The following is a 55,455-nucleotide window of genomic DNA, read 5'->3' as shown; positions in this document are numbered from 1 at the left end:
ACGGTGGAAACCGTCAGCTACGAGATACTGCGCGAGATCACCCGGGTCAACAAGGCCTACGATGCCGACAAGTTCGTGGTTTACGCCTCCAGCGCCGTGGCCAGCGCCCTGCAGGAGGACGAAACCCACATGCTGGCGGAGCTGGAGGTGTTTATCGGCAAGCAGGTCAAGGTGAGCAGCGAGCCCCTTTATAACCAGGAACAGTTCGACGTGGTGATGATGTAGTGATCAGACGGAGTCTAAGCTGGGCCTGGCTGGGCCTGGCGGCGTGCGCGGTGGTGCTGGCCTTGCTGGTGACCCTGCTGCGCTTCGGCTCCCCCTGGCTGGCACACTGGCAGCAGCAGTGGTTCGACCGGCTGCTGAGCGATAACCGGATGACCCTGGAGGTCGGCCATCTGGGGCTGTCCTGGCGGGATTACGGTCCGGTGCTGGTGATGAACGAGGTCAGCCTGCACCGTCCCGACGGCCCCGCCGTGACCCTGCGACGGGCTCATGTGGACCTGCATCTGTGGCAGAGCCTGCGCCAGTGGCAACCGGTGCTCAATGAACTGATCCTGGACGGACTGCGGCTGCCGCTCGACCTGGCGGACCGGGACGCCGCGAGCGGCGGCCGCGCCGATCTGGCCGCCCTGCGCGATCTGGCCCTGTCCGGGGTCCGCCGCTTTTCCCTGCGGGATGCCCGCTTCCTGCTGACCACCCCGGAGCAGGCCCTGCTCGAGCTCGAGATCCCCGCCCTTCGCTGGCAGAACGAGCCCGGCCTGCACCAGGGCCAGGGCCGGCTGGGCTTCGGCCCCGAGGCGGCGCAGCAATTCACCTTCAAGGGGCGCTTCGAGGGCGAGCAGGACCGGCTCGACGGCGCCGTCTACCTGCAGGCGGACGGCGTCGATGCCGGCGCCCTGATCCGCCGTATCCGCCCCGATGACGACAGGGTCGGCGCCGAACTGTCCTTCGAGCTGTGGCTGGAGTGGCAACAGGGCCGGCTCAGCGCCGGCCTGCTGACCCTGGGGGAAAACCGCCTGCGCTGGGGCGAGGAGCACCAGGTGGCGGTCGACGGCGGCCGGGTACAGTGGCAGCCGACCACGGACGGCTGGCAACTGGCCAGCAGGGAGATCGATATCCGGGTGGATGACGAGCCCTGGCCCAGCTGGCGTTTCCAGCTGGACCGACGGGAAGATCGGCTGCACGGTTATGTGGATCGCCTGACCTTCACCGACCTGGCCCTGCTGGCCCAGTGGGGGGAATACTACTGGCCGGACGCCTCGCGCCAGTTGTCGGGCATCGCCCCCCGGGGACAGCTGACCAATCTCTCCTTTTCCGCCCTGCCGGACGGTCGCGACTGGCGGGTCAGCGGTGAGCTGCAGGACGTGAGCACCGGTGCCTACCGGTGGGTCCCCCGTACCCGGGGGCTGGACGGGCGCTTCGTGCTGTCCGCCGCCGGCGGCCAGCTGCGGCTGCGCCAGCAGCAGGCGGCCGACTGGGTTTACGACAGGGCGTTCCGCGCGCCCTGGCCGATGCGGCGGCTGAACACCGAACTGCGCTGGCGGCGCCAGGAGCAGGGCTGGCGGTTATGGAGCGAGCAACTGCAGGTGGACACCGCGGACGTGACCCTGCAGGGCTGGTTCAGCCTGCAGTGGTCGGAGCGGGAGTCGCCCCTGCTGAGCGCCTCGGCGCAAGTGGATCTGCACCGGGCGGAACGGGCGTTCGTCTATTTCCCCGAACCCCTGATGGGCCGCGCCCTGGTGGATTATCTGCAGGGCGCTATCGGCGGTGGCCAGGCGGAAAATGCCGAAGTGCTCTGGTATGGCCGGCTGAACGGCTTTCCCTATCGGGAGCAGCCGGGCATTTTCCAGGCGCGGGTACCGCTGCGCGACGCCGAATTCCGCTTTGATCCCCACTGGCAGCCGCTGACCGGGCTGAGCCTGGATCTGCTGTTTGAAAACGACGGCCTCACCATGACGGGCCCGGCAGGCCGGCTGGGGGAGGTGGACGCCAGTGCCATCGAGGCCAGCATAGTGCCGCTGACCGCCGCCGCCAGCCTGCGGCTCAGTGCCGGGATAAGCGGTGACGGGCAGGCGGTGACCCGTTATCTGCAGCAGTCGCCGCTGGCGGATTCGGTCGGCCAGACCCTGGCCCAGGTGCAGGTGGCTGGGCCGCTCAGCGGCAGCCTCACACTGGATGTGCCCCTGGCCGGGGGGAAGGTCGGGGTCGATGGCCGGGTGGACTTTGACCAGAGCCGGGTCCGGATCAGCCCCCTGGATCTGCCCCTGGACGGGGTCACGGGCAGGCTGCTGTTCGACGACAGCCAGACCCGGTTTGCAGGCATGCGGGCCGACTGGGCCGGGCATCCGCTGACCCTGGACTACCAGGGCCAGGCGGAGGGCGGCGGTTACCAGGTCAGGCTGGACATGCGTGGTCGGGCCCTGGCCGAGGCCCTGGGGCGGCAACTGCCTTCCCTGCAGGCCCTGGACGGAGCGGCCGACTGGCGCGGGCAGCTTCGTCTGACCCTGGACGACGAGGGCGGGGTGGATTACCGCTTTACCGCGGACAGCACCCTGGCCGGCCTGGCCAGCGGCTTGCCGGCACCGCTGGAAAAAAGCGCGGCCGAGCCGCTGCCGGCACGGCTGCAGCTCGACGGCAACCGGCAGCAGGCGGAACTCGGGCTGACCCTGGGGCCGGAGATCAGGGGCCAAGCGAGGCTGGCTTTCGGCGCGGATGGGGCCCGGGTAGAGCGGCTGTGGCTGGATGCCGGCGAGCCGTCGCACCCGGAGCCCAGGGCGCCGCTGGACATCGCGCTGCGCACCACGACCTTGCGGCTCGATGACTGGCTGGCCTGGCTCGGTACCGGCTGGGCGCCGGTCGCCGGGGCGCCGGTCGCACCTCGCCGGCTGCGCTGGCCCGAGACCTACCGGGTGTCGGTGCAGGCCAGCCGCGCTCGCCTGTGGCGCCAGCCGCTGCATCAGCTGCGGCTGGCGCTTGGTCCCGACGAGTTCGGCGGCCACCGGATCCGGGTGCAGGCCGAAGAAGCGGAAGGCGAGCTGCGGTGGCACGCCGGGCAGCCCTGGCAGGCCGACTTCAGCCGGCTGTGGCTGGCTCCGGAGCCGGCGGCGGAGACGACGCCATCGTCCGGACCGGAACGCCACATCAACCCGGCGCAGGTACCGGCCTTGCGCTTTGCCTGTGCCGACTGTCGCTGGCACGAGCTGGCGTTGGGGCGAGTGGCGGTGCGTCTCGAGCCGGAGCCGGACGGCGTCAGGCTGGCCGAGCTGACGCTGGATGGCCCGCTGCTGCAGGCCAGGGCGCACGGCCAGTGGCTGCAACACCAGAGCGGCAACCTGAGCCGGCTGGAATGGCAGGGCGGCACCCCGTCGGTGCAGCGGCTGTGGGAAGGGCTGGGCCGCAGTTCCCCGTTCAGCGAGACCAGTGCCAGCCTGGAAGGCCAGCTGCGCTGGCTCGATTTGCCCTGGCGGCCGGATCGGCAAAGCCTGAACGGGACCCTGGCGGTCGAGACCGGCGCCGGCGTGATCACCGAACTGAACGACAGGGGCGCCGGTCTGTTGTCGGTGCTGAGTATGGAGTCGGTGCTGCGGCGGCTGCGCCTCGATTTCCGCGATGTGTTTGAAGAGGGCTTCTACTTCGATCGCATCGGCGTGAGTGGCGAGATCACCGAGGGGGTGCTGCGCAGCGACGACTTTACCCTGGACGGGGCGGCCGGGGATCTGCGCGGCCGGGGACAGGTGGACCTGGCGGCGGAGCGGATCGATTACCAGTTTGAATTTACGCCGCACCTGACCGGCAACCTGCCGGTGTTGGCCGCCTTCGCCGTCACCCCGGTGACCGGTCTTTATGTACTGGCGCTGTCCAAGGTGCTGGGCCCTGTGGTAGATGTATTCACTCGTATCCGTTATCGGGTCAACGGCCCACTGGAGCAGCCGCAGGTCACCGAGCTGGGCCGGGAGCAGGGGCGTATCAGCCTGCCCGGCGATGAATGAGGAGCAAGTCATGGAACTGGTGGCGATACAACTGAATGCCGGAGCCGACTGGCCGGCGAACCAAGCCAGGCTGGAAGGATTGTTGCACCAGCTTCCGCCGGGCCGTCCGCTGCTGGTACAGCTGCCGGAAAACGCGGTGGTGTTCGGCAACCGGGAGGCGGCCCGGCGATGGGCAGAGCCCCTCGGCCGGGGGCCGGTGCAGGAGACCTTCTCCCGCTGGGCGCGGGAGCACGGAGTCTGGCTGGTGGTCGGCGCCATACCGACCTGCATCGAGGGCAGCGACAAGCTGCACTCCACCTGCCTGGTGTACGATGACCAGGGCCGGCGGCAGGCCCACTACCACAAGGTGCACCTGTTCGATGTACAGGTGGCCGACGGCCATGGCCGTTATCAGGAGTCCGCCACCTACCAGGCCGGCAACGAACTTTGCGTGATCGACAGTCCTTTCGGTCGTTTAGGCTTGTCTATCTGTTATGATCTACGTTTCCCCGAGTTATATCGGGCGTTGCGCGAGCGGGGCGCGGAGATCCTGATGGTGCCGGCGGCCTTTACCCGGGTGACCGGCCAGGCCCACTGGCTGCCCCTGCTGCAGGCCCGGGCGATCGAAAATCAGTGCTATGTGCTGGCCGCGGCGCAAGTGGGCGATCACGGCGCCGGCCGGCAAACCTGGGGGCACTCGGTGATCCTCGATCCCTGGGGCGAGATCAAGGCGTGCCTGCCGACCGGGGAAGGCCTCGTCGCCGCCCCGCTGGAGCCTGAACGCCTGGCCGGCATCCGTCGCCAGATGCCGGTCGCCCAACATGCCCGCCTGACCGCGGTTTGGAGAGACAACCCATGAGCATTGAACAGATTAACCGCAGCCTGCTGGCCCCCAACGAACTGGACATGGCGCTGCTGGATGCCCAGCTGGCGCGGCTTTGCCGCCATCAAATCGACTTTGCCGACCTGTATTTCCAGAACAGCGTGCACGAGTCCTGGGTGCTGGAAGACGGCATCGTCAAGGACGGTAGCTACAACATCGAGCAGGGCGTCGGGGTGCGGGCGGTGAGCGGCGAGAAGACCGGTTTCGCCTACTCCGACGAGCTGACCGCGGCGGCCCTCGATCAGGCGGTGAGTGCCGCCCGTGGCATCGCCGAGCGGGGCGGCGAGGGGCGTTTTCAGGTCGGCCGGGAGCAGTCGGTGGCGGCCCGTTATGCGGGATTGAACCCGCTCGACAGCCTGAGTCGGGAACAGAAGATCGCCCTGCTGCAGCAGATGGACGCCTTCGCCCGCAGCCTGGATCCGGCGGTCACCCAGGTGATCGCCTCCATTTCCGGGGTGTACGAAGAGATACTGGTGCTGGCCACCGACGGCACCCTGGCCACGGATCTGCGCCCGCTGGTGCGGCTGAACTGCTCGGTGCTGGCCGAACGCAACGGCCGGCGGGAGCGGGGTGGCAGTGGCGGCGGCGGCCGGGTCGGCTACGACCATTTCCTGGAGGAGGTGGGCGGCCAGCCGAGGGCCATGGGTTACGTGAAAGAGGCGGTGCGCCAGGCCCTGGTCAACCTGGAGGCGGTGGACGCCCCGGCGGGCACCATGCCGGTGGTGCTGGGCGCCGGCTGGCCGGGCGTGCTGCTGCACGAGGCGGTGGGACATGGCCTGGAAGGGGACTTCAACCGCAAGGGCTCTTCCGCCTACTCCGGCCGCATCGGTGAAAAGGTGGCCTCCGGCCTGTGCACCATAGTGGATGACGGCACCCTGGCCAACCGCCGCGGCTCGCTGACCATCGACGACGAGGGCACCGCCAGCGGCTACAACGTGCTGATCGAAAACGGCATCCTCAAGGGCTACATGCAGGACAAGCTCAACGCCCGGCTGATGAAGATGGCGCCCACCGGCAATGGCCGGCGCGAGTCCTACGCCCACCTGCCGATGCCACGCATGACCAATACCTATATGTTGCCGGGGCAGACGCCGCCGGAAGAGATCATCCGCAGTGTGAAGCGGGGCATCTATGCGCCCAACTTCGGCGGTGGCCAGGTGGACATTACCTCGGGCCGTTTCGTGTTTTCGGCCTCCGAGGCCTATCTTATCGAGGACGGCAAGCTGACCGCGCCGCTCAAGGGGGCGACCCTGATCGGCAATGGTCCCGAGGCCATGAGCCAGGTGTCCATGGTGGGCAACGATCTGGCGCTGGATACCGGGGTCGGGGTGTGCGGCAAGGACGGTCAGAGCGTACCGGTGGGGGTGGGCCAGCCGACCCTCAAGCTGGATCGGATGACGGTAGGTGGTACTCAGTAGAGACTGATTATCAAGATATAGTAAAAAGCCTTTTTCTGTGCGATCCGGAGACGGGGCAAGGTCTAATCAGTGTTGTCGCAGTTGCGGCAATAACTGGAGGCAATCAAAATGAAAACTTTGCTATCGATAGCCTTTGCCTCTGTCCTAGGGTTGATGTTGATGCCGGTGCAAGCCGGAACAGTGCTGAATATGCAGCAGCCCGTGGTGCAGGAAATGGCTCAAGGCGACGGCGCGGACAACCGCGAATGCGCCATTCAGAAAAAAATGGGTAAAAAGCCGGCGGACATGTGTTTCTAAATGCCGGGGTTTGCCCCATAGACAACAACGGGAGCCGAGGCTCCCGTTGTGCTGTTCAGGGTTCCAGATGTTGCTTCAGGTACTGGAACAGCTCCCGGAACGCCTTGGGCGGCAGGTTGGCGGCCAGCTCCTTGCGCCCCTGGCGGGCCAGTTGCCGCAGCTTTTGCCGATCCAGATCCCGGTGTTCCGCCAGCAGGGCATCCACCCCCTTGTCGCCTTCCCGGATCAGCCGGTCGCGCCACTGCTCCAGCTTGTGGAAGTGGGCGTTGGTCACGGCGTTCTTGTGATCGAAGGCGGCCAGCGCCTGCTGGATGGCGGAGACATCCCGGTTGCGCATCAGCTTGCCGATAAACTGCAGGTGCCGGCGCAGGGCTTCCCGCTTGTTACTGAGCCGGTGCGCCAGGGCGATGGCATCCTTCAATTCTTCATCCAGCGGCACCTTGGCCAGTTCGCTGGGTTTGAGCCTGACGAGGGACTCGCCAAGCTCTTGAAGGGCCTGGCTTTCCCGTTTCATCTCGCTCTTGCTGACCCATTCGATGTCGTCATCGTGGTCGGGGTGCTCATCTTGGTGGCGCATGGTTTTTCCGTCTCAACAAAGATTTTGCATATATATTACCAGCTTCTCCCAAGGGACGCAGGGGTCTGTTATGCTAACTCCAAACAGAGCCAGCGATATCATTATGACCCCTGCAGACATTCAAACTGAACAGCGCCAGCTTGAACTGGCGGTAGAGCAAGCCTTGGAAAGTGCCCGCCGGCTGGGCGCCGAGGCGGCGGAAGTCTCCATCAGCAAGCAGACCGGCCTGTCGGTCAATACCCGCAACGGCGAGCTGGAAAACATCGAGTTCAACAAGGACGGCGCCCTGGGGATTGCCGTGTACCGGGACGGTCGCAAGGGCTCGGCGTCCACCTCGGATCTGCGGCCCGATGCCATCGCCCGTACCGTGGCGGCTGCCCTGGATATTTCCCGTTATACCACGGCGGATCCCTGCGCCGGCATCGCCGACGCCGCCGAGCTGGCCTGGGATGCGCCGGAGCTGGAACTGTGCTTTCCCCGTGATCTGACGCCGGCGGACGGCATCGAGCTGGCGCTGCGTTGTGAGCAACAGGCTTTGGGCCGGGATCCGCGGATCAAGCAGTCGGACGGGGCCAGCTTTTCCAGCAATGTCGGCATCAAGGTCTACGGCAACAGCCACGGCTTTATCAAGAGCTATGCGGGCTCCCGTTTCGGCCTGAGCTGCATGCTGATCGGCGAACAGGACGGCGACATGCAGCGGGAATACGGCTATACCTCGGCGCGCAGCTTCGACGATCTCTGGACCCCTGAGCAGGTGGCCGATGAGGCGGTGACGCGCACCCTGGGCCGACTCGGCGGGCGCAAGATCGGCACCACCCGGGCACCGGTGCTGTTTCATCCGGATGTGGCCTCGGGCCTGTTCGGGCATCTGGTGATGGCGATCAGCGGCGGCAACCTCTACCGAAAATCGTCGTTCCTGCTCGACGCCCTGGGCCAGCGGATTTTCCCCGACTGGCTCGACATTCACGAACAGCCGCACCTGGACAAGGGACTGGCCAGCGCGCCCTTCGACAACGAAGGGGTACGCACCCACGAGCGGCACATCATCGAGGACGGCGAACTCCGGAGCTACCTGCTGACCAGCTACTCGGCACGCAAGCTGGGCATGCGGCTGACCGGCCATGCCGGCGGCATCCACAACTGGCGCATTGCCAGCAGTGGCCAGAGCCTGGAGCAACTGCTGCAGATGATGGGCACCGGCCTGCTGGTAACCGAGATGATGGGCCAGGGGGTGAACATTGTCACCGGCGACTATTCTCGCGGCGCCGCCGGCTTCTGGGTGGAAAACGGCGAAATCGCCTATCCGGTGGAGGAGATCACCATCGCCGGCAACCTGAAGGAGATGTTTGCCGGGATCCGCGCCATCGGTACCGACGTGGAGACCCGCTCCAGCCTGCAGACCGGCTCCGTGCTGATCGAGCAGATGAAGATTGCGGGGCAGTAAAAAAGCAGGGATTAGGGATTAGGGATTAGGGATTAGGGATTAGGGATTAGGGATTAGGGATTAGGGATTAGGGATTAGGGATTTTATAGGTAAGTAGTTGACTTCGACTATTTTTATCAAATCCTGCCAGTCCCCAGTCCCCAGTCCCCAGTCCCCAGTCCCCAGTCCCCAGTCCCCAGTCCCCAGTCCCCAGTCCCCAGTCCCCAGTCCCCAGTCCCCAGTTAGTTCAGCAGGATCAGCGTCGACAATCCCAGAAACGACAGCAGGCCGACGATGTCGGTGATGGTGGTCAGCGCCATGGAGCCGGCCAGCGCCGGATCGATGTTGAGCTTGCGCATGGCCAGCGGGATCATGGCGCCGGCCATGCCCGCCACCGACAGGTTGATGAACATGGCGGCGGCGATCACCAGCCCGATCTGCCAACTGCCCTTCCAGAAACTGACCACCACGGCGATCATCAGCGCCCACAGCAGGCCGTTGAGCAGGCCGACCATGGCTTCCTTGGCCAGCAGCCAGCGGGCGTTGCTGTCGCCGATATGGCCCACCGCCATGCCGCGGATCACCAGTGCCAGGGTCTGGTTGCCGGCGATGCCGCCCATGGATGGCACTATGGTCATCAGGATGGCCAGGGTCGCCAGTTGGGCCAGGGTTTCCTCGAACATGTTGGACACGCTGGCGGCCAGCAGGGCAGTGCCCAGGTTGACGGTGAGCCAGACCGAGCGGCGCCGGGCGCTGGTCAGCACCGGCGCGAAGGTGTCCTCGTCGTCGTCCATCTTGGCCATGCCCATCATGGAATGCTCGCCTTCCTCCCGGATGATGTCGACCACGTCGTCGATGGTGATCCGCCCCAGCAACTGATTGTCGTCATCCACCACCGGCGCCGACAGCCAGTCGTGGCGCTCGAACAGATTGGCCACCTCGGTTTCGCTCATGGTCAGCGGAATGGCTTCCACATTGGTGTCCATCGCTTCCACCACTGTGGTGGTGGGGGACTGTACTACCAGGCTGGCCAGCGAGATGTCCCCCAGCAGCCGGTTATGCTGGTCGACCACGTAGAGGGTATCGGTGCCTTCCGGCAATTCGCTGTGGCGGCGCAGGTAGCGCAGCACCACGTCGATGGTGACGTCGGGCCTCAGGCTGATGAACTCGGTGTTCATCAGCGAGCCGGCGGTATCTTCCGGGTAGGACAGCGCCTGCTCGGCCCGCTGCCGGTCCTGCTCGTCCATCTGGGTCAGCACCTGGTTGAACAGCTGCTCGGGCAGATCCCGCAGTACGTAGGCCAGGTCGTCCGACTCCATGTCTTCCAGGGCAATCGCCAGCTTTTCCGGATCCATCAGCCGGATGATGCCATCCCGCACTTCCTCCGACAGCTCTTCGAGGATCTCGCCGTAATCGTCCGGATCGATCAGCTGCCACAGCACCTTGCGGCTGGGCGAGGGGGAGGACTCGAGCAGCCAGGCGACATCGCCGGGGCGCATCTGCTGCAACATGCGCCTGACGTGCACGAACATGCCGCTGTTCAGCGCCCGGGTGATGGTTTCCAGGTGATCCGGCGTTCTGGGTTGTTCTAATGGCTCTGTCATCCTGGCTCCAGACCAGTGAACGGGACGGGTAAAGGGGGAGGAACTATTCCGACTCGTTGAAGCGGTCGGCCACCAGCCTGGCCACGGCCTCCATCGCCGCCTCGGCATCGGGCCCTTCGGCGACCACGCGAATGGCGTGGCCCTGGGCCGTTTCCAGCATCAGCAGGCCCATCACGCTGTTGGCCGGGGCCTGTTTTTCCTGGTTGCAGACGGTGACGATAGCATCGAATTGTTGCGTTAACTGGACCAGTTGAATGGCGGCCCGGGCGTGCAGTCCCAGCTTGTTGACGATCTCCAGATCCCGTTCAATTTTCGGCATTGCGTTTTTCCAGTGTACGGTGGCGAAGTTGCACGCTCTTGCCCATCTGCCGGAACACCCGCGCCAGCTGCTCGGCGATGAACACCGATCTGTGCTGGCCGCCGGTGCAGCCGATGGCGACGGTGACATAGCTGCGGTTGTTGCGTTCCAGGTGGGGCATCCAGGTGATCAGCAGGTTTTCTATCTGCCACAGGTATTTCATCACCTCCGGCTGGCCGGCCAGGTAGTCGGCGACCGGCTCGTCCCTGCCGGTAAAGGGGCGCAGCTCGGCAATCCAGTGGGGATTGGGCAGGAAGCGGGCATCGAACACGAAGTCTGCGTCCTTGGACACCCCGTATTTGTAGCCGAAGGACTCGAACACCCAGTTGAGCTCCCGCTCTTTCTTGCCGAGGATGCGCTCGCGGATGATCTCGCTCAGATCGTGGATGCTGAGGCTGGAGGTATCGATGCGTAGATCCGCATCCGAGGACAGTGGCGCCAGCAGGTGGGTCTCCTCGCGGATGGCTTCGTCCAGGGTCAGGCTGTGGCGGGACAGGGGATGCAGCCGGCGAGTATCACCGAAGCGGCGGATCAGCACCGCGTTGTCCGCATCGATAAAGATGCTCGACAGATTGACCCCGGCCATGGCGCGGACTTCGGCCAGGCAGGCTTCCAGTTTGTCGCTGCTGTCCGGCAGGTTGCGCACATCGATGCTGACGGCTACCTCACCGGGCTTGTGTCGGCGCATGCGCACCAGATCCGGCAGCAGTTCCACCGGCAGGTTATCAACGCAGTAGTGGCCCAGATCTTCGAGCACCCGTAGCGCGACTGTTTTCCCCGAACCGGAACGGCCACTGACGATAACCAGTTGCATCCGGGCGTCCTCAGGCAGAAATCATTATGTGATAGAGTTCGTCGTCGCTGCCGGCCTGGCGCAGCTGTTTGCACACCTGCTTGTTGCTCAGTTTCTCGGCGATCAGCGACAGGGTCTTCAGGTGCTGCTTGCACTCCTGCTCGGGGACCAGCAGCGCGAACACCAGGCCGACCGGCTGATTGTCGATGGCATCGAACTCCACCGGCTCGGCAAAGGTGAGTAATACGGCAGTCGCCTTGTTGTCATCGCTGATACGGCCATGGGGGATGGCGATACCATTGCCGATGCCGGTGCTGCCCATTTTTTCCCGGGCCAGCAGGCAGTCGAAAAGTTGCTGGCTGCCGATGTTCAGGTGCTGAGCGGCCAGTTCACTGATGATTTCCAGGGCACGTTTCTTGCTCGTGCAGGGAACTGCACTGCGGGTGCAGTCCCTGCTCAATATGTCGGCGACTTCCATGATTATTTTTGCTTGAGTTTCTCTTTGTGTTTGATGATCTGGCGATCCAGCTTGTCGATCAAGCCGTCGATGGCCGCGTACATGTCTTCGTGCTGTGAGTTGGCGAATACCTCGCCCCCGCTGACGTTCAGCTTGGCCTCGGCGATCTGCTGCAGTTTTTCCACATTGAGGATGACGTGCGCATTGGTGATATGATCGAAATGGCGCTCCAGCTTGGAAAATTTGCTGTTCACATAGTCACGCAACGAGTCGGTGATTTCCACATGGTGTCCAGTCAGGTTTATTTGCATAACGTCTTCCTTCTTGGTCTGCCTTTAAACCAGGCGTTTACGCTGATTGGAAGGGGGAATGGCCAGCGACTCCCTGTACTTGGCGATGGTACGCCTGGCCACCTGTATCCCCTGTTCGGCCAGCAGCTGGGCGATTTTGCTGTCGCTCAGCGGTTTGGCCGGGTTTTCCGCCCCGACCAGCTTCTTGATCAGGGCGCGAATTGCCGTTGAAGAGCATTCACCGCCGTCGTCGGTTCCCACGTGGCTGGAGAAAAAATACTTCAGCTCGAACACTCCCCGGGGGGTGTGCAGGAACTTCTGGGTGGTGACCCGGGAGATGGTGGACTCGTGCATTTCCACCACTTCGGCTACATGGTTCAGCACCATGGGCTTCATCGCCTCTTCACCATATTCAAAGAATGCCTGTTGTTGCTCAACAATACAATTGGCAACCTTGAGCAGGGTCTCATTTCGGCTTTCCAGGCTCTTGATGAACCACTTGGCATCCTGCAGATGGTTGCGGATAAACTGGCCGTCCTCGCTGTTTCTGGCCTGGCGGGCCATGGCGGCGTAGGTCTGGTTCAGCTTGACCTTGGGCATCGCCTCGGGGTTGAGCTCGGCGGCCCAGCGTCCCTGGCGCTTAGTGACCACCACGTCCGGGATCACGTATTCCGAACTGCTCTGGATCACCGTGTGCCCCGGCCGGGGTTCGAGCTGCTGGATCAGCGCCAGCACTTCCCGCAGCTCCTCTTCCCGCAGCTTGGCCTTGCGCTGCAGGGTGCGGTAGTCCCGGTTGCCGAGCAAGTCCATGTGCTGGGCGATCACTTCCCGGGCCTGGTTCAGCCAGGGGGTATCGGCGGGAAACTGATCCAGCTGGATGCGCAGGCATTCCTGCACGCTGCGGGCGGCCACGCCGATGGGGTCGAAATGTTGGATTCTTTTGAGTACAGCCTCGACTTCATCCGCCTCGATGTCCAGCTCGTCGCCGGCCACGGCCTCGAGAATATCTTCGATGCCGATGGTCAGGTAGCCGGCGTCATCGATGGCGTCGATGATGGTGGTGGCGATGGCCTGGTCGGTGTCGCTGAAGGGGGTCAGCCGCATCTGCCACAGCAGGTAATCCTGCAGGGTTTCGGTGGTTTCACCCTGGTAGACGGTGTCGTCGGCGCCATCCGGCACGGCACCGCCGGTGGCGGAGGAGGCGGTGTAGACTTCGTCCCAGCTGGTGTCCATGGGCAGTTCGTCGGACAGCTGGTTTTGCTCCATGGCGGTATCCGCCGCCATTTGCTCTTCATGGCGGGGCTCGGCCACATCGATGGTTTCCGGCTCTTCCTGTTCCAGCAGCGGATTGCTCTCCAGGGCCTGCTGTATCTCCTGCTGCAGCTCCAGGCTGGAAAGTTGCAGCAGGCGGATGGCCTGTTGCAACTGGGGCGTCATGGTCAGCTGCTGACCCAGACGTAACTGAAGAGTTGGCTTCATCTGTTAAAAAAGTCCTTCTATATCAACCGTATATTAGCCATACGGGGCCTGCTCAGAGGCTGAATTGTTCACCAAGATAGACTTTCTTGACCTGTTCGTTATTCAGAATTTCCGTCGGGGTGCCGGCGGCGATGCGGTGCCCGTGGCTGACGATATAGGCCCGTTCACAGACATCCAGGGTCTCGCGCACATTGTGGTCGGTGATCAATACCCCCAATCCCCGGTCACGTAAATGTAAAATAATTTTCTTGATATCGATAACAGAAATCGGATCGACCCCGGCGAAGGGCTCGTCCAGCAGGATGAAACGCGGGTCGGCGGCCAGGGCCCGGGCGATTTCGACCCGGCGCCGTTCGCCGCCGGACAGGCTCATTCCGAGGCTGTCGCGGATATGAGTAATATTAAACTCTTCCAGCAGCTGTTCCATTTTTTCATCACGCCCGGCCGCGTCCAGATCCTTGCGGGTTTCGAGCACCGCCATCAGGTTGTCGGCCACGCTCAGCCGGCGGAAGATGGAGGCTTCCTGGGGCAGGTAACCGATGCCGGCCTGGGCCCGGACGTGCATGGGCTGGTGGCTGATGTCCTGCTCATCGATGGTAATGCTGCCCGCATCCCGTTGCACCAGGCCGACAATCATGTAGAAGGAGGTGGTCTTGCCGGCGCCGTTCGGGCCGAGCAGCCCCACCACCTGGCCAGTGTTGACGGTCAGGCTGACGTCGGCCACCACCTGGCGGCCCTTGTAGCTCTTCTGTAACCCGCGGGCTTTCAGTATCGCCATGAATCAGTCCTGTGGCTCCTGGTTGTCGAGGTTCTGCAGCTGTTCGGGCAGGAAAATGGTGGTGACCCTGTCCTGTTCACCCTGGCTTTCCGCCTCCATCTGCTGCCGATCGATGTGGTAGCGGATGCGATAGCCGGTGACGATGTTGTCGTTCTGCTGCAGCTTGGCGTCCCGCACCAGGGTAATGGTCCGGCCCTGGATGTCGTAGTGGATCTCCCTGGCCTCGGCCCGCACCGGCTGGCCGTTGTCGAGCACCTGGTAGTAGGTGGCCGGCGCGCCGCGGGCGGTCATCGACTGCAGCCCCTGCTCGGTGCGGATCACCACCAGCTCGCTGGCGCGCACGTCCATGGTGCCCTGCTTGACCACCACCTTGTCGCTGAAGGTCACCTTGTTGTCGGCCAGCTCCACGAGTTGGCGGCCCGCATTGATGGCGACCGGCTGGCGGAAGTCGGACTCTTTGGCGCCGGCCAGGCCCGGGCCGAGGGCCAGCAGGGTGCCGATGCTAAGGATTGAGGTAAGTTGCCCGGGTTTCATGCAGTAGTTCCACCGTTTGTTGTTCAAGCTGGCCCAGCAGGCCCTGGCCCTCGGCCTGGTATTGCGCGCTTTGCAGCCGCACGTTCCGGTTGGAGCGCAGCTGGTTGTTGATAAAGTCCAGTTCCAGGTAATCGGTGGTCAGGGTGTCCACCAGGGCATCCGGCAACAGCCCCCGGCCGACCACGTTGCCATTCAGCACGGCGTTGTCGCCGGTGTTGATGATGCCCTCGTCACCGCTCAGCCGCCACTGGGGACGGCCATCGGGCGAATAGAGCAAGATAACAGGTTTTTCCATCAGGGTCATGGACAGGGGGGCATAGTACTCGGCATAGTCCGCGTCCAGCCCCCGGTAAGGCAGGCCGAACTGGTTATACTGCATGCTGGTCAGGTTTCTGGCGACAAAGTCCGGCTGATAGTCCTGCTCGCTGACCGGGGCATCGGTGGCCGGCCGGAACCACTGCCAGCAGACCAGGGCGAACAGGAACAGGCCGCCGAACAACCAGGTCTGGCGGCTCATACACTCATGCCCCGGGCCTGCTCCAGCTCGCCGCGGGCGGCGAGGATCAGATCGCAGATCTCGCGCACGGCGCCGAAGCCGCCCCGGATGCGGGTGACGTAATCGGCCTGTTGCAGCACCAGCGGATGGGCGTCGCTGACCGCCACCCCCAGGCCGCAATCCAGCATTACCTGCAGGTCGACCACATCGTCACCGATATAGGCGGCCTGTTCCGGCCCGAGCTTGAGGGTGTCCAGCAGCGCCCGGTAGCTGTGCATCTTATCGCCCTGACCCTGGTAGACATGGCGTACCCCGAGCGAGGCCATGCGCTCGCTGACGATACGGGAGTCTCGCCCGGTGATCACCGCCACCTGGATGCCGGCGTTGAGCAGCGCCTTGATGCCGAAGCCGTCCTTGGTGCAGAAGCTCTTGTATTCCTCGCCCTGGTTGCCGAGGTAGATCATGCCGTCGGACAGCACCCCGTCGACATCGCAGATCAGCAGGCGGATCCCGGCCAGTTGCCGCCATACCTCGCGGGAAACGGGGCCGTACAGGGTGTGCTCCAGCATCAGATGACTCCTGCCCGTAACAGGTCGTGCATGTTGAAGGCGCCGACCGGCTGTTGTTGTTCATTGACCACCAGCAGGCCGCTGATCTTCTTCTCTTCCATCAGCTTGACCGCTTCGGCCGCCAGCATGTTGGCCCGGGCGGTCACGCAGTGCCGGGTCATGACCTGGTCGATGGTGGTGTGGTGGACATCGATCTTGTGATCCAGGGTACGGCGCAGGTCCCCATCAGTATAGACACCGACCAGGCGCTCCTGCTCGTCGACCACGGCGGTAAAACCCAGGCCGGTGCGGCCGATTTCCAGCAGCGCCTCGATGATCAGGGTATTGAGGCCCACCTTGGGCACCCGTTCGTCCTTGTGCATCAGGTCGCCGACCCGCAGCAGCAGACGTTTGCCGAGGGCGCCGCCGGGGTGGCTGAGGGCGAAGTCGTCGGCGGTAAAGCCGCGCGCCTCCAGCAAGGCCACCGCCAGGGCGTCGCCCATCACCAGGGTGGCGGTGGTGCTGGCGGTCGGCGCCAGGCCGAGCGGGCAGGCCTCCTGTGCCACTCGGGTGCACAGGTGCACCTCGGCTTCCCGGGCCATGGTGGAGTCGGGGTTGCCGGTCATGCAGATAAGCTTGAGTCCGCGACGCTTGAGCACCGGCAGCAGGGAGAGGATCTCGTCGCTTTCGCCGGAGTTGGACAGGGCCAGCACCACGTCGTGGGGGCCAATCATGCCCAGGTCGCCGTGGCTGGCTTCGCCGGGATGGACGAAGAACGCCGGGGTGCCGGTACTGGCCAGGGTGGCGGCAATCTTGTTGGCGATATGGCCCGACTTGCCCATGCCGGTCACTATCACCTTGCCGGTGCAGTGAAACATCAGCCGGCAGGCCTCGTCGAAGGACTGGTCCAGATATTGATAAAGGCCGTCGATGGCAGCCTTTTCAATATCCAGCACGTGTCGGGCGGTTTTACGGTAATCAAATTCGACAGACATAATTTTCTCCACACCATTGGCGGCGCCATTATAGAAAAGCTTGTGACGATAAGCGACTGGTGTGGCGAGGATTGTGGCCGTGGTGCCGTTCCGCTCCCCGTATCGACAGGCCGTGGCGCAGGGACAGAGGAAAAATGATGCCCTCGGTTGCCCATCTGGTGGCTAACCCATACAATTCTTTCTTTTTTATGGGGAATCAGTTTGAGCAAAAGCCTGGTCGAGATTCGGGACCTTTGTTTCAGCCATGGAGAGCGAACCCTGTACGACGGGATCAGCCTGCAGATCCCCCGGGGAAAAATCACCGCCATCATGGGCCCCAGCGGCATCGGCAAGACCACGTTGCTGCGCCTGATCGGTGGCCAGATCAAGCCCGACAGCGGTGACGTGCTGTTCGACGGCGAGTCGGTGCCGGCCCTGGGGCGCTCCCGTCTGTACCGGGTGCGCCAGCGCATGGGCATGCTGTTCCAGAGCGGCGCCCTGTTCACCGGCCTGTCGGTATTCGACAATGTGGCGTTTCCGCTGCGCGAGCACAGCGGCCTGCCGGAGGCGCTGATCCACACCCTGGTGCTAATGAAGCTCGAAGCGGTGGGGCTGCGCGGGGCGGCGGCGCTGTTTCCGTCCGAACTGTCGGGCGGCATGGCCCGGCGGGCCGCCCTGGCCCGGGCCATCGCCCTGGATCCGGAACTTATCATGTATGATGAGCCCTTCGCCGGCCAGGATCCGATCAGCATGGGCGTGCTGGTCAAGCTGATCGCCGAACTGAACCGGGCGCAGCAACTGACCTCGATCATCGTCACCCACGACGTGAAGGAGGTGATGAGCATCGCCGACTACGCCTATATCATCGCCAACCGGCAGGTGATAGCGGCGGGCACCCCGGCGGAACTACGGGTGCATACCGATGCCCGGGTGATCCAGTTTTTGCAGGGGCAGGCCGACGGCCCGGTGCCGTTCCATTATCCCGCCCCGCCCTTGAGAGAGTCGTTGCGTTATGTTGATTGAACAGATCGGGCGCCTGGGACAGCAGGGGGTGGCCGCGGTCACCGCCCTGGGACGGGCCGGTTTCATGCTGCTGCATGCCCTGGTCGGCCGCCCCCAGCCCAGAAAGCATTTCCCGTTGCTGGTGCGCCAGTTGCAGGTGGTGGGGGTGCAGTCGGTCGCCATCATTCTGGTGTCCGGCCTGTTTATCGGCATGGTGCTGGCCCTGCAGGGATACAATGTGCTGGTGGACTTCGGCGCCGAAGGCAGCCTGGGACCGCTGGTGTCGCTGTCGCTGCTGCGCGAGCTGGGGCCGGTGGTGACCGCCCTGCTGTTCGCCGGCCGGGCCGGGTCGGCGCTGACCGCCGAACTGGGATTGATGAAGGCCACGGAACAGCTTTCCAGCCTGGAGATGATGGGCGTCGATCCCCTGCGCCGGGTGGTGGCGCCGCGCTTCTGGGCCGGCCTCGTCAGCATGCCGCTGCTGGCCTTCATGTTCAGCCTGGTCGGGATCTGGGGCGCCAAGCTGGTAGGCGTCGACTGGCTGGGGGTGGACGAAGGCGGCTTCTGGTCGGCCATGCAGGCGGCGGTGGACTGGCAGCAGGACATTATGCAGGGCTTTATCAAGAGCCTGGTGTTTGCGCTGGTGGTGACCTGGATTGCCCTGTTCAACGGCTTCGACGCCCGGCCGACGGCGGCGGGGATCAGCCAGGCCACCACCCGGACGGTGGTACATTCATCTTTGGCGGTACTGGGGTTCGATTTCGTCCTCACCGCCGTCATGTTTGGGTAGATAATAATGAAATACAGCAAACTGGAATTCAGCGTCGGCTGCTTTATGCTGGCGGGTATCGGCGCCCTGCTGCTGCTGGCGTTCAAGGTGGCCGGCATCAGCATGAACGGCCAGGTGGAAAGCTACACCCTCTACGCCAAGTTCGACAATATCGGCGGCCTCAAGGTGCGTTCGCCGGTCAAGGTCGGCGGCGTGGTGGTCGGGCGGGTCAGCCAGATCACCCTGGACCCGCGGGATCAGGTGCCGGTGGTGGCGCTGACCCTCAACAAGACGGCCGGCGAATTCGCCGAGAGCAGCACCGCTTCCATCCTCACCTCGGGCCTGCTGGGCGAACAGTACCTGGGGATCAGTCCCGGTTTTGCCGACGAGGAGATGGGCATCGGCATGCTCACGGATGGTGACACCATCGCCCATACCCAGTCGGCGCTGGTGCTGGAAGAATTGATCGGCAAGTTTATTTATTCCATCGGAAACAACTGAATCCATCGGTAACCCTGAGGAGCGATGATGAAAAAAGTACTGGTATCCTGGCTGTTGCTGCTGAGTGGCCTCTGGGCCCCGCTGGCCGCCTCTGCGTCGGCCTCCGACCCCTATGCGCTGATCAACGAGGTGGCGCAGAGCACCTTCGACCGCCTGAGCAAGGAACAGACCGAAATCAAGGCCAACCCCGAGTACCTGCGCACCATAGTACGGGAGGAAATGCTGCCGGCGGTGGACGTGCGCTTTTCCGCCTTCCGGGTGATCGGCAACCAGCTCAACAGCACCACCCCCGAGCAGCGGGAGCGCTTCGTCGAGGCGTTCAGCGATTACCTGGTGGTGACCTATGCCGATGCCCTGGCCGCCTACAAGGAGCAGACCCTGGATATCGGCAGCGGCCAGGTCGGCGCCGATGACAAGCTGGTGTCGGTGCCGGTGACGGTACTGGAGCCGAATAAACCGGAGATCAAACTCGAGTTCAAACTACGTCAGAACAGCCGCACCGGTGAGTGGAAGGTGTTCGACATGGTGGCGGAGGGGATCAGCCTGCTGTCGGCCAAACAGGCCGAGCTGAGCGGCCTCATTCGCCAGAACGGCATCGATGCGGTGACCCGGCAACTGCAGGAACACACCAACAAACCGGTCACGCCGCTGGAAGTGACCCAATGAAACTGAATCGTGCGCTGGTCAAGGAAGAGCTGCCGGCCTACTGGGCCGAGCGGCGGCGCCTGTTTGCCAGCGAACGGGCCGACCTGGGCGAGGTCGGGCAACTGGACTCGGTGGGCCTGGCCTTCCTGGTGCAGTGGAGCCAGGCCCTGGCCGAGAGCGGCAGGCAACTGCGGCTGGACTCGCCCCCGGCCACCTTTTACCCCCTTGCTGATTTATACGGTGTCAGTTCCCTGTTTCAACTGACCGACAACCCTTCCGGGAGCCACAATGGATCTGAATAATGAAGTCGAGCGTTTACTGCGGCAGGCCTTGCCCCTGGATGAGCTCTATATCAAAAGCGAAGGCAGCCACTTCGAGGTGATCGCGGTCTCCGCCGAATTTGCCGACATGAGCCGGCTCAAGCGCCAGCAGGCGATCAATGGCCCCCTGAGGGAACTGATTGCCCAGAATGCCATTCATGCCCTTACCGTTAAGACTTTCACTCCCGAGCAGTGGGCCCGGGAGCGAAAATTTATCATGCCGTCCTGACAGGAGCCGAGATGGACAAATTCAAAATTCAGGGGCCTTGCCGGCTTGCCGGCGAGGTCACCATTTCCGGCGCCAAGAATGCGGCGCTGCCGATCCTGTTCGGCACCCTGCTGTGTGACGAAGCGGTACATCTGAGCAACGTCCCCAGGCTGAAGGACGTGGATACCACCCTGCAGCTGCTGGCGTCCATGGGCGTCAATGTGTCGGTCAACGGCGATGTCACCGTGCTGGCGGGGGCGGTCAACAGCCATATCGCACCCTACGAGCTGGTGCGCACCATGCGCGCTTCCATTCTGGCGCTGGGCCCGCTGGTGGCCCGCTTCGGCGAGGCCGACGTGTCCCTGCCCGGCGGTTGCGCCATCGGTGCCCGCCCGGTCAACCTGCATATCCACGGCCTGGAGCAGATGGGGGCGGTGATCCGGGTGGAAGACGGTTACATCAAGGCCCGGGTCGACGGCCGCCTGAAAGGGGCCCATATCCTGATGGACATGGTCAGCGTGACCGGTACCGAAAACCTGATGATGGCGGCGGTACTGGCCGAGGGCCGGACCATCATCGAGAACGCCGCCCGCGAGCCGGAAGTGGTGGATCTGGCCAACTTCCTCAACACCCTGGGCGCCAGGATCCAGGGCATCGGTCAGGATACCCTGATCATCGACGGCGTCGAGGCCCTGCACGGTGGCGACTACCGGGTGCAACCGGACCGGATTGAAACCGGTACCTTCCTGGTGGGAGCGGCCATCACCGGCGGTGATATTACTTGCCGCCGTACGGATCCCCGCCTGCTGGAGGCGGTGCTGGTCAAGCTGAAGGATGCGGGCGCCCGGGTGGAAACCGGGGAAGACTGGATCCGCCTGGACATGACTGGCCGCACCCTCAGGCCGGTGGACATCAAGACCGCGCCCTATCCGGCCTTTCCCACCGACATGCAGGCCCAGTTCACCGTGCTCAATGCGGTGGCCAAGGGCGTGGGGCGGGTGACCGAGACCATCTTCGAAAACCGCTTTATGCACGTGCCCGAGCTCAACCGCATGGGGGCCAACATCGAGCTGAACGGTAACCTGGCCATCTGCGGCGACACCGAGCAACTGACCGGCGCCACCGTGATGGCCACCGATCTGCGCGCCTCCGCCAGCCTGGTGCTGGCCGGCTTCGTGGCCCAGGGCACCACCATGGTGGACCGTATCTACCATATCGATCGGGGCTATGAATTGATCGAGGCCAAGCTGTCCGGCCTGGGCGGCAAGATCGAGCGGATCAAGGAATAACCGACAGCGAGCCATCAGCTGGAAGCGCCCGGCCGCCCGAGTGGTCTGCCGAACAAATGAAAGGGGAAGACAATACTTGTCTTCCCCTGTTGTATTTTCGGCCTGCGCCAATTGGCTTCCAGCTTCCGCTCAGCGCCACCGCTGAAAGCGGCGATCCTCTTCTATGGTCACCGGCAGGATCAGGTTTTCGCCGGCCCGCAGCAAGGTGATGTCGATTTCGGTGCCCGGCTTGGTTTCGGCTATCAGGTCCATGGCATGGCGGGCGTTGCCGATCGCCCTGCCGTTGATATCCAGCAACACGTCTCCCTCGCGGATCCCGGCCTGGGCGGCCGGTCCTCCTTCATTGACGGCCTCCACGTAGATGCCGGAACGTTCCCCCAGGTTGAGCAACTGCGCCATCATCGGCGGAATATCGGCGCCGCCGATACCCAGGTAACCGCGGATCACCCGGCCGTTGACGACAAGCTCATGCATGATGCGGTGGGCCAGGGCATAGGGGATGGCGAAGTTGATGCCATAGCTTTCCTGGTGGGCCACGCTCTGGAAGGAGGCGGTATTGATACCGACCATTTCACCGTACACATTGACCAGGGCGCCGCCGGAGTTGCCCGCATTGATGGCGGCATCGGTCTGCAGCAGATCCTGGCGGCCGTTGCTGTCCGGACCCATGCTCGACAGCCCGCTGCGGCCGGTGGCGCTGATGATGCCCTGGGTGATGGTCTGGCCCACATTGTAAGGATTGCCGATGGCCAGCACGATATCCCCGACCTGGGGAGCGAGTTCCTCGTCCTGGGGAATCACCGGCAGCTGGCCGGCCTCGATTTTCAGCACCGCCAGATCGGTGGGCACATCGAAGCCGACCACTTCCCCGGCGATGATGCGGCCGTCCTGCAACGCCACTATCACCTGATCCGCATCGGCAATCACGTGATAGTTGGTCAGCACATGGCCCTGCTCCGACATGATCACCCCCGAGCCCAGGCCGGTGGCGCTGATCTCGGGTGCGCTGTCACCGCGCTGGAAGCTGCGGGTATAGATATTGACCACCGCCGGCCCGGCACGGTTGGCGGCATAGGAAAAGCTGGTCACCCCCACCTGCTGGTTGCGCCACCAGTGCTCGAAGGACTGGGTGCGCAACTGGGGAAACAGCAGCAGCAGCAGCAGCGCCATCATGATGCCGCCGATAATGGCCTGGAGCAGAAACTTGTAAAGAGGGGATAGGCGCATCTGGAGCTGTCGTTACCGTCGAATCCAGAGAGCATAACATAAAGCGCCGGGGTTGGGAGTCTGCCCGCGGGCAGACTCCTTGCTACATCAAGCGGTTACCTGAGTACCAGATAGATGGAGGAGTTGCCGCGCTGGATGTTGAGCGCCATCACCTCGGGCTTGGACTGAATAATCTGGCGCAGGTCGTTGAGGGTGCGCACCCGCTGGCGGTTGACGCCGATGATGATGTCGCCCTGTTCCAGCCCGGACATGGCGGCGGGCGAGCGGGCCGTTACCTCGGTGAGCTTGACCCCCTGGACGGCGTCATCGGAGCCGGTGTTGGCCAGGGAGGCGCCTTCCAGCGACTCATGCAGGGTGTTGGCCAGGATATTGTCTTCGTCGGCCCGGGTCAGGGTCACCTCGACCTTGCTTTCCTTGCCGTCCCGGAACAGGCCCAGGGTCACGGTCTTGTCGGCACCCATGGTGGCCACCTTGGCCCTCAGCTCGCTGAAGGAGCGGATCGGCTTGCCGTCCAGGCTGATGATGATGTCACCGGCCTGCAACCCGGCCTTGGCGGCGGCGGAGTTTTCCAGTACCTGGCTGACAAAGGCGCCGTGCTGGCTGCGATAGCCGAAGGTCCGGGCCAGCTCCGAGGTCAGTTCACCGCCCATCACGCCCAGTACGCCGCGGCGTACTTCGCCGTACTCGAGGATCTGGTCGGCCAGATTCTTCACCATGTTGGCGGGAATGGCGAAGCCGATGCCGATGTTGCCGCCGCCCGGGCCCAGGATGGCGGTGTTGATGCCGATGAGCCTGCCGTCGAGATCGAGCAGGGCACCGCCGGAGTTGCCGGAGTTGATGGCAGCGTCGGTCTGGATAAAGTTTTCCAGGTTTTCCACGTTGAGGCCGGAGCGGCCCAGGGCGCTGATGATGCCGGAGGTGACGGTCTGACCCAGGCCGAAGGGGTTGCCGATGGCGATGGCGAAATCACCCACCTTGAGCCGGTCGGAGTCGGCAAACTCGATTTCGACCAGGCCCTTGGCCTCGACCTGCAGCAGGGCGATGTCGGACTGCTTGTCGGCGCCGATAAGCTCCGCCTCGTATTCCTGGCCGTCGATCAGGGTGATCAGTATCTTGTCGGCATCCTCGATGACGTGGTTGTTGGTGATCACATAGCCCTTGCCGGCATCGATGATCACCCCGGAGCCCAGGGCCTGGAAGGGTCTTTCCTGCACCTGTTCGCCGCCGGGCATGTTGGGGCCGAAGAAAAAGCGGAACGGTTCGGGCAGCACCTGACGGCTGACCTTGCTGCCGGAGACCGAGATGTTCACCACGCCCGGGCTGACTTTTTCTACCACCGGGGCCAGGCTGGTGAGATCCGAACCGGCGCCAAAGGGCAGTGCCGCCTGGGTGGCCGGCAGTATGGTCAGGCCCAGGCTCAGTGCCAATGCGGAAACCAGGGGGAGTCGACGTTTCATGCACATGCTCCTAACTCGCAGTGTTAATCAGGGAAATTGTTCAGTCAGACCCGGCTGAAACGGTAAGAGTTCCGGATCAGCCGCAATAACTTCACTGCCTTCATTAATTGTGTTTTTTGCGCGGAAGATCAAGCCCCTGTCTTCGCCAGGGGTTGCCCAGTGAGGGACGGGGCATTTACACTGGGACCCCCGTCGCTATCCATAATGCCGCAATGACCCCGAGTAAAAAATATCAGGCAGATCTCAGCCGCACCGACTTTGTCCGCGATGCGGCCCAGGCCAACGCCGTGGCCCAGCTGCAACGACTCTACGATGAACTGATGACACCCCGGGAGCCGCCCAGGCTGAACCTGTGGCAGAAGCTGACCGGCAAGCAGGCGCCGCCGCCGGGCATCAGGGGATTGTACTTCTGGGGCGGGGTGGGCCGGGGCAAGACCTACCTGGTGGACACCTTTTATGACTGTTTGCCGTTCGACAACAAGCTCCGGGTCCACTTCCACCGGTTCATGGTGCGGGTGCATGACGAACTGAAAACCCTGAAAGGCCAGTCGGATCCGCTTAAAATCGTGGCGGAACGGCTGGCCCGGGATGCCCGGGTTATCTGTTTCGACGAATTCTTCGTCTCCGACATCACCGATGCGATGATCCTGGGCACCCTGTTCCAGTACCTGTTCGGCCATGGCGTCATCCTGGTGGCGACCTCCAACATCCCGCCGGACGAGCTCTATCGCAACGGCCTGCAGCGGGCTCGCTTCCTGCCGGCCATTGCGCTGATCAAGGCAAACTGCGAAGTGGTCAATGTGGATTCGGGGATCGATTACCGGCTGCGTACCCTGGAGCAGGCCGAGATCTACCACGCGCCGCTCGATGCGCAGGCCAGGACCAACCTGGAACAGTATTTCGCCCGCCTGACCAACGAACCGGGCAACTGGGGCGGCACCATAGAGATCAATCACCGCCGGCTGAAGACAGTGGCGGAAGGCGATGGCGTGCTCTACATCGAGTTCCAGGAACTGTGCTGCACCCCCCGCTCCCAGCTCGACTATATCGAGCTGGCCCGCTGCTACCACTCGGTGCTGCTGGCCAACGTGGTGCCCATGGGGCTGGACAGCGATGACGCGGCCCGGCGTTTCATTGCCATGGTCGACGAATTCTACGAACGCCATGTCAAACTGATCATCTCTGCGGCGGTACCGATGGAGCAGCTCTACGGCCAGGGGCGGCTCAGTTTCGAGTTCCGGCGCTGTCTGTCGCGGCTGACGGAAATGCAATCCCACGAATATCTTGCCAGAGAGCACCTTCCTTAGTCACAATATGCGCCCCCGTGATCCGGGCATGGTCGCGGGGGAGGGCGGGCGGGCCGACTAATTTTAATGGGCATTAAAATTAGCAGGTGATTTTTAAGGCAACTTTACCTATAATCGCCCGGCCCACGTTACACAGCTGTCGATAAGACGGCATCACAGTAAGCAGACTGGTGCTCGAAGGGGTGCAGGTCTGGTCGTGTTTTGCGCATGGTGCGCAAGTGTAGGATTCATTTTCAGTAATTTGGGTTCATCCATGAAAACTTTTGTTGCTAAGCCAGAAACCGTAAAGCGTGACTGGTATGTTGTTGATGCAGAGGGCAAAACTCTGGGTCGTCTGGCCACCGAGATCGCCCGTCGTCTGCGCGGTAAGCATAAGCCGGAATTTACTCCGCACGTTGACTGTGGTGATTACATCATCGTGATCAATGCCGAGAAGGTTCAGGTTACCGGTAATAAAGCCGAAGACAAGATTTACTACTCTCACTCCGGTTTTCCGGGCGGCATCAAGTCCATCAGCTTCGAGAAGCTGATCATCCGCAAGCCCGAGATGGTCATCGAGTCTGCCGTTCGCGGCATGCTGCCCCGTGGTCCGCTGGGTCGTGCTATGTTCCGCAAGATGAAAGTCTTTGCGGGCAGCCAGCACAACCACGCTGCACAACAACCACAAGTACTAGACATCTAATACGGGATTCAGGCAAATGGCAGAAACTCAATACTACGGTACCGGTCGTCGCAAAAGCTCCACTGCGCGCGTATTCGTAAAGCCGGGCAGCGGTAACATCGTTATCAACAAGCGTTCATTGGATCAGTATTTCGGTCGCGAGACCGCACGCATGGTCGTGCGTCAGCCGCTGGAACTGGTTGAGATGACCGAGAAGCTGGATCTGTACATCACCGTCGCCGGTGGTGGTATTTCCGGTCAGGCCGGCGCTATCCGTCACGGCATTACCCGTGCCCTGATGCAATACGATGAAACCCTGCGTGGCGCCCTGCGCAAGGCTGGCTTCGTGACTCGTGACGCCCGTCGCGTGGAACGTAAGAAAGTCGGTCTGCACAAAGCGCGTAAGCGCCCCCAGTTCTCCAAGCGTTAATTGGGATTGCAGTTTTATATACCAAAGCCCGGGGTTACCCGGGCTTTTTTGTTTGTGAGGAGTCGTTGTTGGCAGGGTAATAATTTGTTGTTTTATAACAATTTATCTTGCTAAATAACGGATCTTTCCAGTCTTACCCGTCCTTGTAAAAGACCGCGCTTTTCTTTAGAATTTCGGGGTTTTTTTGTGGCAATTGAAACCATGATATCCGCCGCGGTTGTCACATAGCAGTATCAATGCATGGAACGAAAAATAAATGCGCGGAGACCAAATGGGAGAGTTTTTGGATGAGCAATGCGCCAGTTGATACCGGTCGCCGCAGATTTCTGACCTGGTCAACCACAGTCGTGGGTGGGGTCGGAGCTGCTTTTGCCGCAGTGCCCTTTATCGCATCGTGGAACCCCAGTGCCAAGGCGAAAGCGGCCGGGGCCCCGGTTGAAGTAGATGTCAGCAAGATGGAACCCGGCCAGCTGATCCGGGTCGAGTGGCGTGGCAAGCCAGTATGGATGGTCCGCCGTACCCAGGAAATTCTGGATGGTCTGCCCAAGCACGACAACCAGCTGCGTGACCCCGCTTCGGAGGAACCGCAGCAACCGGAATATGCCCAGAACGCCTATCGTTCGATCAAGCCGGAAGTGTTCGTGGCCGTTGGCCTTTGTACCCACCTGGGTTGCTCGCCGACCTATCTGCCGGACAGCTTCGGCGAACAGGTGCAGGGCGTGAGTTCCGGCTTTTTCTGCCCCTGTCACGGTTCCAAATTCGATATGGCCGGCCGCGTGTTTCAGGGCGTTCCCGCACCGCTGAACCTGGTCATCCCCCCTTATTACTACGTCACCGATACCACGATACTGGTCGGTGAAGACAAGGAAGGAGCCTAAGCATGCTGGGTAAACTCGTAAACTGGATTGACGAGCGTATTCCGATGACGGCGACCTACAACAAGCATGTAGGTCAGTATCCCGCGCCGAAAAATTTCAATTTCTGGTACTTCTTCGGCTCTCTGGCCATGCTGGTGCTGGTCAACCAGATCCTGACCGGCATCTGGCTGACCATGAACTACACCCCTTCCGGCGAGGGTGCCTTCGCCTCCATCGAATACATCATGCGCGATGTGGAATACGGCTGGCTGCTGCGCTACATGCACTCCACCGGCGCCTCCGCGTTTTTCGTGGTGGTCTACCTGCACATGTTCCGCGGTTTGATCTATGGTTCCTACCAGAAGCCGCGCGAACTGCTGTGGCTGTTCGGCATGCTGATCTTCCTGGTACTGATGGCGGAAGCCTTCATGGGCTACCTGCTGCCTTGGGGCCAGATGTCCTACTGGGGTGCCCAGGTCATCATCTCGCTGTTCGGTGCCATCCCGGTGATCGGCGACGATTTGACCCTGTGGATCCGTGGTGACTACGTCATCTCCGGCGCCACCCTCAACCGTTTCTTCGCCCTGCACGTGATCGCCCTGCCGCTGGTGCTGGTGCTGCTGGTGTTCCTGCATATCGTGGCGCTGCACGAAGTGGGCTCCAACAACCCGGACGGCATCGACATCAAGAAAAACAAGGACGAAAACGGTTGGCCGAAAGACGCCATTCCGTTCCATCCCTACTACACCGTCAAGGATATCGTCGGGGTGGTCGGCTTCCTGTTCTTCTTCTCATTCGTGATCTTCTTCATGCCCGAGGGTGGCGGCTACTTCCTGGAAGCTCCGAACTTCGAAGCGGCCAACGGCCTGAAGACCCCCGAGCATATCGCGCCGGTATGGTACTTCACCCCCTTCTACGCCATTCTGCGGGCGGTTCCCGACAAGCTGATGGGGGTTATCCTGATGGGGCTGTCCATCGCGGTGCTGTTCGTGCTGCCCTGGCTGGATCGTTGCAAGGTGCGTTCGTTCCGCTACCGCAGCAAGCTGCATCTGCTGAACATCGCGCAGTTCGTCGTCTGCTTTATCATCCTGGGGGTTCTGGGGGCGCTGCCGTCCACGCCGGTGCTGACGCTGCTGGCCCAGATCTGTTCGTTTGGCTATTTCGCTTTCTTCGTCCTGCTGTTCTTCTATAGCAAAAACGAGAAAACCAAACCGCTGCCAGAGAGGGTTACATTCAAATGAAGAAGTTAATCATTGCTGTATTTGCCTTTTTGCCGGCGCTGGCAATGGCGGCGGGTGCCAATGTGCATCTCGACAAGGCCGAATATGATCTGAGCGACAAGGCGTCGCTGCAAAATGGTGCCAAGCTGTTCATGAACTACTGTTCCGGCTGTCACAGTACCCAGTATCAGCGCTACAACCGGGTGGCCGAGGATCTGGACATTCCGGAAGACATGATGCAGGCCAACCTGAACTTTACCGGGGTGGCTGTGGGCGAGCTGATGGAAAACTCCATTCCGGAGGCGGATGCCGGCAACTGGTTTGGTGCAGCGCCGCCGGATCTGACGCTGGTTGCCCGGGTTCGTGGTGCCGACTGGCTCTATACTTACCTGCGCTCCTTCTACAAGGACGACAGCCGCCCCTTCGGTGTGAACAACCTGGTGTTCCCATCCGTGGGCATGCCTCATGTGCTGGAGTCGTTGCAGGGGTCCGCGCGGCTCGAAACGGTGGTACGCACCGTCGATGGTCATGAAGTCGAGACGCCGGTCGGTATCAAGGCGGACGGCAACGGCGAGATGACCACCGAGGAATACGACAATGCGGTGCTGGACATCGTCAACTTCCTGGTGTATTCGGGTGAGCCGATGAAGCTGGAGCGCCAGCGCATGGGCTACTGGGTACTGGGTTTTCTGGCGATTCTGTTTGTCTTTGCCTATTTGTTGAAGAAAGAATACTGGCGTGACGTACACTGATTAGACATCGTCTAAGCTAAACAGGGAGCGGCAATGGGAGTAGAATGCTTCCATTGCCGTTCCTATTTATGATTTGCGGAGGATTCAATGGCAGTTGCGGCCAACAAGCGTTCTATCATGACGCTGTTTTCAGGTGCTGACGATATTTACAGCCATCAGGCGCGTATCGTTCTGGCGGAAAAAGGGGTCAGTGTGGAAATCAGTCAGGTCGAGCCTGACAGCCTGCCCGAAGATATGCTGGAGCTGAACCCCTATGGCACAGTGCCCACCCTGGTGGACAGAGAGCTGGTGCTTTATGAATCACGTATCATCATGGAATATCTGGATGAGCGTTTTCCGCATCCGCCCCTGATGCCGGTCTATCCGGTGGCGCGGGGCAACAGCCGGCTGATGATGCACCGTATCGAGCAGGACTGGTACTCCCTGGTCAAGCGTATCCGGCGGGGCGACAAGGCCGAAGAGGCCCGCAAGGAGCTGCGCGAGGTGCTGCTGGCGGTGGCGCCGGTGTTCGCCGAGTATCCCTACTTCATGAGTGAAGAATTCAGCTTGGTCGACTGCTACATGGCGCCGCTGCTGTGGCGACTGCCGTCCCTGGGCATCGAGCTGTCCGGTCGCGGGGCGAAAGAGGTCAAGGCCTACATGATCCGCCTGTTCGAACGCGATTCCTTCCAGGCTTCCCTCACCGAAGCCGAACGTGATATCGGCGGAAAGGTATAACCATGGATAACATGTCCCCCAGCCGGCCCTATTTGCTGCGGGCCTTCTACGATTGGTTACTGGATAACGAGTTGACGCCCCATCTGCTGGTGAATGCCGATGTGCCTCATACCACGGTGCCCCGCCAGTATGTCAAGGACGGCCAGATAGTGCTCAACATTGCGCCCAGGGCGGTCGTGGGATTACAGATGGACAATGAGGCGGTCAGTTTCAGCGCCCGCTTCGGCGGCTCGCCGTTTCAGGTATACATTCCCATGGCGGCGGTGGTGGCGGTACAGTCCCGTGAGAATGGTGCCGGTACCTTCTTTCCTCCCGAGCCAGCCTATGACGAATGGCTCGCCGCCGGCGGTGACCCGGAGGTGGCGGCTGATGCCGAGGCGCCACCGGAGATGGACGAGGCCCAGCCTTCCGCCAAAAAAGGCAAGCCCACCTTGCGGGTGATCAAGTAATAAAAAACGCAGCCAGGGGGCTGCGTTTTTTATGGTCTTGCCGGCCGGACTTCAGGGGGCGGCCTGGACGTATTCGAATACCGTGACCACTTTGGCCACCCCGCTGATATTACGGCTCAGCTGGACCGCGATATCGGCTTCCCGCTGGGTTACCAGACCGAGCAGAAAGACTTCCGCGTTTTCGGTGACCACCTTGATCTTGGTGCCGTCGATGTTCTTTTCCGCCAGCAGGGTACTCTTGACCTTGGAGGTGATCCAGGTGTCCTGGCTGCGTACCGCGAGCGAAACCGGCTGGCCGAGGCGGATTTCATTGAACACCTCCTCGACGCCGGGAACGCCGCCGACCACTTCTTCTGCCTGGCTGCGGTAGGCTTCGGTGGGGGTTTGGCCGAGCAGCAGGGCCTTGCCGTTGGTGCTGATCACCGACAGCTTGCTCTGGTCCCACAGCGGCTTGGTTTCACCCAGGCGATGCAAGGCGCGCATTTCGATGGCCTGGTCGCCGAGCTGCGTGCCCAGAGTGCGCCGGTCGACGGCCGCCGCGCCGCCGGTGGCGGCCCCGGCGGCCACCATACCGGCGCAGCCCTGCAGCAGGAGCAGTGAGGAAAACACGATAAGCAGAAGCGGTTTGTTCATCATCAATCTTCCTGTTGTGGAAAGAGGGTGCGATCGATCAGATCACAGAGACAGTGGAGCGTCAGCAGGTTGACTTCATGAATGCGGGGCGCGCGCAGGGCGGGCACCCGGATCTCCACATCGTTGGGGCCGAGCAGGCCGGCCAGCTCGCCGCCGTCGCCGCCGCTCAGTGCCACTATGGTCATGTCCCGGCTGAGGGCGGCCTCGGCGGCCTTGATCAGGTTGCGGCTATGGCCGCTGGTGGAGATCACCACCAGCACGTCGCCGGCCTGGCCCAGGGCGCGGATCTGGCGGGCATAGGCCTCGTCGAAATGCTGATCCACCGATATGGCGCTGATGCTGCTGGTGTCCAGGGTCAGGCAGAGGGCGGGCAGCGCCGGGCGTTCGGTTTCGTAGCGGTTGATCAACTCGCTGACGAACAGCTGGGCGAGGGCGTTGGAGCCGCCGTTGCCGCACACCAGCAGCTTGTTGCCGTTGAGCAGGCACATCACCATCATCTGGGCCGCCGCCAGGATATCGTCCGGCAGGGCTTCGGCGGCGGCAATTTTGGTCTGAATGCTCTCGGTAAAGCTGGCTTTAATTTCTTCCTGCATGGGATTCCTTAAAAGGCATTGGGTATCCAGTTAATGTCGTCGCCGTCACAGGCGACGAGGTCAAAGCGACAGGACTGAGAGGATTCATTCAGCCCCTTTACTTGCAAGTAACTGAGCGCGGCTCGGCGCAGGCGCTGTTGTTTGGCTGGAGTCACCGAGGCGGCGGCCCCGCCGAAGTGGCGATGCTTGCGGTAGCGCACCTCGATAAATACCAGGGTATGGCCGGTGCGCATGATAAGATCGATTTCGCCGAGCTTGCACTGAAAATTGCGGGTGATCAGGATCAGGCCGCGATCAAGCAGAAACCGTTCCGCCCGTCGCTCATGCCAGTCGCCCTGGGCACGCTTACTACCCTCCGGGTAACCATTCGCCATCGCGGTATTCCATCCATTGCAGGCGGCGTTGCAACACGCCCTGGCCGGAGACGGATAGCTCACCGGTCAGGGCCGGCACCGTTCCGGCTCCGCCGCGCAGCTCGGCCAGTTGCGGGATCACGGTGAGTGCATCGTAACCGAAGGAAAACAACCGTTGCCAGGTTAAGCCGGCGTTCGGCCACAGTTCCTCGACCTGCTCCCTGAGCTGGGGCGCCCCGTCAAAAATCCACGGCATATCGGCCAGTTGCAGCCCGTTGAGCTCGCTCATCGGCGCTTCGCCGGTGGGTACGTGGCTGCGCGAGGTGACATAGGTCGGCAGGCGGGCGGCCCGGCTGTCCCGCACGAAGTCGAAATACGGCAGTATGTAGCGGGTTTCGGTGGCGTTGGTGACCATGAACACCGAGTCGATGGGCTCGGGTGCGCCGGTCCAGCCACCTTCACCGAGAGGCTGGATAACGCCGGCGGCGGCCGGAGGCGGGCTGCTGGTGCTGGCCAGGGCCCGGCGCACATCGGATTCTATGGAGGATTGGCCGGCAAAATACGCCAGAATGGCCGGCTTGCCGCTCTGTTGCTGCCAGCTGTCGTTGAATTCGGTAGCGATCCGGCGACCCAGATCGGTGCCGGGAGCGAACACCAGCGGCTGGCGGTGGCCCATGCTCCACATGTGGCGGGCCGCTTCGGCGGCTTCCGCCTCCGGCGACAGGGAGAAATAGTAAAAGTGCGCCATGCCTGGCTGGTACGGCGGCGTGTTCAGCGCCAGCACCGGGATCACGGGGCCGAGCTCGATCAGGGCGCTGACCTCTTCCTTGAGCAGGGGGCCGACAATGAAGTCGGCACCGGCCTGCTGCACCTGCTGGTAGAGGCTGTTCATGTCCCGGCCATTGGTGTCGAAGAAACTGAGCCGGGAAGACTGGCCCTGATGGGCGCTGAGGATGCCGTTGCGAATGGCATCGGCCTGCTCCGCCAGCCGCCCGGACAGCGGCAGCAGCACGGCGATATGGGCGGGCTGATAGGCTTCGCTGCCGACCAGGCCGGTCAGGGGAGGCAGATAGACTTGGCCCGGGTGAGAGGGGTTTATATGACTCCATGATTGCAACTGCCATTGCTGTTGCCCGGGCTGAAGACGCTGGTTGTTCAATATCGCCATCAGGCTGAACCAGGCGTTGGCCTCGTCGCTGTTGCCGGCATTCTGGGCACGGCGCAGGGCAAGGGAGGACTGGGCAGCCAGCAGCTTATGGATATGCTCCCTGTTGCTCTCCTGCTCCTTGCCGCCGAGCAGGGCATGGCGTTCGATCAAGGCCAGGGTGGCCTCGATAGGCTGTTGCCGGCGCTCCAGCAGCTCGGCGCTGAGCGACAGATAGTAGGCCAGCGCCGGCCGGGGCAGGATGGCGCGATCGACCGCGGCCAGTTGTTGCTGCACGCCTTCCGTCTGGTTGGCCGCCAGGGTCGAGGCGGCGTCCAGTATCGCCACCGCCTGTTGTTGCTGCGGTGACGCCGCGTCGCGGCGCAAGGCGTCGAGCAGCGGCGCCGGCGTGCGGGTGTCGCCCTGCTGCAGGTAGGCCCGGACGGCCAGCACCCGCCAATTGAAGGCATCGGCATCGGAGGCCTGCTCGGCCAGGGATTGATATTGATCCGCCGGCCGATCGACGGCACTGAACATATCGGGCGCCGGCGGCGGGGCTGCCGAGGGCGCACGCTGAATACCGGTGGCGCAGGCCATCAGAATGGATGAAAGCACCAAGGTGCACAGTAGCCGTGTTACACTGTTGCGTTGATATTGTGTCGCCAATCCCATTACCCCAAGCTGTGTCATTTTGGTCCTAAGTGTAATAGGGCCACCACGGTGAGACAATTGCTTGCACAGGAGTCCCTATGAGCCAAGCGGCTGCCCTTTATATTGTGCCCACCCCTATCGGTAACCTGAATGATATCAGCCAGCGTGCCTTGGAAACATTACAACAGGTTGATTTAATTGCCTGTGAGGATACCCGCCATACGGCGAAGTTGCTGTCTCACTACCAGATTAGTACGCCCACCTGGGCCTTGCATGATCACAATGAGCAATACAAGGCGGAGCAACTGGTAACCCGTTTGCTGGCGGGTCACCGCATCGCTCTGGTGTCGGATGCCGGTACGCCGCTGATCAGCGACCCGGGTTATCACCTGGTCAACCGTTGTCGTAACGCGGGCGTCCGGGTGTTCGCCCTGCCCGGTCCCTGTGCGGCGGTCACGGCCTTGTCCGCCGCCGGCCTGGCCACCGATCGCTTCGCCTTTGAAGGATTTCTGCCCGCCAAGGACAAGGCTCGTCACGACAAACTGGAGCTGCTTAAGGAAGAGCCCCGTACCCTGGTGTTCTACGAGTCGCCCCGGCGGCTGCTCGATACCGTGGCCGAACTGGTGAGCGTGATGGGACCGGAGCGGCAGCTGGTGGTTGCCCGCGAGCTGACCAAGACCTTTGAAAGCATCCATAGCCTGCCGGCGGCGGAGATGCTGGCCTGGCTGAAAGAGGACGATAACCGCCACCGGGGCGAAATCGTGCTGATGGTGGCGGGTCACCAACCCGACGGCGAGTCGCTGCCGGCAGCCGCGCTGCGCACCCTGGCGCTGTTGCGTGCCGAGCTGCCGTTGAAAAAGGCGGCGGCGCTCACCGCCGAGATCCACGGGGTCAAGAAAAACGCCCTGTACAAATACGGGCTGGAACAGATGGCACCGCTGGAATAGGTCGGCGCGGCTGGTGTCGGCGGCGCGGCTGGTGTACACTCCGCCGCGGAGTTGGCCGGGTGATCGCTGCTTCGTCGTTGTGTCTCCGGGCAAACGGGCGGAGGGGAGGAAAGTCCGGGCTCCACAGGGCAGGGTGCCAGGTAACGCCTGGGGGGCGCGAGCCCACGACCAGTGCAACAGAGAGCAGACCGCCGATGGCCCGCAAGGGATCAGGTAAGGGTGAAAGGGTGCGGTAAGAGCGCACCGCGCGACTGGCAACAGTTCGTGGCACGGTAAACTCCACCCGGAGCAAGACCAAATAGGCCTCCTACAGGCGCGGCCCGCGCTGGAGGCGGGTAGGTTGCTTGAGCCAGCGAGCGATTGCTGGCCTAGAGGAATGATTACCGACCGAGTTCGCTCGGTACAGAACCCGGCTTACAGGCCGACTCCATCCGTTTTCCGAAAACGCAGCTCCGGCTGCGTTTTTTTGTTGCCGACGCGGGCCCGGGGTATTCGATTGGCTTCCGCCCCGGCTAGCAGCAAATTTAATTTTCACTAGCTTTAATTAAATCCCCTTATAAAGCAGTGGACTAGTCCTACCTCCAGGTTTGTTTTCCCCCCTTTCTCACCCGGGGTCATTTCCTCGCTTGAAAAGCTTGATTCCGCTCCTTACACTTGAGCACGGTGGGAAAAAGTGGTTTTTTGTGGAATAAAGTAGATCTTAAGGACTCAGAATGCTGCGTGGTGCCCATGCCATCAGCCTGGACACCAAGGGCCGGCTGGCAATACCGACACGTTTTCGGGATGCGTTACGCGACGAGTGTGACGGCGTGTTGATATGCACCATCGACATCAGCAATCCGTGTCTGTTGCTTTATCCTCTCGCCGAGTGGGAACTGATAGAAAAAAAATTGCGGGCCTTATCCAGCACCAATACGGCCGAGCGGCGGTTGCAGCGGTTACTGCTGGGTCATGCCAGCGAATGTGAACTGGATGCTCAGGGGCGTTTTCTGGTGCCGGGGCCGTTGCGGCAACATGCCGGGCTCGATAAAAAAATCATGCTGGTGGGTCAGTTGAACAAGTTCGAAATCTGGGACGACACCCGCTGGCAACAACAAATTAGCGACGATTTGCTGGCCCTCCCCGAGGCGGGCTGGGAGTCGTCAGAACGACTGCGGGATTTTTCGCTATAAATGAGTCAACAACAGGCGCATATAACAGTACTGCTCCATGAGGCAGTGGCCGGCTTGAACATCAAACCCGACGGTGTCTATGTCGACGGCACCTTCGGTCGCGGTGGCCATTCCCGTCATATTCTGACCCAGCTCGGGCCGGCCGGCCGGCTGCTGGCCATCGACCGGGATCCCCAGGCCATTCTCGAAGCCCGGAAGATAACGGATCCGCGCTTCCAGATCCTGCACGGCCCCTTCTCCCGCCTGGCCGAGATGGTGGAGGCACAGGGACTGACAGGGCGCATCGATGGCGTCCTGCTCGATCTGGGCGTGTCCTCACCGCAGCTCGACGAAGCCGAGCGCGGCTTCAGTTTCCAGAAGGACGGTCCTCTGGACATGCGCATGGATCCCACCAGCGGCCAGAGTGCCGCCGAGTGGCTGGCCCATGCGGATGAAGCGGATATCGCCTGGGTGCTCAAGACCTTCGGCGAGGAGAAGTTCGCCCGCAAGATAGCCCGGGCCATCGTCCACGACCGCCAAACGATACCTTATACCCGCACCCGCCAACTGGCGGAGATGATCGCCCGGGTCAGCCCCAGCCGGGAGAAGAACAAGCATGCGGCGACCCGCAGCTTCCAGGCGATCCGCATCTACATCAACAGCGAGCTGGACGAGATCGAACAGGCGCTGGAGGGAGCGCTCGGGGTGCTGGCCCCGGGCGGGCGGCTGTCGGTGATCAGTTTCCATTCCCTGGAAGACAGGCTGGTCAAACATTTCATTCGCAAGCAGGAGAAAGGGCCGGAAGTCCCGCCGGGGCTGCCGCTGACCGAAGCCCAGTTGGCCGGCGGCCGGCTGCTGAAAAGCATCGGCAAGGCCCGGAAGCCCTCGGCCGAGGAGATTGTAGCCAATCCACGCGCCCGCAGTTCGGTGCTGCGGGTAGCCGAGCGGCTGGAGACGCCGGTGTGATTGAAGGGCGCATCAACCTGACCAAAGAAATCGGTCAGGATCTGTGGCGACACAAGTGGCAGTTGCTGCTTGCGCTGCTGACCCTGGGCTCGGCGATGACGGTGATCGTGGTGACCCACGGCACCCGCCAACTGACCAGCGAATACAACGAACTGATGGCGGAGCAGGATCGGCTGGATATCGAATGGCGGCACCTGCTGCTGGAGCAGAACACCCTGATGGAACACAGCCGGATAGAGGTCCTGGCCCGGGATAAACTGGGCATGCAGCGGCCGGCGCCGGCCCAGGAAAAACTGGTGACACAGCGATGAAGCGACGCAACGGAGCAAAAAAAGAGCCCCTGCTGGCCGGATGGCGGTTTATGACCGTCTGCGGGGTGATCCTGCTCGCCTTCGTGGCGCTGTTCGCCCGTGCCGCCTGGATCCAGGTGGTGTCGCCGGATCGGCTGCGGATGGAGGGGGATCTGCGCTCCCTGCGGACCGCGGTCAGCAGCACCACCCGCGGCATGGTCATGGATCGCAACGGCGAGGAGCTGGCAGTCTCGGTGCCGGTGCAGGCGGTGTGGGCGGATCCCAAGCAGATCCACGAGGAGAGCAGCCTGAGCAAGGACAAGGCCTGGCAGGCGCTGGCGGATGTATTGGGGGTCCCCAAGGAGACGCTGCTGGGGCGGGTGCAGGATCCCAAGCGCCGCTTCGTCTATCTGCAACGGCAGGTAACCCCGGCGGTGGCCGAATATATCCGCATGCTCCGGCTGCCCGGGGTGCATCTGCGCCCGGAAGCTAGGCGCTTCTACCCGACCGGCGAGATCAACGCCCACCTGGTAGGCATGACCAATATCGACGGCAACGGCATCGAGGGCATCGAGCGCTCCTTCAACGAATGGCTGACCGCCCAGCCCGGCGAGCGCAAGGTGCGCAAGGATCGCATGGGCCGGGTGATCGAAGATCTGGGGGTGGTGTCCGAGGCCCGGGAAGCCAACCACATCCAGCTGACCATCGATCAGCGCATCCAGGCCCTGGCCTACCGTTCGCTCAAGCGGGCTTCGGAATTCCACCGGGCCACTTCCGCCTCCCTGGTGATGCTGGACGTCAAGAGCGGCGAGGTGCTGGCCATGGTCAACACCCCCTCGTTCAACCCCAACAACCGGGGCCAGTACCAGAGCTTCCGCGCCCGCAACCGGGCGGTGACCGATGCCTATGAACCGGGCTCGACGCTCAAGCCGCTGATCGTGGTCAGCGCCCTGGAAAACGGCGTGGTCAACGCCGACTCCATCGTCGATACCTCGCCCGGCTGGATGCGGCTGGGGGGCAAGCGGGTGTCCGACACCCGCAACCTCGGCAAGATCAGCGTGGAAACCATACTGATGCGCTCCTCCAACATGGGCATGGTGCGCATGGCCCTGCAGGAAACGCCGGAGCAGATGCTCGACACCCTGTATCGCTTCGGCCTCGGCATCGACTCCGGCATGGGGCTGGTCGGGGAGAGCACCGGCATGGTGCCCCAGCGCCGACGCTGGTCCGATATTGAAAGGGCGACCCTGTCGTTCGGTTACGGGGTGACCGTGACCCCGCTGCAACTGGCCCAGTCCTATGCGGTGCTGGCCAACGGCGGGGTGCGCTATCCACTCACCATCATCAAGCGCAGCCAACCGCCGGTGGGCGAGCAGGTGGTCGCCAGACAGCATGCGGACGACGTGCTGAAGATGCTGGAAAGCGTGGTCGGCCCGGGCGGTACCGCCCGCAACGCGGCCATTCCCGGCTACCGGGTGGGCGGCAAGACCGGCACCTCGCGCAAGGCGGTGGCCGGAGGTTACGGCAACGATTACGTGGGGGTCTTCGCCGGCATGGCGCCGGTGAGCAACCCGCGCCTGGCGATGGTGGTGGTGATCAACGAGCCTCAGGGCGATCAGTATTACGGTGGCCAGGTGGCGGCGCCGGTGTTTGCGGAAGTGATGAGCGGCGCGCTGCAGTTCCTGAACATCAGGCCCGATGCGGCGGCCGAAGAACAATTCCAACTGGCCGGACAGGAGGCGACCCTTGGCCCTCACACTTAGAGATCTGGCGGTGCCCCTGGGCCTGTCGGCCCCGGCTGTCGGCATCACCGCCATCACCCTCGACAGCCGGGCGGTGACGCCGGGCTGCCTGTTTATCGCGGTGCGGGGATACAGCGTCGACGGCCGCCATTTTATCGAGCAGGCCCTGGTGGCGGGCGCTGCGGCGGTGATGTTCGAGGTCGAGCATCCGGAGCAGGCCGGGCTGGACCACCGGGACCACCGCCGGCTCGGTGTTTACCGCCTGCCGCAGTCGCTGTCGCTGCTGGCCGGGGTCTTTTATGGCGATCCCTCCCACCAGTTGCAGCTGATCGGCGTGACCGGCACCAACGGCAAAAGCACCGTCACCCAGCTCATCGCCAACTGGAGCTGTCTGCTGGGAACCCGGGCCGGGGTCATGGGCACCCTGGGCAACGGCCTCTACGGCCGGCTGCAGCAGATGGTGAACACCACCGGCTCGGCGCTGGAGGTACAGCAGCAGCTGGCCGCCCAACTGGCGGCCGGCGCCAAACGGGTGGCGATGGAGGTCTCGTCCCACGGTCTGCACCAACACCGGGTGGCCGCGTTGGATTTCGACGTGGCGGTGTTCACCAACCTGAGCCGGGATCACCTGGATTACCATGGCACCATGGCCGAGTACGGCGAAGCCAAGCGCCAGCTGTTTGAGCAATGCACCAGGACCCGGGTGATCAACGCAGACGACACCCTGGGGCGGCGCTGGCTGCGCCGTTACCCGGAGGCGATCGCCTACAGCCTGCACGGCCGCCTGGTCGATTTCGGCGGCCGGCAGCTGGTCGCGGAAACCGTACATTTTTATGGCGACGGGTTGAAAGTGACCATTAACTCCGACTGGGGGAATGGTGTATTATCCGCCCCCCTGATGGGGCGTTTCAACGTGGCCAACCTGCTGGCGGCCATGGCGAGCCTGTTGGCGCTGGGTGAGTCCTTCGAGCAACTGCTGGCGACGGCGCCTCAATTGTCCGGGGTGGCCGGGCGAATGGAGCCGTTCAGCGCCGATGGTAAACCCTTGGTGGTGGTGGATTATGCCCATACCCCGGACGCCCTGGAGCAGGTGCTGCAGGCGTTGCGCCAGCACTGCCACGGGCAGCTGTGGTGCCTGGTGGGCTGTGGCGGCGATCGGGACAAGGGCAAGCGGCCGCTGATGGCGGCGGCGGCGGAAGCCGGTGCCGACCGGCTGATCCTGACCGACGACAACCCGCGTACCGAGCCGGCCGGGGCCATCATCCAGGATATGCGCCAGGGGCTGTCGGACCCCGACGCCGCGCTGGTGATACATCAGCGGGCCGAGGCCATCGCCCATGCGATCGCGCAGGCAAAGACCGATGACATTATTTTGGTGGCGGGCAAGGGCCATGAGGATTATCAGATAGTGGGTACCAACAAACATCATTACAGCGACCGGGAAACCGTGGCGGCCCTGCTGGGGACTGTCGCATGATACCGCTCAGTCTCGAGCAACTGGCCCAGGCATCCGGCGGCGAGCTGCGCGGTGCCGGTGGCGACATCCTGGCGGTCACCACCGACAGCCGCCAGCCCATGGCCGCCGGCTGCCTGTTCGCGGCCTTGGCCGGCGAACGTTTCGACGGTCACGACTTCGCCGCCCAGGCGGTGGCGCAGGGAGCCGCGGCGCTGCTGGTCGAACGCTGGCTGGAACTGCCGGTGCCGCAGATCAAGGTGGCCGACAGCCGGCTGGCGCTGGGGGTGCTCGGCGGCCTGGTGCGGGAACTGAGCCCGGCCCGCTTCCTGGCCATCACCGGCAGTTGCGGCAAGACCACGGTCAAGGAGATGGCGGCTTCGATCCTGCGCCAGAGAGGCAAGGTGCTGGCCACCCGCGGCAACCTCAACAACGAAATCGGCGTGCCCTTGACCCTGTGCGAGCTGACGGCCGACACCGAATACGCGGTGATCGAGCTGGGCGCCAACCATCTCGGCGAGATCGCCTGGACCAGCTCGCTGGCCAGGCCGCACGTGGCCCTGATCAACAACGTGGAAGCCTCCCACCTGGAAGGCTTCGGTTCGCTCGAGGGGATCGCCCGGGCCAAGGGCGAGATCTACGACGGCCTGGTCGAGGGCGGCATTGCCATCGCCAACGGCGACAGCCCCTTCTGCGCCCTGTGGAAGGAGCGGCACGCGCTGGTGTATTTCGGCGAGCGGCGGGAATACGAAGCCCGCCAGGTCAGCCTCGACAAGTCGGGCTGTGCCCACTTTCGCCTGTTGACGCCCAGGGGCGAGGTGGCGGTGCAGCTGCCGGTGCCCGGCAGGCACAACGTGGCCAACGCCCTGGCGGCGGCGGCAGCGACCGAGGCCCTGGGGGCGACCCTCGGGGAGATTGCGACCGGGCTTGGCGCGTTCGGCTCGGCCAAGGGCCGGTTGCAGCTGTGGACGCGACCCGGGCTGACCGTGCTGGATGATACATATAACGCCAGCGTGGCGTCGGTGCTGGCAGGGCTGGATACCCTTGCCAGCCTGCCCGGCTATCGCATCTTCGTGTTCGGCGACATGGCCGAGCTCGGCGACTACAGCAAGGAGATGCACGTCAAGGTGGGTGAGCATGCCCGCAAACTGGGTATCGATCTGGTGCTGACGGTGGGGGAACACAGCCGGAGTACGGCGGCAGCGGCCCAGGGCCGGCATTTTGAACAGAAACAACAATTGTGGCCGGTGCTGGCCGAGGCGCTGGCACAACATAACAAGGTGGTGGTTTTGGTTAAGGGTGCGCGGAGTGCCCGGATGGAAGATATCGTCCGGGCCATTCAGGAGGGGCAGCTATGCTAGTCTGGCTGGCGGAGTGGCTGACCCCTCATTTCAGCTTTTTCAACGTCTTCTCCTACCTGACCTTCAGGGCGGTGATCTCGATCCTGACCGGCCTGTTCGTGTCCCTGTGGATAGGGCCGCGGCTGATCCGCCGGCTGCAGATGCTGCAGATAGGCCAGGTGGTGCGCAACGACGGCCCCGAGTCCCATTTCAGCAAGGCCGGCACCCCCACCATGGGCGGCCTGATGATTCTCATCGCCATCTTCGTGTCGGTGCTGCTGTGGGCCCGGCTGTCCAATCCATATGTGTGGGTGGTGCTGTTCGTGCTCGGCGCCTTCGGCGCCATCGGTTTCGTCGACGACTACCGCAAGGTGGTGCGCAAGAACACCGACGGCCTGATCGCCCGCTGGAAGTACTTCTGGCAGTCGGCGGCGGCTCTGGCAGCGGCCGTTTTCGTCTACTGGATAGCCCGGGATCCGGCCCAGACCCAACTGGTGGTGCCCTTCTTCAAGGACGTCATGCCCCAGCTCGGCCTGCTGTTTATCGTGCTCAGCTACTTCGTCATCGTCGGCTCCAGCAACGCGGTCAACCTGACCGACGGCCTGGACGGCCTGGCGATCATGCCCACCGTGATGGTGGCGGCGGGTTTTGCCCTAGTGGCCTGGGCCACCGGCAACGTCAACTTCGCCGCCTACCTGCACATCCCCTACGTGGCCAATGCCGGCGAACTGACGGTGGTCTGTACCGCCATGGTCGGCGCCGGCCTGGGCTTCCTCTGGTTCAATACCTTTCCCGCCCAGGTGTTCATGGGTGACGTGGGCTCCCTGGCCCTGGGGGCGGCACTGGGCGCCATCGCCGTGCTGGTGCGCCAGGAGTTTCTGCTGGTGGTGATGGGCGGCATCTTCGTGATCGAGACCCTGTCGGTGATCCTGCAGGTGGGGTCCTACAAGCTGCGCGGCCAGCGGATCTTCCGCATGGCGCCGATCCACCACCATTACGAATTGAAAGGCTGGCCCGAGCCGCGGGTGATAGTGCGGTTCTGGATCATCACCCTGATGCTGGTGCTGATCGGCCTGGCCACCCTGAAGTTGAGATAATGCCATGATCCCTGCGCGCACTGTGATCATCGGACTGGGGCAGACGGGACTTTCCTGTGTGCGCTATTGCCTGCAGCAGGGCGTTCGCCCGGTGGTGATGGACACCCGCGCCCGGCCGCCGGGGGCCGAGCAGTTGCCGGCCGGGCTCGAGTGTCATTTCGGCGGCCTCGATCCGGCGCCGCTACTGGCGGCGGATCTGGTGATCGCCAGCCCGGGCATTGCCCTGGCCACCCCCGAGTTGCAGCAGACGCTGGCCGCCGGCATCGAGGTGGTCGGCGATATCGAGCTGTTCGTGCGCGCCTGCCCGGCGCCGGTCGTCGCCATCACCGGCTCCAACGGCAAGAGCACCGTCACCACCCTGGTGGGCGAGATGGCCCGGGCGGCCGGGATCGAGGCGGGGGTGGGCGGCAATATCGGCACCCCGGCGCTGGATCTGCTGGCGCGGCCGCTGGCACTGGTGGTGCTGGAGCTGTCCAGCTTCCAGCTGGAAACCACCCCCGGCTTGCGGGCGCTGGCGGCCACAGTGCTCAACATCAGCGAGGATCACCTGGATCGTTACGACTCCCTGGCCCATTACCGGGACACCAAGCTCGGCATCTACCGGGGGGCCGGCTTGTGCGTCTACAACCGGGAGGACGAGCAGACCCGGCCGCCGGCCGGGGCGCCGGCGGTGAGCTTCGGCCTGGACGGGCGGGAATACGGCCGGCTCGAGCACCGGGGCGAACTCTGGCTGAGCCGCTATGGCGAGCCGGTGCTGCCGGTGTCGGCGCTGCGCATCCTCGGCGCCCACAACCAGCTCAACGCCCTGGCGGCGATGGCGCTGGCGGATCGGGCCGGCATCCCCCCGGCGGCCCAGTTGCAGGTGTTGCGCGACTTCGGCGGCCTGGATCACCGCTGCCAGTTCGTGGCCGAGACGCGGGGGGTACGCTGGCTCAACGATTCCAAAGCCACCAACCTGGGCGCCACCCTGGCCGCCATCGCCGGGGTGCGAGAGGCGGTGCCCGGCCGGCTGTGGCTGATCGCCGGCGGCCAGGGCAAGGGCCAGGACTTCGGTCCGCTCGCCCCGCTGCTGGCCGGCACCGTTGCCGGCATGGCCTGCTTCGGTCAGGACCGGGCGGCGCTGCTGGCCCTGGGGGAGAATACCCACGAGGTGGCGGACTTGGCCCAGGCGGTGGCCTGGTGCGCCGAGCAGGCCAGCCCGGGCGACTGGGTGCTGTTCGCCCCGGCCTGCGCCAGCCTGGACATGTACCCCAACTACCTGGCCCGGGGCGATCATTTCAAAGCCCTGGTGGAGGCGCTATGAAGCTGCTGCCCGCCTTCGGTACCGACTGGCTGCTGCGCCCGTCCCAGGGGCTCATCTACGATCGCCAGCTGGTGATCCTGTCCCTGTCGCTGATGGCCATCGGCCTGGTGATGGTGTCTTCCGCGTCCATCGCCGAAGGCATCGCCATCGGCGACGATCCCTTCTATTTCGTCAAGCGCCACGGCGCCTTCCTGCTGATCTGCCTGTTCCTCAGCGGCCTGATGCTGCAGATGCCCATGGCGCGCTGGCAACAGTTCAACGGCAGTTTCCTGATCCTGGCGCTGCTGCTGCTGCTGGCGGTGCTGGCGGTGGGGCGCAACATCAACGGCAGCACCCGCTGGCTGACGTTGGGGCCGATCAACGTGCAGCCGGCGGAAATCGCCAAGCTGGCGCTGTTCGCCTTCCTCGCCGGCTACCTGGTGCGCAAGCAGGCGGAAGTGCGCGGCCAGTGGAAAGGCTTTCTCAAGCCGCTGGCGGTGATGGCGATGATGTCGGTGCTGCTGCTGATGCAGCCGGATCTGGGCTCGGTGGTGGTGCTGTTCGTCACCACCATCGGCATGCTGTTCCTGGCCGGGGCGCGCATGAGCCAGTTCGTCAGCCTGATCGTGCTGGGGGTCGGCCTGGTCGGCTTCCTGATCATCAGCTCGCCCTACCGGATGCGGCGGGTGACCTCCTTCCTCAACCCCTGGGAAGATCCCTTCGGCAGTGGCTACCAGCTGACCCAGTCGCTGATGGCCTTCGGCCGGGGCGGCTGGTTCGGCGAGGGACTGGGCAACTCCATCCAGAAGCTCGAATACCTGCCCGAGGCCCATACCGACTTCGTGTTCGCCATCCTCGGCGAGGAACTGGGTTTCACCGGGGTGCTGCTGGTGCTGCTGCTGCAGGCCTGGCTGGCGTTCAAGGCGCTGTATATCGGCCAGAGAGTGCTGATCGGCGGCCGCCAGTACGAAGGCTACCTGGCCATGGGCATCGGCATCTGGTTCAGTTTCCAGACGGTGGTCAACGTGGGCGCGGCCTCCGGGCTGTTGCCCACCAAGGGCCTGACCCTGCCGCTGGTGAGCTACGGCGGCTCCAGCCTGCTGGTGATCAGCACGGCGGTGGCCATCCTGGTGCGCATCGACTTCGAGTGGCGGAGCGATCATATGCAAGCCAGACATCGGGAGGCGACATGAGCGAAAGCAAGACCCTGCTGGTGATGGCTGGCGGCACCGGCGGCCACGTGTTTCCGGGACTGGCGGTGGCCGATCTGCTCCGGACCGAGGGCTGGATCATCCATTGGCTCGGCACCGCCGAGCGGATGGAGGCGCAGCTGGTGCCCGGGCACGGTTATCCGCTGCACACCATCGACATCGCCGGGGTGCGCGGCAACGGCCTCAAGCGGCTGTTGCTGGCACCCTTCCAGATCATGAAGGCGGTCTGGCAGGCGCGGCGGGTGCTGCGCGAGGTCAGGCCGGCGGTGGTGCTGGGCATGGGCGGCTTCGCCGCCGGCCCGGGCGGGGTGGCGGCCCGGCTGGCGGGCATTCCGCTGGTGCTGCACGAGCAGAATGCCGCCGCCGGCCTGACCAACCGGCTGCTGGCCAGGATCGCCCGGCGGGTGCTGATGGCCTTTCCCGGCGCCTTTCCCGCCGCCGGCAACACCGCCGTGGTGGGCAATCCGGTGCGCCCCGAGGTGGTGGCCCTGCCGGCGCCGGCCGAGCGTATCGACACCGCCCCCCAGCCGCTGCGGCTGCTGGTGGTGGGCGGCAGCCTGGGTGCCAGGGTGCTGAACGAGGTGGTGCCGCAGGCGGTGGCCCTGGCCGGCGACATCCGGGTACGGCACCAGACCGGCCGCGGCAACGCCGAGGCGGTGCGCGCCGCCTATCAGGCGCTCGGTATCGAGGCCGAGGTGAACGACTTTATCGACGACATGGCAGCGGCCTACGGGGCGGCCGATCTGGTGGTGTGCCGGGCCGGCGCCCTGACGGTATCGGAAGTCGCCGCCGCCGGGCTGGGCGCCATCTTCGTGCCGCTGCCCCACGCGGTGGACGATCACCAGACCAAGAACGCCCGTGCCCTGGCCGACGGCGACGCGGCCCTGCTGTTGCCCCAGGCCGAACTCAGCGCCGGGGGGCTGGCGGTCCATTTACAACAACTGGCCGGAGACCGGACCCGACTGCTGGCCATGGCCGAGCGGGCCCGGACCCTGGCGATTACCGACGCCGCGGAGCGGGTGGCCGAGTGCCTGCGTTCCCAGGCCGAACAGAATGAGAGAATGGCATGACCAAGGTTGAACTGGCGAAACTCAGAAGCATAGTGCCCGAGATGAGACGGGTACGGCGCATCCACTTCATCGGCATCGGCGGTGCCGGCATGGGGGGGATTGCCGAGGTGCTGGCCAACGAGGGCTATGCCATTTCCGGCTCCGACATCGCCTACAACCCGGTCACCGACCGGCTGGCGGCGATGGGCGCTACCATCTACCTGGGCCATGCCGCCGAGCAGGTGGCCGCGGCCAGCGTGGTGGTGGTGTCCACCGCCATCAAGGCCGACAACCCCGAGCTGCAGGCGGCCCGGGAGCTGCGGATCCCGGTGGTGCGCCGGGCCGAGATGCTGGCCGAGCTGATGCGCTTTCGCCACGGGGTGGCAGTGGCCGGCACCCACGGCAAGACCACCACCACCAGCCTGGTGGCCAGCATCTACGGCGAGGCGGGCATGGATCCCACCTTCGTCATCGGCGGCCTGCTCAACAGCGCTGGCTGCAACGCCCACCTGGGCACCAGCCGCTACCTGATCGCCGAGGCGGACGAAAGCGACGCCTCCTTCCTGCACCTGCAGCCGATGGTGTCCATCGTCACCAATATCGAAGCGGATCACATGGACACCTACGGCGGCGACTTCAGCAAGCTGGAGGGCACCTTCATCGACTTCCTGCACAACCTGCCGTTCTACGGTCTGGCGGTGCTCTGTGTCGACGACGAGGTGATCCGCGGCCTGCTGCCGCGCCTCGGCCGCCAGTTCGTCACCTACGGCTTCGCCGCCGACGCCGACTACCGGGTGGAGGACTTCAGCCAGCAGCAGGATCACAGCACCTTCCGGGTGTGCCGCCCCGACGGCAGCTGCCTGGACGTGCAGCTCAACCTGCCGGGCCGCCACAACGCCCAGAATGCGGCGGCGGCCATCGCCGTGGCCTGCGAGGACGGCATCGCCGACGACGCCATCCTGGCGGCGCTGGCCCGCTTCGAAGGGGTGGGGCGGCGCTTCCAGCAGTTCGGTGAGTTCGACACCGGCCGGGGCATGGCCAAGCTGGTGGACGACTACGGCCACCACCCGAGCGAAGTGCGCGCCACCCAGAACGCGGTGCGCGCCGGCTGGCCCGAGCGCCGGCTGGTGACCATCTACCAGCCGCACCGCTATACCCGCACCCGGGATTTGTATGAAGATTTTGTCGAGGTGCTGTCGAAAAGCGATGTGCTGATCCTGCTCGAGGTGTACAGTGCCGGCGAGGCGCCGATCCCCGGTGCCGACAGCCGGGCGCTGTGCCGCTCCATTCGCAGCCGCGGCCAGATGGAGCCGGTTTACGTGGCTACCCCGGACGAGGTGCCGGCGGTGCTGGCGGAGCTGCTGCAGGACGGCGATCTGGTGCTGACCCAGGGCGCCGGCAACGTGGGCGGCCTGGCACGCAGGCTCGGCCAGCTCGAGTTATCGATAGCGGCGATGAAACAACAGGGAGAACAACGATGAGTCAGTTTGGCAAGGTGGCGGTGCTGTTCGGCGGACGCTCCGCCGAGCGGGAAGTGTCCCTGCGTTCCGGGGCCGCCGTGCTGGCCGGCCTGGAGCGGGCCGGGGTGGACGCCCACGGCATCGATACCCGCGACTATCCCCTGGCCCGGCTGAAGGAAGAGGGCTTTGACCGTGCCTTTATCGTGGTGCACGGCCGGGGCGGCGAAGACGGCACCCTGCAGGGGGCGCTGGAACACCTGGGCATCCCCTACACCGGCTCCCGGGTGCTGGGCGCGGCCCTGGGGATGGACAAGATCCGCACCAAGCAGGTGTGGCAGGCCATGGGGCTGCCCACCGCCGAGTTCCGGGTTGTGCATAAAAACGACTTCAACCCGGGCGATGCGGCGGCGCTGCTGGCCCAGTTCATGGGGCCGGTGTTCGTCAAGCCGTCCCACGAGGGGTCCAGCATCGGCATGACCAAGGCCACCGACGCCGCCTCCCTGGCTGCCGCCATCGAGGAGGCCTTCAGCTTCGACGACGAGGTGCTGATCGAGCGCTTTATCGAGGGTGACGAATATACCGTCAGTATCCTGGGCGACGACGCCCTGCCGGCGATCCGGCTGCGCACCCCCCACGATTTCTACGACTACTCGGCCAAGTACCAGTCCGGCGACACCGAATACCTGTGCCCCTGCGGCCTGAACGAGGCGGACGAAGCGGAGCTGGGCGTGCTCAGCCTGGCGGCGTTCAGGGCGGTGGCCGCCAGCGGCTGGGGGCGGGTCGATCTGATGCGCGACCGCCAGGGCCGCTGGTGGCTGCTGGAAGTGAACACGGTGCCAGGCATGACCGAAACCAGCCTGGTGCCCAAGGCGGCCAGGGTGGCCGGGCTGTCCTTCGAGCAACTGGTGGTGCGGGTGCTGGAGATGGCGCACTGATATGAGCACCGCCGTCGCCACCCGGACCCGCTTGGGATTTATCTCCGGCCTGACCTTCTTTCTGATGGTGCTGGCCGCGCTGCTATGGGGATTGTGGCAGTTGGCGTTATGGATGACGGCGGCCAATCAGGTGCCGGTCAACAGCCTGATCATCCAGGGCGAGCACCGCTACCTGAGCCGGGAACAGGTGCGGGAGTCGGTGCTGGCGTTGCCGGAGGTGGGCAACTTCTTCGCCTTGGAGGTGGATCGGGTGCAGCAGCAGCTGCTGGCGCTGCCCTGGGTGTACCAGGCCTCGATCCGCAAGCAGTGGCCGGACAAGCTCCGGGTATATATCGTGGAGCAGCCGGTCGCCGCCTTCTGGAACCGGAACGCCATGGTCAACACCCATGGCGAGGTCTTCAGGGCCGAGCATCCCGAGCTGGATCTGGTATCGCTGTCGGGACCGGATGAAGAGGCCGGGCGGGTACTGGAGGAATACCGGTCCCTGCAGCGATTTCTGCAGCCGAGAGGGTATGAGATCGAGCGGGTTCATCTCACTCCCCGCTTGTCCTGGGAGCTGACCCTGTCCAACGGGGTGACGCTGATACTGGGGCGGGACGATATCGAGGCCCGTTTACAACGATTTATTGATGTCTACCCGGGCATCGCCGAACGAGAGCGGATTGCCTATCTGGATCTGCGTTACGATACCGGGTTGGCGGTAGGATGGAAGCAGGACGAAGAGACTGATAATGACCAAGAGCGCGGAACGAAATCTGATCGTCGGGCTTGATATAGGCACGGCCAAGGTAACAGCACTGGTGGGTGAAGTGCTGCCGGACGGTGACCTGAACATCATCGGCCTCGGTAGCCACTCTTCCAAGGGAATGGACAAGGGCGGCGTGAACGACCTGGAGTCGGTGGTGAAGTCGCTGAAGCGGGCGGTGGACGAGGCGGAGATGATGGCGGACTGCCAGATCACCTCCGTCTACCTGGGGCTGTCGGGCAAACATATCGAGTGCCGCAACGAGACCGGTATGGTGCCCATCTCCGACGAGGAGGTGACCCAGGAGGACGTGGACAACGTCATCCATACCGCCAAGTCGGTACGGCTGTCCGATGAGCACAGGGTGCTGCACGTACTGCCCCAGGAGTTTTCCATCGACTTCCAGGAAGGGATCAAGAATCCCATCGGACTGTCGGGGGTGCGCATGCATGCCAAGGTACACCTGATCACCTGCCATAACGACATGGCGCGCAACATCGAGAAATGTGTAGAACGTCTGGGCCTGCGAGTAGACCAGCTTATTTTCAGCGCACTGGCATCCAGTTATGCGGTGCTGACCGACGATGAGAAAGAGCTGGGTGTATGCGTAGTCGACATCGGCGGGGGCACCATGGACATGGCGGTGTTCACCGGCGGCGCCCTGCGCCATACCAAGGTGATCCCCTATGCGGGCAGCACGGTGACCAGCGACATCGCCTACGCCTTTGGCACGCCGCCGCTCGACGCGGAAGCGATCAAGGTACGGCATGGCTGCGCCTTCAGCCGACTGGTCAGCAAGGAAGACACCATAGAAGTGCCCAGCGTGGGCGGCCGCCCGGCCCGCAGTCTGCAGCGGCAGACCCTGGCCGAGGTGATCGAACCGCGCTACAGCGAGCTGCTCGGCATGATCAACCAGGAACTGGCCAAGGTGCAGAGCGAGCTGAAAAAGGCCGGGGTCAAGCATCAGCTGGCCGCCGGCCTGGTGCTCACCGGCGGCGCGGCGCAGATCGAGGGGCTGGTGGAATGCGCCGAGCAGATCTTCCAGTGCCAGGTGCGCATCGGCCAGCCGGACGGGGTCAAGGGCTTATCGGATTATGTTGAGACACCGGTGTACTCCACCGCGGTGGGACTGCTGCAATACGGCAAGGAGCATCAGTCCATGCCTCAACTGGAATATAACAACAAGGCCAGTGTCACCAGCCTGCTGAAACGGGTCGGTAACTGGTTGCGTGGCGAATTTTAATCTTGGCAGGAACCAACCAAGAGCAAAGCGGAGAGAGTCTTATGTTTGAACTGATGAATGATCACGAGCAGGAAGCCGTCATTAAGGTGGTGGGCGTCGGCGGCGGCGGCGGCAACGCGGTCGAGCACATGGTGCGCGAGAACCTGGAAGGCGTGGAATTCCTGGCCATCAACACCGATGCCCAGGCGCTGCGCAACTCCAGTGCCAACACCACCCTGCAGGTGGGTGGGGCCATCACCAAGGGCCTGGGGGCCGGGGCCAACCCGGAAGTGGGCCGGGACGCGGCGCTGGAAGACAAGGACGCCATCCGCGATCTGCTGGACGGCGCCGACATGGTGTTTATCGCCGCCGGCATGGGTGGCGGTACCGGCACCGGGGCCGCCCCCGTGGTGGCGGAAGTGGCCAAGGAGCTGGGCATCCTCACCGTGGCGGTGGTGACCAAGCCCTTCGCCTTCGAAGGCAAGAAGCGGATGAACTACGCCCAGCAGGGCATCAACGAGCTGGCCAAGCACGTCGACTCGCTGATCACCATCCCCAACGACAAACTGCTCAAGGTGCTGGGTCGCGGCATCTCCCTGCTGGACGCCTTCAAGGCCGCCAACAACGTGCTGCTGGGGGCGGTACAGGGCATCGCCGAGCTGATCACCCGTCCGGGCCTGATCAACGTCGACTTCGCCGACGTGCGTACCGTGATGCGGGAAATGGGCACCGCCATGATGGGTACCGGCAGCGCCACCGGTGAAGATCGCGCCGAGGAAGCCGCCGAGAAGGCGATCTCCAGTCCGCTGCTGGAAGACGTGGATCTGGCCGGCGCCCGCGGCATTCTGGTCAACATCACCGCCGGTCTCGATATGACCATCGAGGAGTTCGAAACCGTGGGCAACGCGGTCAAGGCCTTCGCCTCCGAGAACGCCACCGTGGTGGTGGGTACCGTACTGGATCCGGAGATCAGCGACGAGCTGCGGGTGACCGTGGTGGCCACCGGTATCGGTGCCGAGCGCAAGCCCGACATCACCCTGGTGAAGTCCGGCTCCAGCCGGGACGACAACGGCATGCGCCGGATGGACAGCCCGCGCGAAGAGCAGTCCGGCAAGCTGGCGGTGAACGCCGACAGCACCCAGGTGAAGACCGATCTGGACTACCTGGATATCCCGGCGTTCCTGCGTAAACAGGCCGATTGAGAACCTCTCTCAATTGGCGCAGGCGGATTATTGTGCTAACATGTCTGACCATTTGAATTTGGTTCGGACCGGGCCTTTTTGACTTGCGGATAACCTTATGATTAGACAACGGACTCTGAAGAATACCGTGCAGGCCACCGGAATCGGCCTGCATTCCGGCCACAAGGTGCAGCTGCGCTTTGTTCCCGCGCCGGCCAACACAGGTATCGTGTTTCGTCGTACCGATCTGGATCCCCAGGTAGAGATCCGGGCCGACGCCGATCTGGTCAGGGACACCATGCTCTGTACCGCCCTGGTCAACGAGCAGGGGGTTCGCGTGTCGACCATAGAGCACCTGTCGGCGGCGCTGGCCGGTCTGGGCATCGACAACCTCTACATCGAGGTGGACGCACCCGAGGTGCCGGTGATGGATGGCAGTTCCCACCCCTTCATCTATCTGCTGCAATCCGGCGGCATCCGCGAGCTGAACGCGCTCAAGCGCTTCATTCGCATCAAAAAGCCGGTGCGGGTGGAGGACGGCGACAAGTGGGCGGAATTCCGGCCCTATGGTCGCGGCTTCAGGATGGATCTGACCATCGACTTCAAGCACCCGGTGTTCGAAGGCCGAAGTCAGCACCTGACGCTGGATTTCTCCGGCGCGGCTTTCGTCAAGGAGCTGAGTCGGGCCCGGACCTTCGGGTTTATGCGCGACATCGAGTACCTGCATTCCCAGAACCTGGCGCTGGGCGGCAGCCTGGAAAACGCCGTGGTGCTGGACGACTACAAGGTGCTGAACGAAGACGGCCTGCGTTATCCGAACGAGTTCGTCAAACACAAGATGCTGGACGCCATCGGCGACCTCTACATGTGCAACCACAGCATCCTGGGTGAGTTCCGTGCCTACAAGACCGGCCATGCCCTCAACAACAACCTGCTGCGGGCCCTGCTGGCCAACGCCGAGGCCTGGGAAATCGTTACCTTTGACGAACAGGGTGCCGAATCGCCCATTCGTTATTACGACACCGCGTATAATCCCGCCTGATGATGTCCTGAACACGCCGGCTTCTCTCCGCGCCGGCGTGTTTCGTTTTTTTCCTCTGTAGTGTACATGATGACCCATTCCGTAATTGCTCCCGCCGTTTCGGCCCCCCGTTCACCCTGGCTGTGGATGCTGCTGGTGCTGACCCTGATCCAGTTGCCCCTGGTGATCTATTGTTTCAGTCAGTGGCAGTCGGCCAGCCAGCAGCGCGAGCTACTGAGCCTGCAACTGGCCCAGCAGCAGCGCAGCCAGCAGCAGCAACTGAGTCGCATCGGCCAGCGCCTGGGCCAGCTGCAGGCGGATCTGGGCCAACTGACGGTGGTGGGCCAGCGGCTGGTGCAGGATTACGATCTGAGCGACGAACTGCCCCTGCAGCGGGTGGATGTCAACCTGCTCAAGCGTCCCTTCAACGGCTTTGCCGAGCTGAACCAGGCCCTGACCCGGCTGTCCGGCCAGGCGAAGGACTACGGCCTGACCCTCGTCGCCCTTGAATCTCTGCTGCTTAATCTCCATATAAACGAAATCACCCAGATCCACGGCCATCCGGTGCCCGGCCACCAGGCGCGCATGAGCTCGGGATTCGGCCAGCGGCGGGATCCCTTTACCGGCCGGACCCGCTGGCACAAGGGCATGGATTTTTCCGGCAGGCAGGGGCAACCCATCGCCGCCACTGCCGCCGGGGTGGTCTCTGCGGTAGAATACCATCCTGCCTTCGGCTCCCTGGTCGAGATCAATCATGGCCAGGGCTGGATGACCCGCTATGCTCATGTCGACACCCAACTGGTGCAGGTCGGCGAGCGGGTCGAAGCCGGACAACATATCGCCCTGATGGGGCGGACCGGGCGTGCAACCGGGGTTCATTTGCATTATGAAGTGCTGAAAGGGAGCAAGCAGCTGGATCCGGCGCGTTTTCTGCCCCACTAGTTTTCCGGCTTCGCCTGAGCGGGGCTTTATCTTCCAACATCATAATTGGCCAAGCATGATTACCAAACTCTTCACCAAGATAATCGGTAGCCGTAATGACAGAACCCTCAAGCGGCTGCGCAAAGTTGTAAATGAAATCAACGCGATGGAGCCGAAGTTCGAAGCGCTGTCCGATGCTGAACTGCAGGCCAAGACCGCCGAGTTCCGCAACAGGCTGGAACAGGGGGAAAGCCTCGAGCAGATACTGCCGGAAGCCTTCGCCACGGTGCGCGAGGCGTCCAAGCGGATCTTCGAGATGCGCCACTTCGACGTGCAGATGATCGGCGGCATGGTGCTGCACAACAACCAGATCGCCGAGATGAAGACCGGTGAAGGCAAGACCCTGACCGGTACCCTGCCGGTGTACCTCAATGCCCTGACCGGCCGCGGCGTGCACGTGGTGACGGTGAACGACTACCTGGCCCGCCGTGATGCCGAGGCCAACCGGCCGCTGTTTGAATTCCTCGGCCTGACCGTGGGCTGCAACCTGCCGGGCATGAGCCATGGGGAAAAGCGCGAGGCCTATGGCTGCGACATCACCTATGGCACCAACAACGAATTCGGCTTCGACTACCTGCGCGACAACATGGCCTTCACCCCCCAGCAGCGGGTGCAGCGGCCGCTGTACTACGCCCTGGTGGACGAGGTGGACTCGGTGCTGATCGACGAAGCCCGTACTCCGCTCATCATCTCCGGCCCGGCCGAAGACAGCTCCGAACTCTATACCCGCATCAATACCCTGATCCCCAGGCTGGTCAAGCAGGACAAGGAAGACACCGAGGAATACACCGGCGACGGCCACTACACGGTGGACGAGAAGAACAAGCAGGCGCTGCTCACCGAAAACGGCCAGATCTTCGTGGAGGAAGAACTCAAGCGCATGGGGCTGCTGGCGGAGGAGGACTCCCTGTTCTCCGCCGGCAACATAGTGCTGCTGGCCCACGTCAACGCCGGCCTGCGCGCCCACACCCTGTTCGAACGCAACGTGGACTACATAGTGCAGGACAACGAGGTGGTGATCGTCGACGAGCACACCGGCCGCACCATGCCGGGCCGGCGCTGGTCCGAGGGCCTGCACCAGGCGGTGGAAGCCAAGGAAGGGGTCAAGATCCAGAACGAAAACCAGACCCTGGCCTCCATCACCTTCCAGAATTATTTCCGCCTCTATGACAAGCTGGCGGGCATGACCGGCACCGCCGACACCGAAGCCTTCGAGTTCCAGCACATCTACGGCCTGGACACCGTGGTGATCCCCACCAACAAGCCGATGATCCGCAAGGACATGGGGGATCTGGTCTACCTGACCGCGCCCGAGAAATA

General features: G+C 63.5%; 58 protein-coding genes and 1 other RNA gene (2 of these 59 cut by a window edge). 41 read left to right on the top strand and 18 right to left on the bottom strand.

Annotated elements, in window-relative coordinates; genetic code table 11:
* The 5 genes from rng to C7H85_RS08915 all read left to right on the top strand — a co-directional run.
* Positions 1–225 carry the end of a ribonuclease G gene (rng, locus tag C7H85_RS08935; RefSeq protein WP_106729334.1) on the top strand. Its footprint begins 1,245 nt before the window's first position, so 225 of the gene's 1,470 nt are visible here — the last part of the coding sequence; its start codon lies beyond the left edge, outside the window; the stop codon is at positions 223–225.
* Complete coding sequence (locus C7H85_RS08930) at positions 225–3,989, top strand: YhdP family protein (protein WP_106729333.1); 3,765 nt, start codon at positions 225–227, stop codon at positions 3,987–3,989. Before rng ends, C7H85_RS08930 begins: the two co-directional genes overlap by 1 nt.
* 10 nt (positions 3,990–3,999) lie before the next feature.
* Positions 4,000–4,827 carry a carbon-nitrogen hydrolase family protein gene (locus C7H85_RS08925; protein ID WP_106729332.1) on the top strand — a complete coding sequence of 276 codons (828 nt, stop codon included), beginning with the start codon at positions 4,000–4,002 and terminating at the stop codon, positions 4,825–4,827.
* Positions 4,824–6,269: a metalloprotease TldD gene (gene tldD / locus C7H85_RS08920; RefSeq protein ID WP_106729331.1), complete on the top strand. Its 1,446-nt coding sequence runs from the start codon at positions 4,824–4,826 to the stop codon at positions 6,267–6,269. Before C7H85_RS08925 ends, tldD begins: the two co-directional genes overlap by 4 nt.
* Before the next feature lie 108 nt (positions 6,270–6,377).
* Positions 6,378–6,566, top strand: coding sequence for a hypothetical protein (locus C7H85_RS08915; protein WP_106729330.1), 189 nt, complete (start codon positions 6,378–6,380; stop codon positions 6,564–6,566).
* Between the two features lie 55 nt (positions 6,567–6,621).
* Here the strand turns inward: C7H85_RS08915 and yjgA are convergent, their stop codons facing one another.
* Positions 6,622–7,143, bottom strand: coding sequence for a ribosome biogenesis factor YjgA (yjgA, locus tag C7H85_RS08910; protein WP_106729329.1), 522 nt, complete (start codon positions 7,141–7,143; stop codon positions 6,622–6,624).
* 103 nt (positions 7,144–7,246) lie between these two features.
* Here yjgA and pmbA point away from each other — a divergent pair, with 103 nt between their 5' ends.
* On the top strand, positions 7,247–8,587 hold the full coding sequence (gene pmbA / locus C7H85_RS08905) for a metalloprotease PmbA (protein ID WP_106729328.1): 1,341 nt from the start codon (positions 7,247–7,249) through the stop codon (positions 8,585–8,587).
* Positions 8,588–8,808: 221 nt separating this feature from the next.
* On the opposite strand, the gene mgtE is transcribed toward pmbA, so the two are convergent.
* From mgtE to C7H85_RS08850, 11 genes are read right to left on the bottom strand one after another with little or no spacing between them, the layout of a single operon-like run.
* Positions 8,809–10,170 (bottom strand): magnesium transporter, encoded by a 1,362-nt coding sequence (mgtE, locus tag C7H85_RS08900; RefSeq protein WP_106729327.1) that lies wholly within the window; start codon positions 10,168–10,170, stop codon positions 8,809–8,811.
* A gap of 43 nt (positions 10,171–10,213) precedes the next feature.
* A complete protein-coding gene (locus tag C7H85_RS08895) occupies positions 10,214–10,489 on the bottom strand; it encodes an HPr family phosphocarrier protein (protein ID WP_106729326.1) in 276 nt (91 codons plus the stop codon).
* Positions 10,476–11,342 (bottom strand): RNase adapter RapZ, encoded by an 867-nt coding sequence (rapZ, locus tag C7H85_RS08890; RefSeq protein ID WP_106729325.1) that lies wholly within the window; start codon positions 11,340–11,342, stop codon positions 10,476–10,478. The genes C7H85_RS08895 and rapZ overlap by 14 nt, the downstream gene beginning before the upstream one ends.
* Before the next feature lie 10 nt (positions 11,343–11,352).
* Entirely contained in the window at positions 11,353–11,799 is a 447-nt protein-coding gene (gene ptsN, locus C7H85_RS08885) for a PTS IIA-like nitrogen regulatory protein PtsN (RefSeq protein ID WP_106729324.1), read from the bottom strand.
* A 2-nt stretch (positions 11,800–11,801) separates the two neighbouring features.
* A complete protein-coding gene (gene hpf / locus C7H85_RS08880) occupies positions 11,802–12,089 on the bottom strand; it encodes a ribosome hibernation promoting factor (RefSeq protein ID WP_094039210.1) in 288 nt (95 codons plus the stop codon).
* 24 nt (positions 12,090–12,113) lie between these two features.
* Positions 12,114–13,547, bottom strand: coding sequence for an RNA polymerase factor sigma-54 (locus C7H85_RS08875; RefSeq protein ID WP_106729323.1), 1,434 nt, complete (start codon positions 13,545–13,547; stop codon positions 12,114–12,116).
* Between the two features lie 52 nt (positions 13,548–13,599).
* Positions 13,600–14,325, bottom strand: a complete 726-nt coding sequence (lptB, locus tag C7H85_RS08870) for an LPS export ABC transporter ATP-binding protein (RefSeq protein ID WP_106729322.1) — start codon at positions 14,323–14,325, stop codon at positions 13,600–13,602.
* 3 nt (positions 14,326–14,328) lie between these two features.
* Entirely contained in the window at positions 14,329–14,859 is a 531-nt protein-coding gene (gene lptA, locus C7H85_RS08865) for a lipopolysaccharide transport periplasmic protein LptA (protein ID WP_106729321.1), read from the bottom strand.
* A complete protein-coding gene (gene lptC, locus C7H85_RS08860; protein ID WP_106729320.1) occupies positions 14,828–15,376 on the bottom strand; it encodes an LPS export ABC transporter periplasmic protein LptC in 549 nt (182 codons plus the stop codon). Before lptC ends, lptA begins: the two co-directional genes overlap by 32 nt.
* Positions 15,373–15,924, bottom strand: a complete 552-nt coding sequence (gene kdsC, locus C7H85_RS08855) for a 3-deoxy-manno-octulosonate-8-phosphatase KdsC (RefSeq protein ID WP_106729319.1) — start codon at positions 15,922–15,924, stop codon at positions 15,373–15,375. Before kdsC ends, lptC begins: the two co-directional genes overlap by 4 nt.
* Entirely contained in the window at positions 15,924–16,898 is a 975-nt protein-coding gene (locus C7H85_RS08850) for a KpsF/GutQ family sugar-phosphate isomerase (RefSeq protein WP_106729318.1), read from the bottom strand. The genes kdsC and C7H85_RS08850 overlap by 1 nt, the downstream gene beginning before the upstream one ends.
* Before the next feature lie 201 nt (positions 16,899–17,099).
* Between C7H85_RS08850 and mlaF the strand changes: the two genes are divergently transcribed.
* Genes mlaF through murA form a run of 7 tightly spaced genes read left to right on the top strand, consistent with a single transcriptional unit; the run spans position 17,100 to position 21,611 of the window.
* Positions 17,100–17,900: a phospholipid ABC transporter ATP-binding protein MlaF gene (gene mlaF, locus C7H85_RS08845; RefSeq protein ID WP_106729317.1), complete on the top strand. Its 801-nt coding sequence runs from the start codon at positions 17,100–17,102 to the stop codon at positions 17,898–17,900.
* Positions 17,890–18,669 (top strand): lipid asymmetry maintenance ABC transporter permease subunit MlaE, encoded by a 780-nt coding sequence (mlaE, locus tag C7H85_RS08840; RefSeq protein WP_106729316.1) that lies wholly within the window; start codon positions 17,890–17,892, stop codon positions 18,667–18,669. The genes mlaF and mlaE overlap by 11 nt, the downstream gene beginning before the upstream one ends.
* A gap of 6 nt (positions 18,670–18,675) precedes the next feature.
* The gene (mlaD, locus tag C7H85_RS08835) at positions 18,676–19,149 is read left to right on the top strand and encodes an outer membrane lipid asymmetry maintenance protein MlaD (RefSeq protein ID WP_106729315.1); all 474 of its coding nucleotides are present in this window, start codon (positions 18,676–18,678) and stop codon (positions 19,147–19,149) included.
* A 24-nt stretch (positions 19,150–19,173) separates the two neighbouring features.
* Positions 19,174–19,815, top strand: coding sequence for a phospholipid-binding protein MlaC (mlaC, locus tag C7H85_RS08830; RefSeq protein WP_168388246.1), 642 nt, complete (start codon positions 19,174–19,176; stop codon positions 19,813–19,815).
* Entirely contained in the window at positions 19,812–20,096 is a 285-nt protein-coding gene (locus C7H85_RS08825) for an STAS domain-containing protein (RefSeq protein WP_106729313.1), read from the top strand. Before mlaC ends, C7H85_RS08825 begins: the two co-directional genes overlap by 4 nt.
* On the top strand, positions 20,083–20,343 hold the full coding sequence (locus C7H85_RS08820) for a BolA family protein (RefSeq protein WP_106729312.1): 261 nt from the start codon (positions 20,083–20,085) through the stop codon (positions 20,341–20,343). The genes C7H85_RS08825 and C7H85_RS08820 overlap by 14 nt, the downstream gene beginning before the upstream one ends.
* An 11-nt stretch (positions 20,344–20,354) precedes the next feature.
* Positions 20,355–21,611, top strand: coding sequence for a UDP-N-acetylglucosamine 1-carboxyvinyltransferase (gene murA / locus C7H85_RS08815; RefSeq protein ID WP_106729311.1), 1,257 nt, complete (start codon positions 20,355–20,357; stop codon positions 21,609–21,611).
* A 129-nt stretch (positions 21,612–21,740) separates the two neighbouring features.
* On the opposite strand, the gene degS is transcribed toward murA, so the two are convergent.
* Both degS and C7H85_RS08805 read right to left on the bottom strand, forming a co-directional pair.
* Positions 21,741–22,838, bottom strand: a complete 1,098-nt coding sequence (degS, locus tag C7H85_RS08810) for an outer membrane-stress sensor serine endopeptidase DegS (protein WP_106729310.1) — start codon at positions 22,836–22,838, stop codon at positions 21,741–21,743.
* A gap of 95 nt (positions 22,839–22,933) precedes the next feature.
* On the bottom strand, positions 22,934–24,295 hold the full coding sequence (locus tag C7H85_RS08805; protein WP_106729309.1) for a Do family serine endopeptidase: 1,362 nt from the start codon (positions 24,293–24,295) through the stop codon (positions 22,934–22,936).
* Between the two features lie 212 nt (positions 24,296–24,507).
* Here C7H85_RS08805 and zapE point away from each other — a divergent pair, with 212 nt between their 5' ends.
* The 8 genes from zapE to C7H85_RS08765 all read left to right on the top strand — a co-directional run bounded on the left by zapE (position 24,508) and on the right by C7H85_RS08765 (position 30,688).
* Positions 24,508–25,602, top strand: coding sequence for a cell division protein ZapE (zapE, locus tag C7H85_RS08800; RefSeq protein ID WP_106729308.1), 1,095 nt, complete (start codon positions 24,508–24,510; stop codon positions 25,600–25,602).
* Between the two features lie 253 nt (positions 25,603–25,855).
* The gene (gene rplM / locus C7H85_RS08795) at positions 25,856–26,284 is read left to right on the top strand and encodes a 50S ribosomal protein L13 (protein WP_106729307.1); all 429 of its coding nucleotides are present in this window, start codon (positions 25,856–25,858) and stop codon (positions 26,282–26,284) included.
* 16 nt (positions 26,285–26,300) lie between these two features.
* Positions 26,301–26,693, top strand: a complete 393-nt coding sequence (rpsI, locus tag C7H85_RS08790) for a 30S ribosomal protein S9 (protein ID WP_094039192.1) — start codon at positions 26,301–26,303, stop codon at positions 26,691–26,693.
* Positions 26,694–26,980: 287 nt separating this feature from the next.
* Positions 26,981–27,571, top strand: coding sequence for a ubiquinol-cytochrome c reductase iron-sulfur subunit (petA, locus tag C7H85_RS08785; RefSeq protein ID WP_106729306.1), 591 nt, complete (start codon positions 26,981–26,983; stop codon positions 27,569–27,571).
* 2 nt (positions 27,572–27,573) lie between these two features.
* Positions 27,574–28,791 carry a cytochrome b gene (locus tag C7H85_RS08780; protein WP_106729305.1) on the top strand — a complete coding sequence of 406 codons (1,218 nt, stop codon included), beginning with the start codon at positions 27,574–27,576 and terminating at the stop codon, positions 28,789–28,791.
* On the top strand, positions 28,788–29,522 hold the full coding sequence (locus C7H85_RS08775) for a cytochrome c1 (protein ID WP_106729304.1): 735 nt from the start codon (positions 28,788–28,790) through the stop codon (positions 29,520–29,522). The genes C7H85_RS08780 and C7H85_RS08775 overlap by 4 nt, the downstream gene beginning before the upstream one ends.
* Positions 29,523–29,609: 87 nt before the next feature.
* On the top strand, positions 29,610–30,239 hold the full coding sequence (sspA, locus tag C7H85_RS08770) for a stringent starvation protein SspA (protein ID WP_106729303.1): 630 nt from the start codon (positions 29,610–29,612) through the stop codon (positions 30,237–30,239).
* Between the two features lie 11 nt (positions 30,240–30,250).
* Positions 30,251–30,688, top strand: coding sequence for a ClpXP protease specificity-enhancing factor (locus C7H85_RS08765; protein WP_106729415.1), 438 nt, complete (start codon positions 30,251–30,253; stop codon positions 30,686–30,688).
* A 51-nt stretch (positions 30,689–30,739) separates the two neighbouring features.
* Here C7H85_RS08765 and dolP read toward each other — a convergent pair whose 3' ends face one another.
* Genes dolP through C7H85_RS08745 form a run of 4 tightly spaced genes read right to left on the bottom strand, consistent with a single transcriptional unit; the run spans position 30,740 to position 34,026 of the window.
* Positions 30,740–31,324: a division/outer membrane stress-associated lipid-binding lipoprotein gene (dolP, locus tag C7H85_RS08760; protein ID WP_106729302.1), complete on the bottom strand. Its 585-nt coding sequence runs from the start codon at positions 31,322–31,324 to the stop codon at positions 30,740–30,742.
* Positions 31,324–31,914, bottom strand: coding sequence for a D-sedoheptulose-7-phosphate isomerase (locus C7H85_RS08755; RefSeq protein ID WP_106729301.1), 591 nt, complete (start codon positions 31,912–31,914; stop codon positions 31,324–31,326). Before C7H85_RS08755 ends, dolP begins: the two co-directional genes overlap by 1 nt.
* An 8-nt stretch (positions 31,915–31,922) precedes the next feature.
* A complete protein-coding gene (locus C7H85_RS08750) occupies positions 31,923–32,288 on the bottom strand; it encodes a YraN family protein (RefSeq protein WP_106729300.1) in 366 nt (121 codons plus the stop codon).
* Positions 32,263–34,026, bottom strand: coding sequence for a penicillin-binding protein activator (locus C7H85_RS08745; protein ID WP_245879605.1), 1,764 nt, complete (start codon positions 34,024–34,026; stop codon positions 32,263–32,265). Before C7H85_RS08745 ends, C7H85_RS08750 begins: the two co-directional genes overlap by 26 nt.
* 134 nt (positions 34,027–34,160) lie before the next feature.
* Between C7H85_RS08745 and rsmI the strand changes: the two genes are divergently transcribed.
* The 20 genes from rsmI to secA all read left to right on the top strand — a co-directional run.
* On the top strand, positions 34,161–35,009 hold the full coding sequence (gene rsmI, locus C7H85_RS08740) for a 16S rRNA (cytidine(1402)-2'-O)-methyltransferase (protein ID WP_106729298.1): 849 nt from the start codon (positions 34,161–34,163) through the stop codon (positions 35,007–35,009).
* Positions 35,010–35,056: 47 nt separating this feature from the next.
* An RNA gene (gene rnpB, locus C7H85_RS08735) (RNase P RNA component class A) lies at positions 35,057–35,442 on the top strand.
* Positions 35,443–35,722: 280 nt separating this feature from the next.
* Positions 35,723–36,181, top strand: a complete 459-nt coding sequence (gene mraZ, locus C7H85_RS08730) for a division/cell wall cluster transcriptional repressor MraZ (RefSeq protein WP_106729297.1) — start codon at positions 35,723–35,725, stop codon at positions 36,179–36,181.
* Entirely contained in the window at positions 36,182–37,126 is a 945-nt protein-coding gene (gene rsmH, locus C7H85_RS08725; RefSeq protein WP_106729296.1) for a 16S rRNA (cytosine(1402)-N(4))-methyltransferase RsmH, read from the top strand.
* On the top strand, positions 37,123–37,437 hold the full coding sequence (gene ftsL, locus C7H85_RS08720) for a cell division protein FtsL (protein WP_168388244.1): 315 nt from the start codon (positions 37,123–37,125) through the stop codon (positions 37,435–37,437). Before rsmH ends, ftsL begins: the two co-directional genes overlap by 4 nt.
* Entirely contained in the window at positions 37,434–39,179 is a 1,746-nt protein-coding gene (locus C7H85_RS08715; protein WP_106729295.1) for a penicillin-binding transpeptidase domain-containing protein, read from the top strand. The genes ftsL and C7H85_RS08715 overlap by 4 nt, the downstream gene beginning before the upstream one ends.
* A complete protein-coding gene (gene murE, locus C7H85_RS08710; RefSeq protein WP_245879604.1) occupies positions 39,163–40,635 on the top strand; it encodes a UDP-N-acetylmuramoyl-L-alanyl-D-glutamate--2,6-diaminopimelate ligase in 1,473 nt (490 codons plus the stop codon). Before C7H85_RS08715 ends, murE begins: the two co-directional genes overlap by 17 nt.
* Entirely contained in the window at positions 40,632–41,972 is a 1,341-nt protein-coding gene (locus C7H85_RS08705) for a UDP-N-acetylmuramoyl-tripeptide--D-alanyl-D-alanine ligase (protein ID WP_106729293.1), read from the top strand. Before murE ends, C7H85_RS08705 begins: the two co-directional genes overlap by 4 nt.
* Positions 41,966–43,048 (top strand): phospho-N-acetylmuramoyl-pentapeptide-transferase, encoded by a 1,083-nt coding sequence (gene mraY / locus C7H85_RS08700; protein ID WP_106729292.1) that lies wholly within the window; start codon positions 41,966–41,968, stop codon positions 43,046–43,048. Before C7H85_RS08705 ends, mraY begins: the two co-directional genes overlap by 7 nt.
* Positions 43,049–43,052: 4 nt before the next feature.
* Positions 43,053–44,351, top strand: a complete 1,299-nt coding sequence (gene murD / locus C7H85_RS08695) for a UDP-N-acetylmuramoyl-L-alanine--D-glutamate ligase (RefSeq protein WP_106729291.1) — start codon at positions 43,053–43,055, stop codon at positions 44,349–44,351.
* Entirely contained in the window at positions 44,348–45,523 is a 1,176-nt protein-coding gene (gene ftsW / locus C7H85_RS08690; protein WP_106729290.1) for a cell division protein FtsW, read from the top strand. The genes murD and ftsW overlap by 4 nt, the downstream gene beginning before the upstream one ends.
* Positions 45,520–46,611, top strand: coding sequence for an undecaprenyldiphospho-muramoylpentapeptide beta-N-acetylglucosaminyltransferase (murG, locus tag C7H85_RS08685; RefSeq protein WP_106729289.1), 1,092 nt, complete (start codon positions 45,520–45,522; stop codon positions 46,609–46,611). Before ftsW ends, murG begins: the two co-directional genes overlap by 4 nt.
* On the top strand, positions 46,608–48,071 hold the full coding sequence (gene murC, locus C7H85_RS08680) for a UDP-N-acetylmuramate--L-alanine ligase (RefSeq protein WP_106729288.1): 1,464 nt from the start codon (positions 46,608–46,610) through the stop codon (positions 48,069–48,071). Before murG ends, murC begins: the two co-directional genes overlap by 4 nt.
* Positions 48,068–48,985 carry a D-alanine--D-alanine ligase gene (locus C7H85_RS08675; RefSeq protein WP_106729287.1) on the top strand — a complete coding sequence of 306 codons (918 nt, stop codon included), beginning with the start codon at positions 48,068–48,070 and terminating at the stop codon, positions 48,983–48,985. Before murC ends, C7H85_RS08675 begins: the two co-directional genes overlap by 4 nt.
* A 1-nt stretch (position 48,986) precedes the next feature.
* Positions 48,987–49,757 carry a cell division protein FtsQ/DivIB gene (locus C7H85_RS08670; RefSeq protein WP_106729286.1) on the top strand — a complete coding sequence of 257 codons (771 nt, stop codon included), beginning with the start codon at positions 48,987–48,989 and terminating at the stop codon, positions 49,755–49,757.
* Positions 49,717–50,973: a cell division protein FtsA gene (gene ftsA / locus C7H85_RS08665; protein WP_106729285.1), complete on the top strand. Its 1,257-nt coding sequence runs from the start codon at positions 49,717–49,719 to the stop codon at positions 50,971–50,973. The genes C7H85_RS08670 and ftsA overlap by 41 nt, the downstream gene beginning before the upstream one ends.
* A 41-nt stretch (positions 50,974–51,014) precedes the next feature.
* Positions 51,015–52,154 (top strand): cell division protein FtsZ, encoded by a 1,140-nt coding sequence (gene ftsZ / locus C7H85_RS08660; RefSeq protein WP_106729284.1) that lies wholly within the window; start codon positions 51,015–51,017, stop codon positions 52,152–52,154.
* A gap of 97 nt (positions 52,155–52,251) precedes the next feature.
* Complete coding sequence (lpxC, locus tag C7H85_RS08655) at positions 52,252–53,175, top strand: UDP-3-O-acyl-N-acetylglucosamine deacetylase (protein WP_106729283.1); 924 nt, start codon at positions 52,252–52,254, stop codon at positions 53,173–53,175.
* Positions 53,176–53,244: 69 nt separating this feature from the next.
* Positions 53,245–54,096 carry a M23 family metallopeptidase gene (locus tag C7H85_RS08650; protein WP_146140434.1) on the top strand — a complete coding sequence of 284 codons (852 nt, stop codon included), beginning with the start codon at positions 53,245–53,247 and terminating at the stop codon, positions 54,094–54,096.
* Positions 54,097–54,151: 55 nt separating this feature from the next.
* Positions 54,152–55,455: the beginning of a preprotein translocase subunit SecA gene (gene secA / locus C7H85_RS08645; RefSeq protein WP_106729281.1), read on the top strand. 1,423 nt of this gene lie beyond the right edge of the window; only the first 1,304 of its 2,727 coding nucleotides appear in the window; its start codon is at positions 54,152–54,154; the stop codon falls past the right edge of the window.

The sequence above is a fragment of the Zobellella endophytica genome, from assembly GCF_003012775.1.
Taxonomy (GTDB): Bacteria; Pseudomonadota; Gammaproteobacteria; order Enterobacterales; family Aeromonadaceae; genus Oceanimonas; species Oceanimonas endophytica.
This window is presented reverse-complemented; position numbering and strand designations above follow the sequence as displayed.

Excerpts from the sequence above, each read along its gene's own strand:
- hpf (WP_094039210.1), bottom strand. The coding sequence starts at position 12,089 with ATGCAAATAAACCTGACTGGACACCATGTGGAAATCACCGACTCGTTG.
- lpxC (WP_106729283.1), top strand. The coding sequence starts at position 52,252 with ATGATTAGACAACGGACTCTGAAGAATACCGTGCAGGCCACCGGAATC.
- murC (WP_106729288.1), top strand. The coding sequence starts at position 46,608 with ATGACCAAGGTTGAACTGGCGAAACTCAGAAGCATAGTGCCCGAGATG.
- yjgA (WP_106729329.1), bottom strand. The coding sequence starts at position 7,143 with ATGCGCCACCAAGATGAGCACCCCGACCACGATGACGACATCGAATGG.
- ftsW (WP_106729290.1), top strand. The coding sequence starts at position 44,348 with ATGAAGCTGCTGCCCGCCTTCGGTACCGACTGGCTGCTGCGCCCGTCC.
- kdsC (WP_106729319.1), bottom strand. The coding sequence starts at position 15,924 with ATGCTGGAGCACACCCTGTACGGCCCCGTTTCCCGCGAGGTATGGCGG.
- murG (WP_106729289.1), top strand. The coding sequence starts at position 45,520 with ATGAGCGAAAGCAAGACCCTGCTGGTGATGGCTGGCGGCACCGGCGGC.
- petA (WP_106729306.1), top strand. The coding sequence starts at position 26,981 with ATGAGCAATGCGCCAGTTGATACCGGTCGCCGCAGATTTCTGACCTGG.
- C7H85_RS08765 (WP_106729415.1), top strand. The coding sequence starts at position 30,251 with ATGTCCCCCAGCCGGCCCTATTTGCTGCGGGCCTTCTACGATTGGTTA.
- tldD (WP_106729331.1), top strand. The coding sequence starts at position 4,824 with ATGAGCATTGAACAGATTAACCGCAGCCTGCTGGCCCCCAACGAACTG.
- rsmI (WP_106729298.1), top strand. The coding sequence starts at position 34,161 with ATGAGCCAAGCGGCTGCCCTTTATATTGTGCCCACCCCTATCGGTAAC.
- C7H85_RS08850 (WP_106729318.1), bottom strand. The coding sequence starts at position 16,898 with ATGTCTGTCGAATTTGATTACCGTAAAACCGCCCGACACGTGCTGGAT.
- murD (WP_106729291.1), top strand. The coding sequence starts at position 43,053 with ATGATCCCTGCGCGCACTGTGATCATCGGACTGGGGCAGACGGGACTT.
- rplM (WP_106729307.1), top strand. The coding sequence starts at position 25,856 with ATGAAAACTTTTGTTGCTAAGCCAGAAACCGTAAAGCGTGACTGGTAT.
- murA (WP_106729311.1), top strand. The coding sequence starts at position 20,355 with ATGGACAAATTCAAAATTCAGGGGCCTTGCCGGCTTGCCGGCGAGGTC.
- C7H85_RS08915 (WP_106729330.1), top strand. The coding sequence starts at position 6,378 with ATGAAAACTTTGCTATCGATAGCCTTTGCCTCTGTCCTAGGGTTGATG.
- mlaD (WP_106729315.1), top strand. The coding sequence starts at position 18,676 with ATGAAATACAGCAAACTGGAATTCAGCGTCGGCTGCTTTATGCTGGCG.
- pmbA (WP_106729328.1), top strand. The coding sequence starts at position 7,247 with ATGACCCCTGCAGACATTCAAACTGAACAGCGCCAGCTTGAACTGGCG.
- ftsA (WP_106729285.1), top strand. The coding sequence starts at position 49,717 with ATGACCAAGAGCGCGGAACGAAATCTGATCGTCGGGCTTGATATAGGC.
- mlaE (WP_106729316.1), top strand. The coding sequence starts at position 17,890 with ATGTTGATTGAACAGATCGGGCGCCTGGGACAGCAGGGGGTGGCCGCG.
- zapE (WP_106729308.1), top strand. The coding sequence starts at position 24,508 with ATGACCCCGAGTAAAAAATATCAGGCAGATCTCAGCCGCACCGACTTT.
- lptC (WP_106729320.1), bottom strand. The coding sequence starts at position 15,376 with ATGAGCCGCCAGACCTGGTTGTTCGGCGGCCTGTTCCTGTTCGCCCTG.
- mgtE (WP_106729327.1), bottom strand. The coding sequence starts at position 10,170 with ATGACAGAGCCATTAGAACAACCCAGAACGCCGGATCACCTGGAAACC.
- C7H85_RS08805 (WP_106729309.1), bottom strand. The coding sequence starts at position 24,295 with ATGAAACGTCGACTCCCCCTGGTTTCCGCATTGGCACTGAGCCTGGGC.
- ftsZ (WP_106729284.1), top strand. The coding sequence starts at position 51,015 with ATGTTTGAACTGATGAATGATCACGAGCAGGAAGCCGTCATTAAGGTG.
- degS (WP_106729310.1), bottom strand. The coding sequence starts at position 22,838 with ATGCGCCTATCCCCTCTTTACAAGTTTCTGCTCCAGGCCATTATCGGC.
- C7H85_RS08750 (WP_106729300.1), bottom strand. The coding sequence starts at position 32,288 with ATGGCGAATGGTTACCCGGAGGGTAGTAAGCGTGCCCAGGGCGACTGG.
- rapZ (WP_106729325.1), bottom strand. The coding sequence starts at position 11,342 with ATGCAACTGGTTATCGTCAGTGGCCGTTCCGGTTCGGGGAAAACAGTC.
- C7H85_RS08670 (WP_106729286.1), top strand. The coding sequence starts at position 48,987 with ATGAGCACCGCCGTCGCCACCCGGACCCGCTTGGGATTTATCTCCGGC.
- C7H85_RS08820 (WP_106729312.1), top strand. The coding sequence starts at position 20,083 with ATGGATCTGAATAATGAAGTCGAGCGTTTACTGCGGCAGGCCTTGCCC.
- rpsI (WP_094039192.1), top strand. The coding sequence starts at position 26,301 with ATGGCAGAAACTCAATACTACGGTACCGGTCGTCGCAAAAGCTCCACT.
- C7H85_RS08925 (WP_106729332.1), top strand. The coding sequence starts at position 4,000 with ATGGAACTGGTGGCGATACAACTGAATGCCGGAGCCGACTGGCCGGCG.
- mraZ (WP_106729297.1), top strand. The coding sequence starts at position 35,723 with ATGCTGCGTGGTGCCCATGCCATCAGCCTGGACACCAAGGGCCGGCTG.
- C7H85_RS08705 (WP_106729293.1), top strand. The coding sequence starts at position 40,632 with ATGATACCGCTCAGTCTCGAGCAACTGGCCCAGGCATCCGGCGGCGAG.
- C7H85_RS08715 (WP_106729295.1), top strand. The coding sequence starts at position 37,434 with ATGAAGCGACGCAACGGAGCAAAAAAAGAGCCCCTGCTGGCCGGATGG.
- C7H85_RS08825 (WP_106729313.1), top strand. The coding sequence starts at position 19,812 with ATGAAACTGAATCGTGCGCTGGTCAAGGAAGAGCTGCCGGCCTACTGG.
- C7H85_RS08775 (WP_106729304.1), top strand. The coding sequence starts at position 28,788 with ATGAAGAAGTTAATCATTGCTGTATTTGCCTTTTTGCCGGCGCTGGCA.
- dolP (WP_106729302.1), bottom strand. The coding sequence starts at position 31,324 with ATGATGAACAAACCGCTTCTGCTTATCGTGTTTTCCTCACTGCTCCTG.
- ptsN (WP_106729324.1), bottom strand. The coding sequence starts at position 11,799 with ATGGAAGTCGCCGACATATTGAGCAGGGACTGCACCCGCAGTGCAGTT.
- lptA (WP_106729321.1), bottom strand. The coding sequence starts at position 14,859 with ATGAAACCCGGGCAACTTACCTCAATCCTTAGCATCGGCACCCTGCTG.
- C7H85_RS08650 (WP_146140434.1), top strand. The coding sequence starts at position 53,245 with ATGACCCATTCCGTAATTGCTCCCGCCGTTTCGGCCCCCCGTTCACCC.
- C7H85_RS08755 (WP_106729301.1), bottom strand. The coding sequence starts at position 31,914 with ATGCAGGAAGAAATTAAAGCCAGCTTTACCGAGAGCATTCAGACCAAA.
- sspA (WP_106729303.1), top strand. The coding sequence starts at position 29,610 with ATGGCAGTTGCGGCCAACAAGCGTTCTATCATGACGCTGTTTTCAGGT.
- C7H85_RS08780 (WP_106729305.1), top strand. The coding sequence starts at position 27,574 with ATGCTGGGTAAACTCGTAAACTGGATTGACGAGCGTATTCCGATGACG.
- mlaC (WP_168388246.1), top strand. The coding sequence starts at position 19,174 with ATGATGAAAAAAGTACTGGTATCCTGGCTGTTGCTGCTGAGTGGCCTC.
- C7H85_RS08675 (WP_106729287.1), top strand. The coding sequence starts at position 48,068 with ATGAGTCAGTTTGGCAAGGTGGCGGTGCTGTTCGGCGGACGCTCCGCC.
- C7H85_RS08875 (WP_106729323.1), bottom strand. The coding sequence starts at position 13,547 with ATGAAGCCAACTCTTCAGTTACGTCTGGGTCAGCAGCTGACCATGACG.
- mraY (WP_106729292.1), top strand. The coding sequence starts at position 41,966 with ATGCTAGTCTGGCTGGCGGAGTGGCTGACCCCTCATTTCAGCTTTTTC.
- C7H85_RS08895 (WP_106729326.1), bottom strand. The coding sequence starts at position 10,489 with ATGCCGAAAATTGAACGGGATCTGGAGATCGTCAACAAGCTGGGACTG.
- lptB (WP_106729322.1), bottom strand. The coding sequence starts at position 14,325 with ATGGCGATACTGAAAGCCCGCGGGTTACAGAAGAGCTACAAGGGCCGC.
- rsmH (WP_106729296.1), top strand. The coding sequence starts at position 36,182 with ATGAGTCAACAACAGGCGCATATAACAGTACTGCTCCATGAGGCAGTG.